We start from the raw sequence: 57671 nt of genomic DNA, 5'->3' as shown, positions 1-57671 counted from the left end.
CGCGTCATTTAATTGTGCTTGCGATTCTGCAATTGCCGCTTGAATGTCCGCATTGAGCTGGTCGATGTCGCTTGCAAAGTTGTCCATTTCGATGTTTCCCTGCAACGGGTCGGCGTCAACTGTCAACGTAAAGTCGCGCGTGCCTGAACGTAAGACAGTCGTAGTCCCTTGTTCGATGCGAAAATGGCACTCGAACTCGCCTGCCTGTGCAAAACAATTAGTGGCAAGTGTATAATCGAATGTGCCTTCTTTATCATTGCGATTTACGACGCCTAAGCTGTCACGGAAGTAAGTGCCGTCGGGATATACTAAAGTAAAGTATAATTTTAGTCCCGTCAGGTCGACTACTTTATTTATACTGTTCGATGTATCAATTACGTTCACATTTAGCGTCAAAAGCATGTTGTCACCTACACGACCCCATAACTCTTGATTCGAGCGTACGGTGCGGTTTAGGTCGACAGTGATGGGAATATTTCGTAAAGCCATTTTTAACCCCTTTCTATGAGTGAGTAAACCAGGTCTTCCAGTTCGCTCACCCTTTTTTTCAAGTGCGATCTTTTCTTCCTCATTTTCGCGCGCATATTGCCATAGCCACATACACGTTTTATACAAATCAACTGCCTGCATGTCATCGGCGCGTAGCTCCGGCGGCAATGTTTCGGCGATGAATCCTAGCGTTTTTTCAAAGCTCGATTGCTCAATATGTTGCTTCAAACGATAGCTGAACACTTCTATTGTGCGTATCATTTCCGTTGCGCTATATTTCTCTGCCATACGCGATTCCTCGAACTTCTCAATATCCTGCTTAATTAGTGCCGAGCTTCCTTGTTGAAAAGCGGCGGCAACATGCGGCACATATTTAAGCGTTGCAGTATCCCATGTAAATCTATCGATGCTGGCGGTTTTACCTGTAGGGTCGGCGCCGATGGAACACCAGCCAATCGACTGAATAAACGGCGTTTCAACGCCAGCCCACGGCGAAATGCGCACAACTTTATCGGGGTTAACTGTGCCAGTATTTTCATTAAGCGCCTCAATCGCAATGCCGAGGTCGCCGCTTGTATTCATGCGGAATTGCATAGCAGGAAAGTTATAATTACGACGCTTAGCGGTTAAGTAAAAGCCTGCGCCTCCGCCCATTCGCAAACTTTCCTCGTACTGCGGTGCGGGCAGCGGCGGCATAAAGCTAGACACAAAAGAGTCTGCCTGAATAGTCGAACCTGTGATATTTACGCCTTTAATGTCGATAGCTTGAAGCGTTCCAGCAGTAATAAAGTCGGCGTTAAAGCGTCCATCTAACGTCCATGCAGAGCGATACTGACCGTTGACTCCTGTTGAGCTAAAGCCGATGCCTGATTTATTCATACGCAATACTTGCTTCGCCGTGTTGACGTCGTCCGTGTCCATGATAAAGATTTCGGCAGGATTTCGTGGCGGATAAAGCACAACATAACCGCCGTCATTTCCTGTAATTAAATTCGTTGCATGGTCGATAGCAAGCGCGATAAAATCGTGAATACCTGTCATTTGCTCGGTTAATTGCGCTTGTATTTGTGCGTCATTGACCGCTTTACTTTGCAACGAATACCTTGCATCGCCTAATTCAATTTCTATGTACATTTCAGCGACGGGATCGTATGTATACTTACTGACTTTTGCCTCTATTTCAATGCCGTATTTTTCGTGCCATACCTGCACCGTATCAAACAGCGCAACATGTTCCAGCATAGCGAACTCTTTGTAGTCTTCCGTTTTCGATAACTGCACAAAGTTAATTGTAAAGTTGACTTTCGGCGTGTTATTACCTGTACGCTCAAACCACGCCTGTGCTAGCGTCCGTAATTGCGCAACAGATGTATAACCTGCGTCGGTCATGTCTTGCGAAAAGTCGACCGGCAAGGCAAGCGGTTGATAAAAGTCCGCCACGTTTGGCGCATCAACGACGACTTCGGGCAAGTTTATTTTACGTGTTGTACCGTCGCCATTATCGAGTTGTGCAAACGGAATAATGCGCGTTGTGACATCGCCCGTTGTTGTTGCCGTAAGCCCTGTGAGATTTTTTCGATAAGCAATACGTACGCCCCGATTGGCACCGCGCGCCTTGTGCATGCGAATTATGAAGTTGTCCCATTCGAGGTCAGTGCGCCATTTATCAATAACCGAACCTTCTTCGCCAGCAATGCCTGACAATACGTTAATATACTCTTGCTTGTAGTTCGCAGTCGTTGTAATGTCTGTCCACGCCGTGAATTTAGTCGGTGTGACCGCGTTAGCTAACAACGCATTGACTGCGCCTGTAGGTGTGACGCCTTTTAAATCGACGCTCACAATCGCATTAGAAAAAAGGTCAGCTTGTGCAAGCGCAACCGCAGTAACATATTTATCTTCGCTAATAGTGTCGAACTCAACTGTATCAATGCGAAACAACCGGTCGCCGTCATAGTCGTTTGCCTTCGCCTTGACGACGTTGTCTTTTACAATTGCATCGAATAACGGGCGTTGTATTGCGTAATCGTCGTCGAAACTGTTAGGCGCCTGGTAAATGAATTCAAACTTAAATGCGCCTTGTTTTTCCTCCGTGACGACTGGTGATACAATATTGACTAATCGACCTATACCGTTATGTGAAGGCACAATGCCTTTTCTTAGCTCGGCGTCGCCAGCATCATATAAAATCGGATAACTCAAATCGACCACCACCTCGGCGTAACTTCAATTTTTGTGACGTTGCCAATCCAATTGAATGGCGTGTCGCCGAGCCCTAAATTAGGTAACGCATTACTAACTTTATGATTAGCTGACGTAATGACGCCGTTCACTGTTGTATAGCTGTTTCCCATTTCAGTATCGAGCGTAATTGGGTCGGTAATGCCTTTTAAGACAACGGTTTTATTACCAACATATAACGTAATATCACCCGTACCATAGACGGTTATTTTCGGCTGGCTTTCGAAAAGTTCGGGATTTGTCAGAACCGTATCTTGCTTTGTAATTGTTCGAATACGTTGCCCGTCTTGTACGTAACGTTGAGGCTGACGCACAAAGGGAATGACTCCCTCGCCCACATAAAACAAGTAAAACACTTCTTTTAAGCTTAGCTCTGCCGATACTGTAGCACGCATAAAGTAACGGGCGTCGTCCGAATAAGTTAATTCGCACCAGCCTTGCGCGCTCTTAAGCCAGCTAAATAGCTCATTTGCCTCTTGCCTAATATTCGTGCGACATCGGTCTTCGGCAAATAAATAAACAGGCACCTCTTCTTGTACGTTTTTAAATGTACCGCGATCCCGCATGAGCGTCCCATGTCGCCCTGCAATTTCGATAAACTCAACGTTGCGCTCGGCAGCAGTATAAGGAGCACGCTCCCGCACCGCCAAGCCGAAGTCTAAACTATTTCTATCGTTATATGTAAAACTTGTTAATGTCGTTGTGAACGCCTCCTTAAAATTGCTTGCCTAACGCCTTGAATTGCTGGCGTTGTTGTTGCGCCTCTTGTTCGCTGATGTGCGGTGCCATCACACGCCCTGCAGTTTTACCGTCAATTTGAACCATCATTCCGTCGAGCCTGTCTCCCAGTGCGTCGATACGGGCACCTAAACGGTCTTGCCATGCGTTCGACGGTGTGTTAGCGTCAATTGATGCCGACACTGCTCCGCTAATACTGCCGTTCATGTTCGAATTAAGTCCTGTCTGTATTGCACGTACATCGGGCGTTGCGGCTTCGGTCATTCTGTCAGTTGCCTTTGTAATCGCCGAAATCTTGTCAACAATTCCATTCGCTAAGCCAATCGAAATAAACTCACCTAACGCTGTAGTAACACGTGAAGGCGAGTGGATGCCAAGCACGCCTTTAATCTTACTAGTAATCGCATCGCCAACATTTTGACATGCCTCTTTAACTGCGTTTACTTTATCTTTTATTCCGTTAACAAGTCCGTCAATTACATATTTACCTGCGTTTTTCATGCCATCGAAAAAGCCTTTAAATTTCTCAACCATCTTGTCGCCAATTTCGCCGATTTTTGATGCGACTTCGCCTGCTTTACTCCATATGCCGCTTATTAGTTTTATAATTAGCTCGGCGCCTTTTGCGAGCATCTGCGCACCGAAGCTTTTAATTTTAGTTAGCAGTTGACTCATAAGCTTAGCTCCAGCAATAATCAGTTGTCCAATAAGACTTAAAATCCCTTTTATTAACGCCCAAATCAATTGCACACCTGCGCTTAAAATTTGCGGTGCAAACTTGATAATTGCCTTGATTAACTCTACCGCTAAAGTAATTGCCGCCTTAATCAGTTGAGGCAATATTTTGAGCAAGCCAGAAATCAACGCTAGTACGAGCTTAACGCCTGCCTCAATTATCTTCGGTAAATTCGTAATTATAGCCTTAACAACTGCAAGTAATAGCTTAATCGCAGCGTTTATTAGTTGCGGTAAAATCTTAATTAACCCCGAAATCAACGCCATAACAAGCTGAATTCCTGCGTCGATAATCTTAGGTAACGCCGATATTAACGCACCTAATAGCGCCATAGTTAGTTGAATAGTCGCCATTATTAGTTGTGGTAAAATTTGATTTATACCGCTTATTAACGCCATTAAAATTTGAATACCTGCGCCAATTATCATCGGTAAATTCGTAACTAAAACGTCAAGTAGAGTCGTAATAATTGTAATACCAGCGAATAATAGCGTTGGCAATGCTTTAATAATTGCGCCTACTAGCATTGTAATAATCTGTAGTCCAATACCAAGTATTACTGGCAACGCCGCAATAACACCGTTGAGTAACGCGGTTAAAATCGACACTGCGGCTTCTATAATTACAGGCAAAGCTTGAGTAATCCCTGCGACTAAAGTTGTTAAAATTTGTAGCCCAGCATTTAAAATTAAAGGAAAAAGCTTAGACATCGTACTCACATAAGTCTCAATAATTTTAATAACTATGCCAGTAAGCTTAGGTATTGCTTTTACTAATCCGTTAATAAGTGATACAAGTAAGTTCGTTCCTAAGGTAATAATTTGCGGTAGGACTGATGATAACGTACTTGAAAATTTATCGGTAATCGAGGATATTGTATCCACAATTTTTGGTATCGCCTTTGTAATACCTTCAATAAATTTAGTAATCAAGTCAGTGCCAATCGCAATAAATTTCGGCAAGTTCGATATCAGATAAGCCGCAACCTTGTCGATAGTAGCCGATAAATTGTCGAATACTTCCGTGATGCCGTCCGCGTTAAACTTACCTGTTTTCGCCCACGCTGTGGCAAAACTGATAAGCAACGCAACCGCTAAACCTAGCCCGCCGGTAAGCCCTAAAAATGCCAATGCGACTTTCGAAAGCACACCGATAACAATACTTGCAATGCCCCCGAGCACGCCAAAAGCGCCACCCATGCGTTCAAGTAGCGTAACAATGCCGGAAATAACGCCAGAGGTTGCGCCTCCTAGCGATTCTTTTAGCTTATTGAATAGCGAAACAATAAAATCAATCGACGTGCCGAACGCTGATTTAAGTGCGGCGCCTACTTGCTGACAGAAACTGACGAACTTTGAAAGTGCGTTGTTAGAATCTTCTAAAGCACGTAAGAAACCTGCTTTTATTGCGACGCCTATATGTTCGAAAAAGGCGCCTGTTGCTTGAAGCGCCACTTTTAAAGCGTTTATAGACGCTAAAAAGCCCGTGCGTATTGCCGCGCCTGTTGCGTTAACAGTATTTCTAAACTTTTCGTTGTCTTTATAGAGTGCGTAGAATACCAATCCGAGAGCTATTATTGCCGCAGTAATCAACGCTACCGGACTTATCAAAAATGCTAATGCGGCTTTTATACCTACTAAAGATATACCCGCGGCTGACATCGTTGTAATAAATGAGCCGAACGCCATCATAACAGCACCAACTACGGTGCCTAAAATCAAGAGTCCGGTAACAACTAACGTAATAACAGCACCAATTTTAGCCATTGTTGGGCTAGCCTCGTTAAACTTGTTAATAAAGCCCGTTATACCAATCACAACTTTATTTATCGCCTGTAGCAACTTACCAATAACATCTTTTAACGGCGTCCCAATCGACCGCCCAAATTCAGCCATTACTTTTTTCGTTATACCGACTTGCGAATCAAACGTTGCATATCGCTTATTAGCTTCATTAAGTAGCGCTGTATTTTCTTTCCAACCATTACTTGCCGTTTTTAGCGCGTTGGTAAGAAGGTCGGCGTTACCAGAAAGTCTAAGTAGCGTATCAGACTCACGAATGCCTTTAATACCTAGCTGATTTAATACCGTTGTTAAGTTTTCGCCTTCCTTGCTACTTTTAGCTAGCCCATGAATTACCGCATCCAATGCGCTTGCCGCGTCAGATTTCCAAGCTTTTTGGAAGTCCCCAGCGCTCATACCTGCTAATTCCGCAAAGCCTTTTAGTTTGTCGCCGCCATTATCAACAGCCGTGCCGATTTTTTTCATAACCATCGACATCGCTGTACCGCCAGCTTCCGCTTCAATCCCTACAGATGACATCGCTGTAGCCAGTCCAAGGATTTGCGCCTCATTTAGCCCAACCTGTTTACCTTGCCCAGCTAACCTTAGCCCCATAGATGTTATTTCTTTCTCTGTCGTCGCAAAATGGTTCCCGAGGGCTACAATTGTAGCACCAAGTCTTCCGAAATTCTTTTGTGGCATCTGTGTAATATTCGCTAAACGAGCGAGGTCAGTCGCCGCTTCTTCCGAGGTCATATTAGTAGCCACTCCGAGGTCAAGCATTGTTTTTGTAAATCCAGCGATATTACTACGCTTAATACCTAATTGTCCTGCCGCTTCCGCCACACCAAATATTTCTTTTGTCGATTGCGGCATTGCTTTTGTAACTGAAAGTAACTCTTTTTGTAACGACTTTAATTGTGACGCATTACCGTCAACGGTTTTCTCAACGCCTGCCCAAGCGCTTTCAAATTCTGCGGCGGCACCTACTGCGGCACCGATACCTTTTACCATGCCGATGCTTGCCGCTCCAAACGCTACAGTCATTACAGAACCAACGTTCATCATCGATTTGCCTACGCGGTCTAACTTTGCTCCTTGTGCACTTACCGAGTTAGTTGATTGCTTGATGGAATTTGTAAGTCCGTTAATATCCTTCTGTGCCGCAGTTAATGAGCGCGAAAGACCTGTAATGTCGCCACCTAGCGTCACTAAAATATCATAATTCGCTATGTAAAGTTCCTCCTTCCTTATGTATTTTTATGGACTTGAATTCGACCTAATAATGCGTCATTTTCCCGTTGCCGTCTCAATTGCGCTTCTCGGATTTCATCTTCCGTCTTTTGAGGCGCAACTAATTGGGCATTGGTTGGTCGTTCGTATATGTCTTTCAATTTAAGCTTTTCAATTCGCGCAGCTTTTTCATTCATAAACGCCTGCAACGCTTGCATTTCGAGCTGGTCGAGTTTGAACTCTTGTTCTTCCTCAAGCAGTATGTAAAACTCACGTGGCGTCATGCGTCGAATGGCTTCGGGCAACGCTCTAAAATAGCGCCACCCTCGTTTGTAATATTCCTCAACGTCTAGTTGAGAAGTTGCTCCATCGCCTCTTTTGCCGCCTCGTTCTTCAACAGTTTGCTCACTGTCTTCTTGTAGAAAAAACTTCCCGACACAATTTCGTTTCCGTCCTTGATAATTTTGTCGAGGTCTAGTTTCTCCGCTTCAATTTGCGCCTCAACTGCGTTTTGTACTGCCTCATATGTAAAATTTTCGCCTGTGTGCTTCAAGCCTGCATAAACGATTTTGACGTACGTTTCAAGGTCGCCCGTGAACACGCTACCGACGAGAGCCAATGCGCCGCCCTCTCCGCTATTTAAATAGTTGATACTGTCAAACGTCAGTTTTAGTTCGTACTCTTTACCGTTAATTTCAAAACTTGTCATCTATAAAATTCCTCCAATATATTTTTTTATTACTGTAAAAGCCACTCACTCGCTGTTATAACATTCACTTTTCCTTCATCTACTTTTTGCTTCGCGTATGCCGCTAATTGCTCAAACCAGTCGCGCGCCAGAACATCGTATCCGCCATTTGTTCGGTTGTTCCTAAACGATGATTCAAGAACAGCAACGTCCCACCTGTCGCAATTGCATAATCGATAGTATTTTTCGCTTGTGCAATTGTGCGGTCAGGCGTCAAATTATACGTGCGTACAAGGTAGTTATTATTCGGGCTAGTGATTTCGATTCCAGACGTTAATGGACGACCTAATTTGTAGCTACCCTCTGCTAAAGCGCTCAACGTATCAGCATTATAATCACCGTATGGGTATATAACGATATCGTTCGCACGCGTCCAGTTATTTGTCGTTAGGTACGTTTTGCATGAGTCAAACTGAACGCGCTGGTCTGCTTTACTAAGCGTGTCCAAGTGCGGGTGCTCTTTTGTATGATTCAATAAATCATGCCCTTTTAGGTTCAACGCTTTTAGCTCTGCATTCGTCATGAATCGCGCATCTGATTCGTTAACTTCCACAACACTAATATTTGCGCGTAGGGATTTACTTTCTAGCGCTGTAATTCCTAGCGCCGCCTCGTCCCAAGCGTCATCAAACACAAACAACACATTGGCTTTATCGGCTTTAACAGATGAAATCAAGTCGAAGGATACCTCCGCTTTCATCTCCGTCTTGGGTTCGACACGAACTTGCATCGCCTTTACTGCCTGCGCTGTTGTGAATGCTCCTGTAACTTTTCCGCTTGATAGTGCGACCGCTACAGTGTTCCAGCCTGACGTTAATTCATAACTATTAATTGTAAAACTTACGTTGTTTGCTAGACCTGTATCGTTAGCAAGATAGACAATGACTTTATCAAGCGTTGTTACATCATGTACAAATAACAAGCATTCCAAAGCAGTAGCTTCTTCCATAGCAATACTTGTAGTTGTATTGCGCATAAAAGCAATTGTCTTATCAGCAGTCAGTTTTATTGCTTGCGTATCTTTTGTGTTCACCGTATCAATCACACGACTTGTGCCTGCGCCCGATTGTAGTGTCCACGCGTTTAATGTTGTAAAACTTTCAATTGACATAAGGTTTCGAATAGGTGCGGTTGGTATCGAGTTTAATCCTGAATCAGCCCGTAATGCGGCATGTGTTGGATATATGGAACCGACTTTTGTTTCTACTTTGATTAATGAATTAGCATTAATTGCGCTTGAGGTGATTGAAAAATTACCATCAGCGTCTGCCTGCGGGACTGTCCTTGCTACGTTATCTACTGTCAGACGCACAAAACCGTTCGGCTCTGTTTTACCCGAAACAATACGCGCGCTTGATGTTACCGCGTTAAGTTCTAGCTTAGCCAGCTCTGCGGTTATCGTCGTTGCCATCCCGGGTACAGATGTAGCTTGATTAGGATTTCCGTCAATAGCTCGTATATCATACTGCGCCCCTGCAACAATATTCACGTTATTTAAGACATATATACGAAGTACCCCCGACGTGATTGTGCCTGTTAACAGCGCCGTTGACTCTCCCTTTCGATAAAGTTTACAATTCGTTACGCTCGGTAAGTTGACTGACGTGCCATTTACATATGACTCGCCATACAAAAATCTCGAAATCGTAGGTGCAGGTAATAAAGTTTTCTGGCTTAGCTCTTCTGATTGTGCCCCTTCTTGTCCTCGCCTAAATGCTGATACTCTAGCAGTGTATACAGTACTGAACGACAATCCTTCGATTGTTATTTCGTTAGAAAAAACAGCACGTGGCGCAGTTCTATTACTCATATACAGTAAATAATAGTTAGCGCCGTCGACCTCGTCCCATGCATATGTAATTGCAGTATCAGTCACTTTTGTAATGCGAAAGTTTTGGGGCGGATTAGGGTGTGCCGTCAGCTTCGTTCGGCGGAGCACCGTCAGGGATTTCGGTCAGTGTTACAGGCGTGACTTCGCCCGACAATGAGGCTTCAATAGATAGTGACACGTTGTCTCCTACACTACTATCTTTTTCATAACTATTTAATTTATAAACGCCTTGCTCGCCTTCCATTGTGCGCTTGTCAAACTCGACAATAGACACATATTTCTTTTTACGTATTGCCACCTTAAGTGCGTTAAACGCGACGTCGCCTTCCGTCATAATACCGCCAAAACTAATCGTCTGCCCTACCTTTCCGTATGCTGTTTCCGTTTTATCTTTCGTCTCTAACTCAACATCGTCTGCCTCGATAGAAGTATTACCGTCTGTTTGATTAAAAAATCGCTCATATGTATCGCCACTACCATCTGTTGCAGGAATCGATAAGAGGTAGAGAATGTCTTCGCCTATGTATTCAATTGACAAATGTTTTCCTCCTTATTGTTTATGGTCTCGTCGGCTAGTCGTAAAACTAACGAACGCTCTATGAAAATTAACTTCGTCCGATGGGCTTTCTGGCGGAATTGGTGCAATAGAAACGTTGTCCAATACCTGAAAGCCATCGTATGTATGAAAAAGAAGCGCCTGTTTAATTTGGGCGCTTAATTCACGTTGTTGCCTATTTGTTTGCGGGTATATACCGAGCTGATAAAGGTTTGTTGATGCGACCGAATCACGCAGTTTAGTGCTCGATGTGCCGGCGTCATTTAAAAGCTCAATCGTAAGAAAAGGCTTTTTATCTGACGACGGCAGTTGTAGTCCATCGTATTCAACAATAACATCTAAACCTGTCGATGCTTTTATTTGCGCACGAATTGCGTTTTGCTCTTCGAAAGGCATTACTTAGCCGCCCTTTTGACTGCGCTCTTGAGGTTCGCTTTGAAAACAGGCGTGTCCTCTTGAATTGTCTTTCGTACAAAGCCTTTTTTTATTTCGGTTCGTGTGCTCCTGAATCTCGGCGTATTCTCGGTCGCTTCCGTATGCCCATGTTGTCGCATCGACTTTATGAACGCTTGCCGGAAAGCTATTAGCTAACGCACTCGTCTTTCGCGGCGCATATCGTGCCGTCTTACTGCTTGACGCGAGTACTTGCCTTTCAGTTGTTACGCCTACAGCCTTTTCATATAAGGCAATGTCTAACTTTTTACTTAACGAGCTCCCCATTGTTGCATGCATATTTATTCTCATTAAGTTATCAACTCCCCAAAAACCTCGACCCGATTACGTTTACTTATGCCTTTTTGCGGCTTACGAATGACGCGGTATTTATCGCTGTTATATTCGAAGTATGTGACGTCTACCCAGTCCTCGATATTAATGTCCGCCTTGATATCTGCTGTATAAATCAATAAACCGTCCGAAATGTCCCAGCCGCCCGAACTACTGTATGTTGGAGACTCTGTTACATGCGCTTGAACCTCGACTGGTGCGCTTGGTATTTTTACTTCTTCGCCTGTGTCAGGGTCAGTCGCTTCAACTTCGTCAGGCAATAAGATAATCGTAAACGTCCGACCGCCCAGCATATCGGCTCTCGCTTGACTCATAAACGCTTTGTCAGCGTCTGTAATCATAAGTCACCCTCCTCGTTGGTTAATTCGTAAGTCAAGAATGAAGTACACTTCGGGTGCGGGCTGTATATATCATCGTCTTTTTCCGGCAAGAATACGCCAGCACCTAAGCCATGACGGTTTTCCTTTGACAATCCGAGGCAAATTCGCGAGCGTTTGACTCCGGCATGTAGCCTAACCGCTTTTACTTGTTCACTTTTCTTTGCGATTTCGCCAATTGCTTTTCGATACGTAACAGGACTTTCCGAGCCACTCAATTGCTTATAATGCCATTCCCTACTGTCGACTGCTGCTTTTATTTCGCGCCCAGTCTTATTAATAGTCTGCTTGCGTGAAATGGATAAACGCACGGTCTTGCGGAAATCGTCCGTCAAATCGCCCGACAATCGATAGAGCCTATCGCTCAATTGAAGTTCATCAGCAGGTTCACGCCTTGATACAACGTTTTTGACAACAGCTTGAACTAAGTCTGCTTGCGCCTCTGCGTCCATGTTTCTAGCGAGGTATTTATTTACTTTTTCTATAGTCCATGTAGCAGTCTCAACTAAAATAGCTTGTAGCACAACCGACATCGTTGCGTATAGTTGTTGCTCAATTGTATCGAAGGCACGCAACACTTGCGCACGTCTACTTGCAGGTATAACGCTATTTTCATCTGCATACGTTTCTAATACGTCCAGCACTTCAAGCCGAATATTGTCCACGCTTTTCGTAAATCTACGCTGCTGCTTTTCGTCAAGTATGACGAACTGTGCCGCCAAATCTTCGAAAAACTCGTTGACTTCGCGCTGGTTCATAATCGGTCGAGCCTTTTCATTATTTTGAAGCCTGAATTTTGCGTATACTGGGCGTCATACTCAGCTTTCAGTTGACTAAGCAACTGTAAGTAATTTGCCGAAATTCGGCTTTTATCAATACTTTCTTCGCCGTCCTTAAAACTGAAATATGCCGCCGTATTAAACGCTAAATCCTCGGTCACTATGATGCGGGCACGAAGTAAAATACGTGTAGCATCTGCGTCAGAAACGGTTACGGACGACGCGAATCCTTCTAAACGCATTGCCTCATTCAAGGCGGTTGTTAAATATTCAATAGTCATACCTGATACGCCTGCAAAGCGCGCTTCTAGTTGCGTCAATAATTCATCTTTTGTCATCCGTCACCCTCCTAGTCGGCTTTTTTCTTTGTCGAAGCTTTCTTTGCTGGCGCTTTTTCTTGCACCACTGGCGTAGTGTCTTCTGGCTGCTCTTGCGTCTTTGTTGGCTCCGCAATGAAGCCTGCTTTTACAAGACGCGCAACATGAACTTCATCAATGGTTACGTCCTTACCAGCGTGCACACCGTCAACAATACCATCAATTACTCGTACTTTGATATTCGCCATCTTACGCCACATCCGCAAATAGAATTAGTTTAGGGTCTTCAATAATCGGGAAGCCTGCCGCAACACCGCGTAGAATAGAGCGAATTGGTTCCTTATTGTCGTATGCATCGACAAAAATACCCGGATTAAAGTTATTCTCAACCGTCGGGCCGAATAGAAAATTACCAAGTCCTTCTGCTAAAAATACAACACGGTTTTGCGGGAAGTACTCAATAACTTCATCCTCACCCGTATACATATTTCGCACCGTTGCTTTGCGGTTCTTGATAATTTCAATGGGGGGTAACCCGTAGCCGTCGAGCACTTCGCCAACTTCGCCTTGGCTTACACGTTTTGCCGTGGCGTTAGTCGGACGAGCCTCTGCGATAATTGACTGATTTTTCGTTAGCATTGCGAATACTTCACGTGGCATTGCAATGGTTTCAGCAGACCGTCCGTTAGTTTCTTCGTACTTAGCCGCCCAACCAATCAAGTCGCCTAGCGCGTCAGCCGTTGGGTCAGTCCACGCATTCGTCCCTGTTAGTGCGATTTTATGTTCGGCTGGTACTTGATAGTCGAATTGTACTTTGACGTTATTTTTGTTATATTCAATTTTGCCTTGCGCTAGCGCTTGAAGTTTCATAATTTGAATGCGCTCATTAATCGCCGTTGAAATATCGATTGCTTTCGTTTGTAACTTTGAAATCAATTCTGAATGTTCTGAATTCGAACGCGATTGATTTAACGCAAGTAATTCTTCCTCGGTTACAATATATTTAATACCAAATTTAGCAAGCTCGCCCATTTTCGATGCAACAGCGTCTCTGTCCATCACTGGCGGTTCAGCGCCATAGCCAATCATTGCTGCTAGGTGACGTGTTTGTTTCACAATATCATACGCGAAATTAGTACTATGCGTCATTTCATCAGGCAAAAAGCGGTCACCAAACGTCGGTGTTTCCTCTCTTAGTTTTTGACTTTCGTCAATCAGTCCGCGCATTGCGGGCTCTTGAAACTGTTCTAAATGCGTAATTCCTGCCATGTATTATACAATCTCCTTTACATATCGAATTGGTGTTTTTTCTTTGAATGCGTCAGTAGCCCCGACCAATCTTGCGTCATAAACAGCGCCACGGGTCAATACTTCGCCGACAATGCCGTCATTTACGCCGTCACTATTCCAGTCGACGTTAAGAATACCGAAATCAACGTACTTATCTACGTCTGCGTCAACAAAAGGCACCCATTTTCCTGTCGTTTCGTCTTGCGCAATAGCAGTGCCGACCTCGACATGTGTATCGCCAAACTTAGTGCCGTCCAACGTTGCGCCTGCCTCAATAAAAGTAAAATGCTCACTTGCTAGAATGTTTTTGCCGCCCTGAAATCCAGTACGGCTTTGTTTTGGTGTGTAAATTGGCAATTCTTTTCCTCCTCTGGCGCCTTAGCGTGCGCCTTTTCGTTTAAATATTTTTCTTGCTACTTCCCGTGCTTTTTCCTCAGCATCGTTTGTGGCGGGCGGTGTTGGGCGCTGACCGCCGTTATTAACAGAAGGGTCAGCATAATGCACTGGCGGAAACATTTCTTTGAATGACGTAATTTGCGCTGTCAAAGCTTCCTCTGTGTCGCCAGTTACTAGCGCCTTAACCGTTGCAAGTCGTTCGCCTGTGTAACCTGCCTTCGCTAACTCTGCCTCTTTGAAGAAATCGAGCTGAATGCGTTTTTGAGCTTGTTCTGCCGCTTCTCGCGCGGTTTTTTTCTTGCTCCCATAGCGCCTTAAACTGCCCTGCTTCTTCGGCTTCTTTTGCTTCCTTCGCCGCAATCTGTGCCTTCAACTGCTCAAGCTCTGTCTCTTTCGCTTTTTTAGCGTCATTTATTTCTTTAAAGCGATCATATGGCACCGTTTGCGTTGTTTGTTCTTGCGTAGGTTCTTCCGTATTTTTCGCCCCGTCAGGCGGGTTACCTACAGTTGTTTCAGTTTTTACTTCTTCACTCATTCGTTAGTCCTTCCTGCTCCTCGGCGTATGGAGCCGTTGTTTTACGCCGTTCTAATTTCTCCGATTCGATTTCTTGCTTCTTAGCCGTGGCGTTCTCAACGCCCAACCTACTCATTGCGCCCGCAACTGACTCGAATCCTGCTGACGTTTCTTCGATAAGCAGTTCGACTAAGTCTTTGCGGTTGTCCGGTAAAGGTAATACAAATTTCATTTCGCTTTTATAATTAGAGCCAATATTCCGAATTATTTCTTTATCATAGCTGAAATTAGGAGCGCCTAGGCGTGCCTGTAAATAGCGAATAGTAAGCTCGTGTAATTCCGGTAAACCGCGTCCCCATGTTTGCCAATGCTCCTCGGTATCTTGTATGATGTCATGAAATAGTACCTGCAATGCCTCCGCGTTCATTCCGCCGAAATTCAAATCCTGCGCCGTAAAATTCGGTATGCCTGTGATTTCATGTAGCGCCCCTTTAAGCCTTGAAAACGTATTGTCTAGCGCGCTGCCGTAAGTGAAGTTTGATTCTAGTTTCTGTGCGTCAGGGGATTTATCGTTGTCCGAATTAATCGCGGCGGCGGCGCCTGGTGCAATATCAATATTCAACATGTCCTCGCGCTTGATATTTTTAAATATCGTCACTGGAAACATTTCAAATCGCAAACTATCGACAGCGTCCTCGTTTAATTGATTCAGACGGTCAGTAACTTGCCGCATATCATCGAGTTCAGTCCGTTCGCCTGTACGACTGTCAATAAGCCCCTGCACGGGGAAAAGCACGACTGGAATGAAGTCAATGCCCATCGGCTCATTGCGTATCAACATTTTGACTTCTTCAAGCTCCATCGTATAATAACCCTCCGTCAGATAGCACATCGACTTACCTGCGTTATCGGTGGTTAATATAAACGATTGCTTTCGAATAAACTCTACTTCTTCACCTTCTGCGTCAAATAGCTTTTCTGCGTAAACGATATGTACTGCCTTAAGAATGCGGTAATCGTCGTTACTGTAGACGGGGAATACCTCAGTATCAGCGTGCCACACCCACGAAATCTTACCAGTTTGCGGGTTGAATACGATTTTAGCTGCTACACGCTCGGCAATCAGCCGGTCTTTTGCCGCCGACAACAACTTAGCACGCATGTCGTTTTCGTCCCACAACTGATATAATAAACGCTCGTAGCCCTCTGCACGCTCCGACTCCGCTACTTGTGCGGCACTAGGCGCATAATCAGGACTTAAGCGTACCTCTTCATCATCAATCAGCGTCACAGGTACGTTAATACCGTGCTTGCCTGCCATTTGCCATTGCGCCTTATTATTAATAAAACGCTTGAAGTAATTGACCGAAAAACGAGTCGGAGTATAGTCAAAGCCAGCAGGTCGCTGTAAATCCTCAGCGCGAACTAACTGCTTAGAAATTGGGTCAATGTGCTGATAACCATCGTAGTAATTGTAAGACTCAATTTGCTTGTTCAGCCGTTGCATTTCCTGCTCTCCAATCGCCTGCTGAAACGGCGACTTAATTAAACTGTTAATTGTGTCGGCAGTCATTATATTTCTGTTTATTTTGCGTCACCTCCTTATCGATATGCTCTGCGCTTGATTATTTCAACAGCTTTCGCCTTTGTGGCAATTTTAAGCGCGTCAGCTAAAGCGTCTGGCGCATCATCGTGATTATGATTCGGATAGTACTCAAGTTGTTCGATTAACATACGCTGCGACTTATGAAAACGCACACGACCGCTTTCAATATCAGGCAACATTGCCTCAATACGCAGTTCTTTACGTGTTTTTTGCTTAACTTTTTTCAGTCGCGTCGATGATGGATACCCAAGCGCCTGTAATGCTTCGCTTAGCTTATCAGCAAACCATTCTTGTGCCGCCTGCGCTTCGACTGCCAGCATTTCATACTGATAATACATCGTTTTTTCTACTATCAACTTTAAAAAAGCGTCAGGCTTCAAGCGCTCAACGACCGTATCAATTATGTAACAGACACCCGTATCCCGTTTGCGAGCGATTGTAATAAGCGCCGAGTAGTCGCCCTTCTGCTTGCCCATCGCAAAGTCTACTGCACCGAAAATGTCGCATTGACTCAAGTTCAAATCACTTTCGACGTAGTAAGTAAACTTTTCTGGATCAAATACTCGACTCTCTTCGTCAAGAGGATTATTCATATACTCTTGATTGAACGCTTTCGAACCCATTTCCTCGCGTTTTTCCATGAAGTACTTATAATCATAACGAGAAGCCCATAAAGTGCCGGTACCTATCAGCATTTCCGCTTGATTTTCCTCGTAAAAAGCGTCTGCCTTATCTTTAGCTAGCTCGTCATCATTATTGTAAATTTCGCGCCATTTCTCCCATAGGTCTGGGCGTTCGCTGAATGACGTAATTGCGGGAAACTTTTTCGACTTGAACTGGCGACTTTTTACGATGACGTGATTGAGTAGCGAATCGTAGTGTACAATCGTCCCCATATAAACGCAAAGTCCGCCGGCATCCAACGCCTGCAACATTTCCGACTGGAACCAGTGTAAATTCTTTTCGCGCAGTTCCTTCGTGTTGGTGTTCTGATTACTTTCAAGGTCGTCCAATAAAAATAAATCAGGGCGCGTATTGAGATAACGAAGCCCACGCATCTGTGTGCCTGTACCCTTCGCCTCTACCTTCGTGCCTGATAACGTAATAAACTCGTATTTATTGTCGAGCTCATTTCGGCTATTTTGTTCGTAAAGCAGTTCGCCGAAGTCTTCACGCAATTTAGCGTTAAACTTAAGTTGTAATTTCGTCCAGTTGATAAAATCGCCCGCCACATCGGTTGTCTCCGATACCTCGACGATATACTTGCGCAACCGAAACACGACTTGATGGCACAAAAAGCCGTTCGACAAGTATGCTGTCTTAGCGTGATTTCGTCCTACCGCCCAACCAACATGCGAATCAACCTTACCTTGCGTAATATCATCCAGCATGCCGCATAACTCCGCATGAAACTCGGCGGCAGTATCAAGCGTCTGCCCAGCCGGAATCAAATTACCGAGGTTATCGGGGTTGCGGTCTTCGCTAAAATACTCATACATGAAAAAGAGCACATCATGCTCTGCACGGTGTACCCTCGTTAGTTGTTCCAGTTCGCGCAAGTCAGCTAGCAGAGTACCTTGCTGTGTCCTTGTCGCCTTACCTTCGCTATGTAATTTTTGAAGCGCCTTTGCGTGTTGCCTAAGTAAGTCAATACGAACTTGCCGTGCCGGCCTGTCGAGCCAGTTAAGCGTCATTATTACCTACACCTGTTTGTACGGCTAAGCGCGCGATTTCCTCAGCTAAAACTGCATCATCACGGCTATTTGTCGTAATATTAATTTCTTGCGGGGCATTTGTCCAGCCCTGCTGCTTAAAGTACAAGTCAAGCGCCTTTGTTGACGGCTGACTACCTTTCAACAACTTGCTCATTGCGCCATAAGCATAAGGTGCAAGTGTTTGAAGTCGTGCTTGTGTCGCCAATCCCAGCGCCTCCATGAATACGGGGTTCTTTGTGCGCCAGTTGTACAACGTCTTTCTGCACGTACCTACTTCCTCGGCGATAGCGTCCATCGACTTGTAGTCTTCGTCTTTCTTGCTGTACTCCATTTGCTCAAGTAGCAAGTGAATAGCCTCTTGTTGCTCCTCTGTTAGCTCGTCCATTAACGTTTCTAGTCTTGTTGCCATTTGTGCTGCGTCACCTCCTTCATAAATGACTCTACTTTATCAGAGGGTAATATACTTGTGTATTCAGCAACGTTAAACCAAACTGGACGAACTTTCCCATCTTCGCATAGAAGCCCTACATTTCCATGACCATCAATAAAAAATCGCGCCAATTCATCGTCGCTATATGTTTTTGAAAGCATTTACTACCCCCTTAGCTAACTTAGATACGTTACGCCCTACGTAATTTTCTACGTTAATTGGGCGTACATCCGAGGTTACGACTTGACAAACGCCTGCCCCTCGGTTTAAAATTTTTGTAAGAATTGTTTTCGGGTCAGGGAAACGCATAAAATAAATTAAGCACCCCCGCCCTATAAAACGTCATAAACAGAATTGCGCGACTATTAAACGTTAGCATAAATATGCAACGAAATACAGCGACAACTTCCGATAAGATACCTTATGTAAACTAGCCTATGCGCCAATAGCGCGCGGTATAGCCATTTCACAATGTCGCACTACTGTACGTTTTTATACAATTAACCATTAACTATACATAAATAGCGCAATGTACTGGCGCCCTAAGGTTCACGTGTTGCATGTGAAATAGGCGTTGTGCATTGCGCTTTTATTATGCGTTATATAAGATGTATAAACGTTTTCGGCGTCAGTTTATCGACCCCTTAGTTTTTCGAAGGGTGTGCGCGTCGAGGGCGCGAGATTGATTGTGATGGGTACGTTAAATCGTAATACTTCTTATTTATATGGCGCCTATACACAATACACCCGTTAAAGGGTAGACTATGCCTTTATATTACGTCATATATAACGATTAAGCACGTTCTTCTATACTCGCCTAACGGCTCGTCATCCGATGTCGTTTCACTCCATCGTCTGAACCTATCATTTAGCGCCAACTAATAATGTATAAGGGCGATATTCTAACACGCCTCACACACGGGACGCCTGACGTTAAGGTAGTACGGCGAACTGTTTCACAACTCGACGCCTACTAAGCGCCCTCCCTCCCTACTATATAGCCACTTAGGAAAGGAAAATATAGACGTCGAGCCTAAAAACCATACTTGCGACCTATGAAAAATCAGTCTTAGGTCTTAGGTTCGTAGCCAGTATTTACAAATATCCGCGTAGTTTATCAACTATTTCTTGCGACTCAAAATGAAGGTATTGCGTAGTAACCGCCAAGTTACTATGCCCTAACGCTTTTGATATTAGCGCTAAGTCGGCGCCTCTTTCTAATAACTGCTTGGCAAAGCCTCGGCGCAATGCATGCGGGTTAATATTATCGATATTGTGTTTTTGTGAATAGGTACGTAAGCGCCTTTGAATTGTGTTGTGACGTAGTTCACTGCTTATGCGTGTGCCATTGCGGTTAATAAAAAGGAACGCATTTTCCTCGCCATAATGGGCGCGTATAGCTTCGTTGCGTTCTATTAATACCTCAATCATTTCAACTAGTTCAAGCGGTAACGGCAGTATTAGCCCTTTGCGATTCTTTAATTGCGCGCCTTGTAAGGTAATTGTATTGGACGCTGTGTCGATATCGGACTCCTTAACGCTGACAAGGCTACCTACTCGAAGCCCTGCGCGGTACATCGTCAAAAGGGCTACAGCATCGCGTAGCCCAATGAAGGTTGCTGTATCCATGACGCTTAATAGTTGTGCCACATTTTCCTCCGCTGCACCTTGTTTAACTACCTGCTCGGTCTTAACGGTTACTGTGCGCCAGAACTTTCGCTCAATCCAGCCATTATCGAAGCACCTGCCTAAGAACGCTTTAAAACACTTAAGGCGTATAAGCAACGTGTTATTGCTGACGTTCATGGACGCTAACCACACGTAGATAGAAGCCACGTCGACTTCGTCCAAGTAAGTAAGCTCTGTGGCGCTCACATAGCTTTGCGCATGCCTTTGATAATCGCTAATAGTGCGTTCAGCCATTTTTGCCGCACGCATTTGACTAACGACGGTTGTCAACGCCTTCTTAATTGTTAGCCGACGAGCCCCTCCCGAAACTAAATTGTTAACATCGAAAATACCTAATTTTTTTGTCAAAATAACGCCTCCTAATATTCGTTTTGAGGAGAAGGGCGTCAATCGGTCATAAATTCGGCGGTAGTTCGACTTCTAAAATCGCGAAAATCATTGCGCCAGAAAGGGTTTCGTACCCAAAAGGTTGAAAAATTGTGTGACGGAACGGGGGTTCGAATCCCTCTCAGGACGTAATGAAACACGTAAAAAGCATTTCGTTGTTATAGGTAAAGAACGGTATTCGAACTCGGACGTTTTAGACTCGATAATCTCCTAACAAAGTTACCACAATGTATAAGAAAACGCCACTACTAATTTGTACTGCACCCCAAAACAGCGGTGAATTAGATTTTGATACATATCCCGACCAAGCGACCGTGCTTGTTGAAGGTCAACAACTAGAAGCGTCTATGCTGGCAAGTGATAATATTGGCGGAGAAATACTAAAAGGCGCAAAAAAAAGAAGGTATTGTTTCATTCGAAGTTCCTAAAGTGGCAGACGTCAGTACGATTAAGCAACTTCCCCTAAAATGGTCGGCAAGTTGCGAAACAGATAACTATGAAGAAGATTCTTATGGTATTAGATTTGAAATAGAACGCCACAAAAACCCCTCGCCAATCCAAACGGACTGTTGCGAGGGGTTTTTACTTCATTCAATTTATTATGGGCGAATTTCTTCTAGTTGGAATAATTGAGCGTTTCGGAACTGGCTAGACGCAGGGTGTAATTGCTCTACTTTAATCGGGTTTCCAATGGTAGCCGAAGCATTATGCACATCCCATACCATGTTAGGATTCTTTTTGTTGTGGAGAATAAAGTTTCCAGAGCCTGTATCTTCTAAAGTCCAGAGCATTTTATCGTCAAGATTGGTTTCTTGCCCTTCCCACTTTAGATTTCCAACGCCAACTTCTCCAGTCCATTGAGCACTGTAACCAATAGGAGGAATTATATTTATCACATAGGCATTTTTTGAGGCAACATAGAAAAATTCGTAATAATTTAATCCTGGGTAGGTATTTTTTTGGTCAAGTTTAAATTGCGGAGTTACAACTAAGTTTGGATTCAGCTTAGGTTTAATGAAATATGTTCCAGTAGGTATTGTTTGACCTTGCGCAGCTTTTACAGGTGCTCCATGAAACACCATAGATACTAGCAACAATGTAGCAACGATAGCTAAACTAATTTTTTTCATACAACTCTTACCTCCATTTTCTATTTTCTTTTTTAGGTGTCGATTATAACATAAAATTATTTTGCCGAAGTGACATGAATGTAAGTTTTAACGTACATTTTTGTAAGGTCGCTAGGATAGGCTGACACACCAAAAAACCTCACGCTAAATCCAAATGGATAGTGACATGAAGGTTTTGTTGGTTACTCAAAATTGAGTAAGAGCTATATAGCATCAAACTGACGGTTCAGATTCTTGCGTCGAGAGGTTGTTACTTTCAGGTTTTGATAGTATCTTACCCGCCCTGTATCTGCTTATAATCATTACAAATAATACTATAGACACAAAAAAATAATACCCCGAAATAATAGTAAGTAAACAGGCTAGAAGAACTTGGTTTCCCCTTTAATAGCTCCCCAATTATTGGTATTGCCGTCGAACTAACTCCCATTAACATTAGTACACTTAAGAATACCCATACAAACCACTTCATTTTTCTTAACCGCGTATAAATTTCTACGCTTATTTTATTCCTAGCTATCTTAAAGGGCACTCTTTTTATCGTCACTGTATTAAATATTTCTTCTTCATTGAAAAATTTCCATGCAACAACCTCTTCAACCTTGTTTCCGACCATCTCTTTCTCTTTATAAGAACATAAAAAAAGTTTTTCTTTTTTGTGCTTTTTTTAGGATTGTATACGTCTTACCTTCTTTGTTGAAGTAATAATCTTCTCTTCCTAACAGCTTCATAGAAAGTAAAAAGAACATATAGTGTATTGATGCAAGGAACATTAGAGATATCAACCCTATAACTGTCAATGCCACACCGTCCAAACCATCTGTAGCAGGCGCTTTGCCTCCATTCGATGTCAATGCAAATATCATCATTATTAGCCCTGCTAATACTGCTATGTTAAACACATGTGTAGCAAGTTTCTCAACGTTCGAGTATAAATGTTTTTCAATATCAGCATTGAAAATTTTGATTGGACACAAAAATAACAATAACTATAAAAGCGCTCGCAAAAGGTAACAATAAAGCCAAATTTTTCAAAAAATCTTCCATAATATCTCTCCCTTTTTACGTCTATCATACCAAAATATGCCGTAAATAGGAAGAGCCCTTCGTGTGGATAGCGAAAGGAAAAACAATTTATAAAAGCGCTTGCATTGGATACTCAATCCATGATACAATGAAAAAAATTGAAACCAAAGAGTGAATTTATACCTCGCCATTAGTCAGTGTTATTATACGCTGATTGATGACGAGGTTTTTTGTTTCTTAAGCGAATTTAAATTTCAGGCTAGAATACATCTGATTATAGTCCGTAACAAAACAAAACTTTATTTCTCTGTCTAGTAAGTGTTGTGCCCCTGTTAATGAGGCAACTTCTGTAATAGCCTCAGATAATTTGTCTATCACTGTATTTTTCAGGTCTTCAAAAAATTTATTTTGAAATCCTATAGTCAGTTTATCCAAAACAACGTTATCAAATTCTCGTTTATCTCCCTGTCCATCGAAATATATATCAATCAGATAGTCCACTTGTTTATTTTTTGGCAGTGCACGATTAATCGCAACTAGTTCAGATTCATAGTCATCATATTCATGTGATCCAATACTAGCGCTACTGTAGTATGTCACAAGTCTATCACCAAAATCGACGCTATAAGTAACTAACCCACTTAGTTCAAGCTTTAATTTACCATTCTTACTATCTTCATCTTCAAGCGACAACGTCTCAATGTTCAAGTTGGTCTGGATGTCAATCGGTGCATACTCAAAAAAAATCTGCAGGAGTGCATTTCAGATATTTGCATAGCTTATTTATTGTATCAAATTGCACACCGGCGCTAGAATCAGTCGTCAATGAAGTGATTGTATTACGGGCAATACCAGTGTCTTCGGACGCCTGCCCAACTTTAATATTTCGTTCAGCCAACAGTACAGCTAATCTACTTTTTATCATCGCATCCTCTTTCTACACACTGAACATAGTTTCAGTTCATTGACATATTTATCAGTGTATGTTATTTTTATATTATCAAGAACGCTCACCAAAACGTTCCTTTAATTCTTTTATTAGCTCGATTTTCTTGTTTTCGTTCAAGTTGGCAGCTAGACAATCAATTTCTTTGAGGAAGTCATATGAAGTTCCATCACTTTTCTGCTCAAAACTCGTTAAAAAATCAGTGAAATACTCTCTTTGTATTGCATGTCTATATTGATAGAAGTGGGTAAGAAATTCAGGTACTGATTTCACTAATTTCATTATACTACATGTAGCAATGATTTCCTTATCTACAGGCGAAAAAACTACTATCTTCCGGTAATCGCTCTTACTTTGATAATAGCTTAATCCACAAGTCTTGAGTTCACTCAAAAACTCTCTGTAGTCGTCTTCATAGTAGTACTCATTGAACGGGAACTCATATTCCGCTGGCGGCAGAAGAATTTCATCATTAATTCCTAATAAATAATCAGTTGTAACATCGAAGAAATCGGCAATCATAATTAATTTATCAACAGAAGGCTGTTGTGTCTTCCATTTATAAATAGAGTTTTGACCGAATCCAAGCTCTCGTTCAAGCTCTGCAATACTCAAACATCTTACTTCTGCAAGTTCTTTTACTCGAAAAAACATTGTTCACCTCAAAGAAAATTATTATATACTTTTCTAAAGACAATTAAAAGTCTAGCCAAAAAGCTAATATCCGAATCTTGGGTGCTATGATAATTAATACCAGCTTTCGAGCTGTTCATATAAATTCACAAACTAAATCGAAAAGAGGTTTTTATTAATGAATGAACTAATCACCACGCAACACAATAAGGAAGGTCAAGTCATTGTTTCCGCTAGAGAACTGCACGAGTTTTTGGGCGTCAGAACAAAGTATAAAGACTGGTTCCCTCGAATGGTAAGCTACGGATTTGTTGAAAACACTGACTTTATAGCTATGGCTCAAAAAAGAGCAACAGCTCAAGGCAACGAAACAACCTTCATAGACCACCATATCACGCTACCAATGGCGAAGGAAATTTCAATGATCCAGCGCACCGAAAAAGGTAAACAAGCCCGTCAGTATTTCCTACAAGTTGAAGCCGCTTGGAACTCGCCTGAAATGATTATGAAACGCGCCCTAGAATACGCCAGCCACCGAGTTGACCAACTGCAATTGGAAAACGCCGAGCTACAGCCAAAAGCCGCATACTATGATTATGTACTTCAAAGCGACTCACTACTGCGTATTACTGACATCGCCAAAGATTACGGTATGAGTGCGCGCCGACTTAACGAAATGCTTCACGACTTAGAAGTACAATACAATTTGTCGGGCACGTGGTTTCTTTACCAGCAACACGCTGACAAAGGCTACACGCACAGTAAAACGATTAAAACTCGCGGTGGCGGTACAGTTCTGCACACATACTGGACGCACACTGGACGCTTATTCATCTACGAACTACTAAAACGCCAGGGCATCTACCCGCTTATGGAACGCCAGCAACTACAAAAGGAGGTCGAAATGTATGAAGTATGATGATGTAGAAAAAGACCCTTGCTGCAACAAAGGTCTCAAAAACGCTTCGTTAATGAAGCCAACTCAACCTAATTGTAACGTAACTACTACTGATTCGCAAGTACAACCTATTAAATTTAGCGCCGAGGGTATCGATAGTTTGATACATATTGCGACGCTACAACGCGATAACCCAGCAATACTAGCCCTTATAGAAAGTCATGGCGTCAGTGCTGAAAACACTCCATACGTCATTGCTTTTCTGTCGGGCTGGTTTGCCGCTCAGCACGGCGCTCCTTGACCCATCGTTCCACCTGTTGTAACTCGTCCTCACTTGCGCGATTAAGTATAAATCTTTTTGCCTCTGACTTAGCGCGTCGGTGAGCTTTATTTTCAGGATGCTTGGCGTCCCATTTATCCGCTGCACGACGTTGTGCGTCTTTTGCCATCGTCTATCACCCGCCATACCAACGCTCTTGTTATCGCAACAAGAGCGTTTTTTAATGCCTTCCACGCCATTATACGTCATGACGTATAATAAGTCAAGACAAAAAAGCTCCGTCAATACAACGAATGTATGACGGAGCTTTTACTTTAATTATTTTTTCCTCGAAAAAAGTTTCTTTAGTAGCATTACTAATCCTACTACGAGCAGTATAATTACAACTGCGCTAAAAATTAAAACCATTGTTAGGTTAAGCCTCCTATCTTAAAAAGCGTACAGGTTATACGAACCTGTTTTTGTAGACACAGTTACGTATGCATTGACGTTACTGTATACCGGTAATACCGCGTTGTATTTTTTAGTTTTATCTAGGTAATTTACGGTTACTCCCCCACCTTTTTTGGCAGATTCACTAGAAATAGTTGAATTGTTTACTAGCCCTACATAAGTCCCGCCAGCACCGAGTAACCCATAAGTGCTTACCTGAACGACTGTTTTCACTTTTGTAACTTTAGCACTTCCAGAATTGATTTTTGCAGTTGTAACACCTTTGTACCATTGACCCGTCCAATTAATAGCATTAAGGTGGTTTGTCAATTTACCACTGAACGTTACTTTTGCCCCTTGAGCCGTTTTACTTTTGTTGAAGCTTCTATTTTGAGTACCTTTGTATAAATGAATACTCCGAGATGCCATCATCGAATTGCTTGGTGGCAAAGCATCTACAGCAGTATTAGAGTAACGAACTACAAACTCAGCATCTTCTTTTGAAAATGGTTCTTCAAGCTCGTATTTAGATGCAATATCGATGAATCTTTGACTAACTTCTTCCTCTGTTAAAAATTTATTCACATCGTAAGTAATCTCGGTTGATGTAGGTAAATTGGTTCCCGGTGCTTCCTCAGTCGCGTTAACTTGGGGCACAAATCCAAATGTTAAGACTAATGCACTTAGTACAACAAAAAAAACTGTAAGCTATTTTCTTCATTTTTGTATCTTACTCTCTTTTTTATGTCCCATTTATCATAACATAAAAAAAGAGTGTGTGACCATTTTTGTCCTGAACGTAGCGATTTTGTACTTAAACGTATAAAAATTCACATTTTCTGTTTATATATATAACAAAAGTGCCCACGCTCGATTAAGAACGTGGGCTTTGTCGTGCTATTTCGCTTTCAATTCGACGTACTTGTCGCTTGCTGTTATGTAAAAAGTGGCGCCCTTAGAGTTCTGCACCTTGTATTGCGGGCTACCTGCGACATTGACCTTCGCCAGCACCGTCGGGAAGCCTACGCCTTTATTGACTGTGCCTACTACGTCCTTGTCTGCCCATGACGGTTTATTATAGAAGCGTAGTCCGTTAACCTTTGACGCTAGTTTCTTGCCTGCAAATGGGTTGGTTGGTACCGTTGGCTTTGGCGCACTACTTGCTTTTAGCTTATTCAATAATGTTATATTCTGCGCCGCAGTACCTGTATAATTTGCAATGCCATATTGCGCCGCTAACTTCTTACGCGCCGTAATACTTGAGTCTTGTTTCTGGCTGTTCAAATAATCGACGATACTACCGCCTGTACTTGTCGAAGGTTTTTCCGATGTCGGCTCGAATTCCAAAACCGCTAAAATCTTTGTGCCAGAGAGGTTTTCGCAATTATCAAACTAGAAATATCTGAAGCGGTCGGGGGGTTGAATCCCTCTCAGGACGTAATGAAAAATTCGTGTAGCAGCAGTCGACTTGACAACTGCCTCCTAACAACCATCAGACTATAAAAATGCCGTATCCATCAGTGTAAAAGATGGATACAGCATGTTTATTTTTAATCCTCCAACTCAAATCGATCATGCAATACTTGAGCCGCTTTAATCATTTTCTTCTCATCTACCACTGTTGAAACCTTGATTTCCGATGTACTAATCATCTTGATTGCTACATCATTATCCGTTAGTGCTTCAAACATATGCGCTGCAACACCTGGATTCGACACCATGCCGGATCCAACAATCGACACTTTGGCTAAGTTCTGTTCGGATTCCAACTTAGCGTATTGTAGCGCCTCCTGATGCTCTTCTAGCACGGCTAATGTCTCAAGTAACGCTTTTGTTTTAATTGTGAAGGAAAGGTTGCCGTGGCCCAGTCCAGTAATCCCTTGAATGATAATATCCACATCAATATTGTGATCTGCGAGCGTTGTAAAAACTTTTGATACGCGCATGTTTTCTTTTTTTATCCCAATGAATTGTCACGCGGGTAATTTTATCTTCAAATGCGATTCCTCGCACGACTTTCGTATTTTCCACGGTCATTTCCTCCTCAATCATCGTTCCTACTTCGATTTCATGGCTCGCTCGGACTTCAAGCGGAATGCGGTAATTTTTCGCGTATTCCACTGCTCTTGGATGCAAAACACCGGCTCCAAGATTCGCCAGTTCGAGCATTTCATCATATGTTACTTGGCTCAGCTTACGCGCATTTTTAACGTAGCGCGGGTCTGTTGTAAAAACGCCAACGACATCGGTGCATATGCTGCATTTATCCGCTTCTAACGCGGCGGCAAGTGCCACGGCTGTCGTATCTGATCCGCCTCTTCCTAACGTCGTGATTTCGCCTTCCCCACTGACACCTTGGAATCCTGCAACAATAACGATTTGTCCTTTATCCAATGCGGCTTGAATCATTTCGGTATCAATATCTAGAATTCGAGCATTACTCGCAACTGGCTCGGTCGTGATTCCAGCCTGCCAACCTGTGTAAGATACTGCCTCGTAATTCTTCTCGTGAATTGCCATTGAAAGTAAGGAAATCGTGATCTGTTCTCCGGTAGAAAGCAACATGTCCATTTCACGCTTACTTGGATGCTCACTAATTTCAAGCGCCATATCAACTAACCGATCTGTAGATTTGCCCATCGCCGAAACAACCACAATAACTTGATTCCCTTTTTCAAATTCGCGAATAGCTTGGTCTGCTGTTTTTTTTATTTTTTCAATGGTGCCTACCGAGGTACCACCGAATTTTAAAACTACTCTGCCCAAAAATATCCCTCCTACTTCGGTTTTTCTTCATTCATTTTTGCAAATTTCGCGTGGACTGCTTCTGCCACAACTATCGGTACGCCTGCTTCTTTTATTTCTGCAACAGACGCGGATTTTAGTTTTTTCATCGAGCCAAAATGTTTCAAAATCGTTTTTTTACGACCTGGTCCAACTCCTGGAATGCCATCGAGTAAGGATTGGAAGCCAGTTTTGCTTCGTAGTTGGCGGTGGAATGTGATAGCAAAGCGATGGACCTCATCTTGAATTCGTTGTAGAAGGTAAAATTCTTGGCTATTTCGGTGAAGCTGAACGACTGCAAGTGGATCACCAAATAGGAGTTGACTCGTTTTATGTTTGCTATCTTTGGCAAGACCAGCGACCGGAATGTCCAGCCCCAATTCATTTACTAACACATCTTTTGCGCTATCAATTTGCCCTTTTCCCCCATCAATCAAAATGAGATCTGGAAGCGGTAGGCCTTCTTTAAGCACGCGCCAATAACGACGTCTCACTACTTCTCGCATCGTTGCATAATCATCTGGACCTACAACGGTTTTGATTTTGTACTTGCGGTAATCGTTCTTACTTGGACGACCATCAAGAAACGTAATCATCGCAGAAACTGGGTCTGTACCATGAATATTGGAGTTATCAAATGCTTCGATTCGGTTTGGTGTTGGAATTCCCATCGCTTCTCCAAGTCTTTCTGTAGCACCAACCGTTCGCTCTTCATTGCGCTCAAGTAGTAAAAATTTCTCATTTAGCGCAATTTTAGCGTTTTTGTAAGCCAATTTCACAAGATCCTTCTTATTGCCACGCTTAGGAACGAGAACCTTTGTATCTGGCAACAGCGCCTGAATCGCCTCTTCATCCACATCATCCGGCAGAAAAATTTCCTGCGGTGGAATATGATTCGTTTTCTGATAAAATTGTCCGATAAATGTTAGGAAATCCTCATCTGCATCACTATAAAATGGAAATTGGGAAACATCGCGTTCAATCAATTTCCCCTGTCGAATAAAGAAAACTTGCACGCACATCCAGCCTTTATCAATCGCATAGCCGAATACATCACGATCCACAAAATCATTCATCGTCATTTTTTGTTTCTCCATCGTCGTTTCAATCGCCGTAATTTGATCACGATATTCCGCTGCTTTTTCAAACTCCATCGATTCTGCAGCCTCCTGCATTCGCGCCATTAAATCTTGCTTCACTTCTTTGTAGCCACCATTTAAAAACTGTACAATCTCATCTGTCATCGTTTTATACGTGTCCTGCTCCACCTTAAATACACACGGTGCTAGACATTGTCCCAAATGATAATACAGACAAACTTTACTCGGCATCGTTGTACATTTGCGCAGTGGATAAAGCCGATCTAAAATTTTCTTCGTCTCATTCGCTGCGTACACATTCGGATACGGGCCAAAATACTTCCCTTTATCACGCTTCACTTTCCGTGTAATAATTAATCGCGGATGCGTCTCGTTCGTTATTTTAATGAAAGGATAAGTCTTGTCATCTTTTAACATAATATTATAGCGCGGATCATGCTTTTTAATCAAATTTATTTCAAGTAACAAGGCCTCCACGTTCGAGGACGTCACAATGTATTCGAAATCACGAATTTCTTGCACCAAACGTTGTGTCTTACCGTCATGCGATCCAGTGAAATAAGAGCGCACACGATTCTTCAAAATTTTCGCTTTGCCTACGTAAATAATTGTGCCCTGCTGGTCTTTCATCAAATAACAACCAGGCTGATCAGGCAACAAGGCAAGCTTATTTCGGATATGTTCTGTCGTCATCATTCACCACCCCAATCTATCAGCGAAAAATACCATAGCAAACATTTTTCCCCTGCTTCTATAGTCTAATTATCTTCCTCTTTCAGTGTAGCATAAAACGGCTTTGTTGCAACAAAAAAAGCTAGGAAAAATGAGAAGGAAACAGAAACTAAATCACGCTTCTTCTCACTTTAACCAGCCTTTTGAAAATGCTATAGGTATTTCGCTAAAACTTCATCTAATTCTTCTTTTGGACGATAGCCGATAATCGTATCAACCACTTCTCCGTCTTTCTTAATTAGTAATGTCGGGATACTCATTACGCCAAACTTACCTGGTGTTTCTTGGTTCGCATCCACGTCCATTTTAACGATTTTTAATTTATCGCCTTGTTCCGCGTCAATTTCTTCTAAAACTGGCGCAACCATACGGCAAGGACCACACCAAGTCGCCCAGAAATCAGTAAGCACTAGACCTTCGCTTGTTTCTTTTTCGAATTCTGCATCTGTAATTTCTTGAATAGCCATTTCTCTACCTCCTTACACATATTGTAACGCTAGTATAGCATTCCGTTTGCATATGGAGCCAATAATCTGCTCAAATCTTACTTCAACTCGGCAATCGTTACCCCATTTCCACCTTCTGCTGCTGCACCGAATCGAATGGATTTCACCATTCGATGGTGCTTCAAGAATTCTGTAACGCCTTGCCGCAACGCTCCTGTGCCTTTCCCATGAATAATACTAACTTGGTGATAGCCTGCAAGTAATGCAGCATCAATATACTTATCCACTTGTTGTAACGCGTCTTCATAGCGCACACCTCGTAAGTCCAATTCCGTTCTTGTAACCGAATTATCACTTTTCACCGTAGTAACGTGACGCATTTTTTTCGGCTGTTCCGGTTTCATATACTCTAGATCCGCTTCTTTTACTTTCGTCTTGATAATCCCAATTTGCGCATTCCATTCTTTACTATTCACTCGATTTAAAAGTACTCCTTTTTGCCCTAATGATAAAATTCGGACTTGGTCACCTTGAGCAAATTTATGCGCGACTTTAGGGACATCATGCACTACTTTTTTCTGAATTGTTTTTGGCTTCACTTGGTTTAAACGGCTTCGCATCTCGATTAGCTCATGTTCTTTAAGGCCTGCTGCACCTTGAAGCTGCATTTGCCGTAATTCTTGGATGATTTCCTCTGCCTCAACCTCTGCTTTTTCGATGACATTAGCTGCTTTTTCATTCGCTTTTTCCATCAATTTATCTTTTTGGTCGTGGTAAGCAATAATCTCTTTTTGGAGGTCTTTTTGTAATTTTTCTGCATCACGCTCATTTGATACGCTTCTTCGTATTCCAATTCTGCCGCTTTACGTTTTTTCTTCTAAACTGGAAATCATGTCGTTCAAGTCCGCACTTTCCGTGTCTACCAAGCTTCTAGCATCTTCAATAACCGCCTCATTCAACCCAAGACGACGCGAGATTGCAAAAGCGTTACTGCGACCAGGAACACCTATCAGTAGACGATAAGTCGGGCTAAGCGTTTCCACATCAAATTCCACTGATGCATTTGTCGCAAATTCCCGATTATATCCATATGCTTTTAGCTCCGGATAGTGTGTTGTAGCCACTACGCTAGCATGTTTCGCAGCCACCGCATCAAGAATCGCAATGGCAAGCGCCGCACCTTCTTGCGGATCGGTACCAGCCCCCAGCTCATCAAAGAGAATCAAGGAATCTGCATCCATTTTATCAAGAATCGAAACAATATTCGTCATATGAGAAGAAAATGTACTCAAACTCTGCTCAATGGACTGCTCATCTCCAATATCTGCGAAAACGTGAGAGAAGACAGCAATCTCTGACTCTTCCTCCGCTGGAATCTGCAAACCAGCTTGTGCCATCAGTGTCAATAGTCCAAGCGTTTTTAGCGTAATCGTCTTCCCACCTGTATTTGGCCCCGTAATTAACATCGCACGGTAATCGCCACCAAGCAGGATATCATTGCTAACAACCGTTGCAGGGTCGAGCAATGGATGACGCGCACTAAACAATCTCACAATTCCATCTTGATTTATTTGCGGCGTAATTCCTTTCATCGATTTCCCAAACCTAGCCTTCGCAAAAATAAAATCAAATCGCGCGAGCACATACGTATTTTGCCTAATTTCTGAAATGAATTCTGCTAAAACAGCCGAAACTTCTGCTAAGATACGCTCAATTTCTTGCTTTTCTTTTGCTTGTAATGTACGACGTTCATTGTTCATGTCTACAACGCTCTGTGGCTCAATAAATAACGTTTGGCCAGAAGCAGATTGATCGTGGACAATTCCGCCATAATGTCCTTTATATTCATGTCTTACTGGTAAAACATAGCGATCATTTCGAATTGTAATAACCGTATCGCTCAACATTTTTGAAGCATTCTTATCACGTAAATACTGCTCCAAGCGCTCGCGTACACGGCCTTCCGTACGGCGCAAAGTCTGACGAATATTTCGTAAATCTTCACTCGCCGTATCTAAAATCTCACCAGCCTCATCAACCGTGAGCGCAATCGTGTCCTCCGTATCCCGCATTGGCACAAGCTTACTAGCTAACTCGTCCAGCAATTCTAGCTCAACACCTTGTTCCACAAGACCGTCGATAAATTGCTTCATCAAGCGACTCACGCGGAGATTACTCCCGGTTTGATAAAGCTCCAAACCACTCAAATCACCGCCAATTTCAAGGCGTTTCATATGTCCAGCCACATCATAAATACCAGCTATCGGCGCAGACCCACGTAACCGAATAACTTTCGCACCTTCCTCGGTTTCCCGCTGCGCTAACTTCACTTTGTCAATATCCGAAGTCGGTTCTAACGCTCGAATCGCTTCTTCACCCAACGCAGAAGAAGTAAATTCGAGAAGCTGTTGCTTTATTTTATCGAACTCTAAAATCGTTTCTACTTTTTTACTCATAATATTTAGCCCCAGTTAACGTCCTCCACTTACGGACGATTATTTTTAATAAACGCGAGAAAATCCTCTTTTCCCATCGTATTTAATACATTCTCTTTACTCAACCAACCTTTCGTTGCCGCCCGAACACCAATCTCCATAAAATCCAAATGTTGCGTGTCATGCGCATCTGTATTTATCGCTACCCGCACCCCATATTCTGTAGCAAGCTCCAAATATTTCGCAGTCAAATCTAAACGTTGCGGATTCGCATTGAGCTCGAGCGCCGTACCAGTTTTCGCAGCCATTTGAATCAGCTGCTCCACATTCACATTATATGGATCACGACGACCAATGACTCGACCTGTTGGATGCGCTATCAGATGCACATAAGGATTTTCACAAGCTACTTGCAGGCGGTTCATGATTTCCTCCTCTGTTTGCGAAAAACTAGAATGAATGGAAGCAATCACGAAATCCAAATCTTTCAATAAATCATCCTCAAAATCAAGCGATCCGTCTGGCAATATATCCATTTCAATTCCCGATAAAATCTCAATTTCCGCATACTTCTCATTATAAGCTCTAATCTCAGCTTGTTGCTTTCGAATACGCTCCTCCGTCAACCCATTAGCGACTTTTAAAAACTGCCCGTGATCCGTTATCACCATATATTCATAGCCCTTCGCAATACATGCCTCAATCATTTCGGACAACGAATAAGCGCCATCTGACCAAGTAGTATGCATATGCAAATCACCTTTTATATCCTCAAGCTGAACAAACGCTGTATCTGCCTTGATTCGATCAATCTCCGTACCATCACGCCTTACCTCAGGTGGCAAAAACGGAATAGCAAAATGAGCAAAAAAATGCCTCCTCCGTCTCAAATTGCTTCACGTTTCCAGCTTCATCTTCTACGCCATACTCATTGATTTTCTCCGCCTGGTGCTTGGCAATTTGACGCATCCGGATATTATGATTTTTTGAACCCGTAAAATGGTGCAATGTACTGACAAACTCGGCTGGTGCAACCATTCGGAAATCTACAGAAATCTTAATTCCATCATCCAAATCTACCGAAACTTTCGTATCTCCAGCCGCAATCACTTGGTCAATCGTCTTAATCGCTAATAATTGTTGCGCTACCAAATCTGGTTGATCTGTTGCAATAACAAAATCCAAATCCTTCACTGTTTCCCGCAATCTTCTAAAGCTACCCGCATGTGAAAAGCGTACAATTTCAGGAATTTCAGCCAAATAAGCTTCCAAACTTTTTGCAATCGGCAACACATCATTTAGCGGATAACGATCAGGGCGCTCCCCCATCTCCTGAACCGCGTCCACCATCTTATCAACAGATTTCTGACCAAAGCCTTTCAATGCTGATATGCTACCATCAGTCGCCTTAGCAAGTAGTGAATCCCGATCCACAACGCCCAACTCTTGATACAATCGAGATAACTTTTTTCCGCCCAGCCCAGGTACTTTTAGAAGTGGAACCAAACCTTCGGGAACCTCTTTTTTCAGCGCTTCCAGCTCCTCTGATTCACCCGTTTCTAAAAATGCTTGAATAATAACAGCTGTCGATTTACCGATTCCGCTAATCTTAGTAAAGTCTTCTATTTCCGACAAACTGCGCTCATCCTGCTCTAATGCTAGTGCCGCCTTCCGAAATGCCGATATTTTAAAAGGATTCTCACCTTTTAATTCCATATATAACGCAATCGTTTCTAGTAAATCAATAATTTTCTTTTTATTCACCATTCATCACTCCCCTTAAAAAGCAGAAAAGCTGGAACTGAGTAGCCCCAGCTTTTCGCTGACATCGATAAAACTATTTCGGTAATATCCCCGTCATCCATTTGTAGAATGCGTCGGACAATAATGGCGTATTTTTCAAAATCCATTCCGCAACAGACGAACCAGAAATTACATTTTGCGACCACTCCGCTGGGAAAATAGCACCAACGTATAAAATCAAGAAAACAATCAAATACGTTTGTAAAACTCCTAATGCAGCACCAATCAAACCATTTACCTGACGTAAAACTGGTACATTGGTGACACCTTTAAACAAGGAAGCAATCATATGCACAACGATCGTTGCCACTAGAAAAATCAGCAAGAAGGCAATACTATTGTAATACGCATTTTCTGTATGAAGCGTTTCAAGTAACACATAAAAATCATTCGACTTATCCAATTCTGGATATGGAATAAATGTAATATGCGGTGCTAATGCTTCATAATATTTATATGCTACAAAAAAAGCTCAATAAATAACCAATCGTAATAATCAGCTGTCGTAAAACACCATTACGATAACCATTGAAAAATCCACCAATTAATAAGATGAGTATAATAACATTTAAAACCATTTATTCGCGTCCTTTAATCCGAGCCAGCTCTTTCTCCAACTCTTGGTATTTTTGCTCTAATTTCAGATAATCGTGCGTGGCATTAACGGCAGTCAAAACAGCTAGCCTCCCACTATCTAAAGAACGATTCTGTGCACCAATCTCATGCATCTTTTCATCCACCAGACGTGCGACTAAACGAAGATGCTCAGTAGATTCAACACCAACAATGGTATATTCTCTTCCATATATTGTTGTTGTCAGTTTATTTCTAGTATTATCCGCCATCTGTTTTCCTCCTCATCCATTTCCTTCGCACACATTTATCCTACTTGTACCCCATCTTATCATGAATTGTAAACGAAGAAAAGCACAAATGTTCTAATCCAGAACGATTTCAGCCTTAAGTATGAAACAATCTCGTGAATTATGGTAAAATTAAAAGCGATGAACCTAAAGAAAGAAGATGATTTCAATCGCAAATACCGTTATCCAAGCAACACCAAAACAAATCGAAGCTATGCAAAGCGCTTATTTATCACATATGTCCGACAAAATACCTCCCGGAGCTATTTTTGCAGTCAAAAAAAACAGGGCTTTCTATCACCGCTTATAAATCTGGCAAAGTCATGTTCCAAGGGGCAAAAGGAGAACAGGAAGCCGCAAAATGGGGCACCGCAACAAAACCAAAAACGAAGTCAACAAAAGTAAGCTCCTCTATCTTGCCTCCAGGTTTCGCATCTAAAAATGTTGTTGGATCCGATGAAGTTGGAACCGGCGACTATTTCGGCCCAATGATTGTTGCCGCATGTTATGTAGACCAAGCCATGATGCCACTTCTAAAACAGCTCGGTGTCAAAGATTCCAAAGCTATGACTGATCCAGAAATTTGTGAGATTGCTAAAAAAATTATCCCTATCGTTCCTCACAGCCTCCTGCTATTACCCAATCCTAAATACAACGAACTGCAAGCAAAAGGAATGAACCAAGGACAAATGAAAGCAATCCTACATAATCGCGCTTTAGAAAATGTTCTCAAAAAAAATAGCCCCCATCAAACCTGACGCGATTCTAATCGATCAATTCGCTGAAAAAAGCACCTATTATCGTTACCTCGCTAAAGAAGCTTCCGTCGTTCGTGAAGATGTTTTCTTTGCAACAAAAGCAGAAGGCCTACATCTCTCGGTTGCGGCTGCATCCATCATAGCCAGATTTCGTTTTGTCGAAGCTTTTCGTGAAATGGAGAAAGAACTCGGGTTAGCTATCCCAAAAGGAGCGAGTTCAAAAGTTGATCAAGTAGCTGCCGATGTTATAGATACAAAAGGAGAAGCGACACTCCAACACTACACGAAATGGCATTTTGCAAATACTGATAAAGCTCGTAATTTATCGCGCAGAAGCTAAGATACGGATTAAAAACGATATTTTCACCTACATTTTGAGGCGAGAATATCGTCTTTTATATGTTTGGAATCTGCCAATTTATCGGCTCTACATCATTGTCTTTTAAATACTGATTCGTTTGCGAAAAATGCCGACATCCCATAAAACCACGATTTGCTGATAGCGGGCTCGGATGAACAGTTGTTAAAATTAGATGATTCGGATTTCGCAACAATATTTGCTTTGACTTGGCGTTGTTCCCCCATAACAAAAAGACAACTGGTTCCTCTTTTTGTCCAAGAAGCGAAATAATCGTGTCCGTTAGCATTTCCCAACCTTGTTTCGCATGTGAATTTGGCTTCCCTTCTCTAACTGTCAAAACAGTGTTCAGCAGCAATACACCTTGCTCGGCCCAAGGTAATAAATAGCCATTATTCGGAATCTCCAGCCCCAAATCATTCGCCAGTTCCTTGTACATATTAACAAGCGATGGTGGTGTTCTAACCCCTGGTTTCACAGAAAAAGACATCCCGTGCGCCTGCCCCGCTCCATGATACGGATCTTGCCCTAGAATCACAACTTTTACATCTTTAAAAGCCGTATATTTCAGCGCATTGAAAATATCATACATATCAGGATAAACCCGCTGATTCCCGTATTCGACTTTTAAAAATTCACGTAGCTTCAAATAATAATCTTTTGTAAATTCATCTTGTAAAAGTATGTCCCAATCATTTCCTAAATGAATCATATTGTTCCTCCCGCTTATTCTTGATACCACAATTATACATGTATCACTCGAATAAATGAACCGTTTTCAATTTTTTTATTTAAAGCTTTAGCCTCCAGATAAAGAACTGAAATTAGCGCGACTTCTTTTTAGCCAACAAATTTGTAAAATCTCAATAACTCATCGACCTATAACTTATTCCTCAATTTTATTATGGATAGAAGAATAGTTACAAGTCGATGAGTTTTTTTCTTTATGACTAATCTTTAGCGAAAGTCGGCATGAGATTTTGTCCAAACTTATTTCTATTAGCGAATAACCGCGTCAAATTTTGTCTCAAGCGCTGTTACAATGGCTTGATTGACTTTTGTTACTTCCTCATCCGTCAATGTTCGTTCTGGATCAAGGAACGTGAGTGTGTAGGCCATCGATTTCTTATCTGCGCCCAGTTTTTCGCCTTCAAAAATGTCGAAAAGCTGAATATTGGTTAGAAGTTTGCCGGCTTGGGCTTTGATTTCATTCTCTAGTGCTGCTTGACTCACTTCTTTATTTACTAGTAAAGCAATATCACGTGTCATGCTTGGGAACCTTGGAATCGTGTGATACGTCACAGCTTTTTTCCGTGCTGCTAGCAATTGTGTGGCATCCAATTCGAATACGTATGTTTCTTTCAAATCCAACTCAGCAGCAAGTGATGGGTGAACTTGGGCGAGGTATCCAATTTCATCACCTGCTAGCCAGATGGTTGCAGTTCTTCCTGGATGCAAGTCTTGTTTTTCCGCTTGCTTCCAATCTAAAGCTTCCTCTAATCCCAGTTTGGCAACGACTCCCTCAATCATACCTTTTAATAGGAAGAAGTCCACTTTCTTGTCTTGTTTTTGCCAATTTGTTTCGTACCAGCTTCCTGTGATAAGCCCTGCTAAATGTTCGGTTTCAAGCGGTAAATTATCGCCTTGTGTGGCATAGAAAACCGTGCCTAATTCGTATAGCGCAACATTGCTATTTTTGCGAGCTACATTATAACTGGCTGCTTTTAGGAGTTGTGGCACAATGCTAGTTCGCAAATGGCTGTGTTCTTCACTCATCGGCATAGAAAGCGAAACGGCTTTTTCTTCTGTAAGAGCTAACTTTGTTGCGGCTTGTTCGGTCGTTAAAGAATACGTCAACGCCTGGTTCAGTCCAGCACCTTCTAGATAGCGACGAATCGTTCTTTTAGCTGCTTGATCGACTGTTAGGTGCCCTGCTGAAACACTGCTAGGCAATGTCGACGGAATTTTATCATAGCCATAAATACGTGCCACTTCTTCAAAAATGTCCGCTTCGATCAGAATATCCCAGCGACGTGGCGGGATGGTAATCGCTAATGCATCGCCGTCTGCCACTAAATCAAACTGTAATTTTGCGAATATATTATGCACTTCGTTTGAACTAATTTCGGTCCCTAATACTCGATTAATTCGCGTCAATGTTGTCTTAATAATATTTTCTGTTTTCGTGCGATTATCGACTTTTGCCATACCGCCAACGAGCGTTCCACCCGCAAGTTCAGCAATCAGTGTAGCACCGTGTTGCAAGGCTTTTTCGACTTTCCAAGCATCACTACCTTTATCATAACGAATGCTTGCTTCTGTTCTCAAATTAAGTTCACGAGACACACGCCCAACATAACTGCTATTAAAAATGGCACCTTCTAGAGCAACGGTCGTTGTTGTTTCGACAACTTCTGATGTCTCGCCGCCCATCACACCTGCAATTGCAATCGGAGCCATACCATTTGTAATCACTGCATGTCCTTCATTTAATTTACGTATTTCCCCATCCAATGTTACGATTTCTTCACCATTCATAGCTAGGCGAACAAGAATTTCCTTACTGCCAAGTCGTTCATAATCAAATGCGTGAAGCGGTTGCCCATATTTCAAGCAAATGTAATTCGTCACGTCAACTACGTTATTATGCGGACGAATACCAGCTTTCATTAGCTTTGTTTGGAGCCATAGCGGTGATTCGCCAACTACGACATCCTTAATCACTTGCATCCCGTAAAATGGCGTCGTGTTTTCATCCTTCACGCTCACTTGAACATAATCCGAAACATCACCTTGCGTTGCTAGCTCTGAAATCCCATCAAATACTGGCTTTTGGTCTACAATTGCACCCACTTCATAGGCAACGCCCGTCATGCTTAATGCATCCGCTCGGTTCGGTGTAATCGCCATATCTAAAATCGCATCATCCAAGCCGAGTAAACCTATCGCATCTGCACCAATTTCAACCTCTGCTGGTAATACAAAAATCCCATCCGCAACTGCTTTCGGAATCGTTTTCCCTTCAAATCCTAGTTCTTGAAGCGAGCAAATCATGCCCTCAGACACTTCACCGCGTAATTTCGCACGTTTAATTTTCATGCCACCTGGTAATTTGGCACCAACACGAGCAACAATCACCTTTTGACCTGCAGCAACATTTGGTGCGCCGCAGATGATTTGAATTGGTTCCGCTTCTCCGACATTGACCGTACATTTATTGAGTGTATCCGCGTTCGGATGTTTTTCACATATGATAACCTCACCGACTACGATATTCGTGATATCCGCGTTTAAATGTTCCACGCCTTCTATTTCAATTCCACCACGCGTAATGCGCTCACCTAGCTCTTCTGCTGAAATTGCTAGATTCGGAAAATATTCTTTGACCCATTGATATGATATTAACATGCTTTTTCGCCCCCCTTATTCTTTCACCGAAAATTGTTTTGTAAACCGCAAATCGTTTGTGTATAGGTGACGAATATCATCCACCGCATATTTTAACATCGCGACGCGCTCCGGACCCATACCAAATGCGAAACCGCTATATTTTTTTGAATCGATGCCTGACATTTCAAGCACATTGGGATGAACCATGCCAGAACCAAGAATTTCAATCCAGCCAGTTCCCTTACACACGCGACAGCCTTCACCACCGCATTTGAAACATGAAATATCCATTTCAACAGACGGCTCTGTGAATGGGAAAAAGCTGGGACGCAATCTGACATCACGCTCTTCGCCAAACATTTTTTTTTTGCAAGCACAGTCAGCGTTCCTTTTAAATCAGCTAATGTGATATTCTCGTCTACAACCAAACCTTCAATTTGGGTAAATTGGTGGGAATGCGTCGCGTCATCATTGTCACGACGGTAAACTTTACCTGGACAAATAATCTTAATTGGTCCATTCGCAAAGTCATGTTGCTCCATCACACGTGCCTGAACAGGGGAAGTTTGCGTACGCAATAACGTATTCTCTGTGATATAAAAACTATCTTGCATATCGCGAGCTGGATGGTCCTTAGGTAAATTCAACGCCTCAAAATTGTAGTAGTCCTTCTCGACTTCTGGCCCTTCCGCGATGCTATAGCCCATTCCGATAAACAAATCTTCAATCTCCTCAATAACTTGCGTCAACAAGTGGGCTGTCCCTTCTTTCACAGTTGTTCCTGGAAGCGTCACATCGATTGTTTCATTCGCAAGCTGCTTCTTAATCTCAGCTGCGCCTAGCTCCTCTTGCTTTTCCTGAATGGCATTCGTTAATTCTTCCCGAACCTCATTCGCGATGGCTCCCACTTTTGGGCGTTCTTCTGCAGATAATTTACCCATTTGCTTCATAATTTCCGTCATCGGTCCCTTTTTACCCAAATACTTTACACGTAAATCATTCAATGTTTCCAGACTTTCCACAGCCACGATTTCTTTTACAGCCTCTTGTTTCAATTGCTCCAACTGATCTAACACGCTACTTCACTCCTTATTTTTAGCCAAAATAAAAAACCTTATCCACAAAGGGACGAGGTTCATAATCACGCGGTACCACCCTAATAGACAGCAAAAAGCCATCCACTTCATTCAAATAACGGCTTCACACCGATCTGTCTTTCATTAAAAAAATCCCGACAGCGACTCCAGAGCTGAAATGTTCGCAAATACGTATCATAAGGTTATTTCCAGTCTAAGATAACCTCTCCCTAAAAATGCATCCGTATAACTACTTGTCTCCTTCAATGTCTTTTCCATATATTTAGTTGATAGCTTTCATTATAGTATGTTTGAATCGAATTTTCAAGGTAAAAAATAAATATGACTCTCAATCCACCACGAAACATGTTTAAGAGTCATATTTTTTACTAATTCTCAGCTGGTGTTAGCTCAATCCAATTCTCTGCCCATTCCTGAACTTGAATCATCACCTTCTCCAAGCCTTTACCTTTTTCAGTCAATACATATTCAATACGAACAGGTGTCTCTGGGTACACATGTCGCACGATGATTCCCGATTCTTCTAACTCTTTTAAGCGCTCAGCAAGGACACGATCACTCATTTGCGTAATCTCGCCTGCAATTTCCTTAAAGCGTTTCGGCCCATCCAACAATACATTAATAATCAGACCAGTCCAACGCTTACCAAGTAGCGAAAAGGCATTCTCGAACTTCGGACACATTGTATGCGTTTCTTCTTTCATTGTTCTCACCTCTAAAATCATTATACCACATTCCAAGCCAGAAAGTAACTCATTTAAACTCACCAACTTACAATTAATAAGCGTTTTGATCCATTGAAAATTCACTTATTTAAGCGTAAAATAAAAGTAGCAGATAAGCTAATGCCCGTAAAATATGATTGGAGGGACTATCAATCATGACTCAATCTAGATATGTTGTAAAAAGTAGCGTAACGGAAACCATGGATTTAATCAAATTATCTCAATCAACAAAGGATATCGTGTTTGAAGAGCTTCGCCAGTTCGGAGCATTCTATCAAGGCATGTTAACCTATGACCAATCTTCTCTACGGCCCAGTAACCACACCGCCCTATTCATTGTTGTCCATGATTTTAACAACGTAACCGAGGTCACTATGATTTCAACAGGCGGCTCTGGTACCTTATTTAACATCGATTGGAGTGCCGCGAAAGGGATTATTGGTGGGGTGAAATCAGCTCTGAAACCAGTTCTTATTAAAGAAGTGAAGATGCCAGACTAGAAAACAAAGAGTACGACCCTAAAAACTAGGTTCGTACTCTTTATTAGAATTACTTCCTCAATCCATACATCAAAATACCTGCTGCGACCGCAACGTTTAATGACTCACTTGCACCATATATCGGTATGTATACTTTGTGCGTTAATCGTGTTTGAAGTTCCGCCTGGATGCCGTTCCCTTCATTACCGACCATCAAAGCTAACGTTTCTCGAGGCTCCACTTCTTGCAATTTTGTCGCTGTATCATCTAAAACAGCCCCAAAAATAGGCACGCCCTCCTCTTCAAAACGCTCAACCCAATGCAGTAAATTCGCTTGCAAAACTGGAATATGAAAATGGCTTCCTTGTGTCGAACGAATTACCTTTGGATTGTATAAATCGGCGCTTCCACGTCCTAAAACAACCGCATCATACCCAGCAGCATCAGCTGTACGAATCAAAGTCCCTACATTCCCCGGATCTTGAACGCCGTCTAGTAGCAAAAACTTTTTACCAAATAGCATCATGATTTCTGGATCTTCCATTTTCACAACGGCAAAAATTCCTTGATCAGTGATTGTTTCACTAATACTTGTTGCAACTTCTTTATTCACATAAAACACAGGGATATTCGTTGTGTTCCAACCTTCCGGGATTTTCACACTAGGCGCTATAATCAGTTCCGTTACTAGGCCGTCTTGACGTAACGCTTCCTCCACAAGATGAAACCCTTCTACTAAATATGAAAACTCCTGCTGTCTGCCTTTCTTCGTTTGTAATTTACGCCAATTTTTGACGCGGTCATTTTTCGTCGATTTAATCATTTCCACGATTCATCACACTCCCATCCTCGTCTATTATAGCATATTGGATAACTATTCGGAAAAAGCTTATTTTCAGGTTGTTATCTTCTACTAAAAACTGATATAATACGTTAAAGATGAAACGTACTAAAGGGGAGATTGAAACTATTATGCAAACAAATCGAGAACAATGGACATCAAAATTTGGATTTATTTTAGCATCAGCGGGCTCTGCAATTGGGCTTGGTGCACTGTGGAAAATGCCTTATGTGACAGCAAATGCGGGTGGTGGTGCTTTCTTTCTGATTTTTGCTATTTTCACTATTTTCATTGGCTTGCCCGTTTTGCTTGGAGAATTTGTTATTGGTAGAAACACGCAGAGTGGCACAATTGCTGCTTACCGCAAGTTGGCACCCAACACGAAATGGGATTGGACTGGACGTATTGGCGTTATTACTTGCTTTTTAATTCTTGCTTTTTATTGTGTAGTTGGTGGCTGGGCGTTGCTCTACATATGGAAGGCTCTAACAGGAGCACTTCAAAATCTCTCTGTAGAGGCTTTAACTGAGCTGTTTGTGGTGACTTCTAATGATCCGCTTCAAGTGATTTTAGCCACAGTAATTTTTATTGCGATTAATTTTTTCGTCTTGCTAAAAGGTATTACAGCTGGTATTGAGCGCGCGAATCGCTGGATGATGCCTGCCCTGTTTATTTTTTTGCTCATATTGATTGTGTACGCCTTGACATTGCCGAACGCGATGGATGGTGTGGCTTACTTTTTAGAGCCAAAATTCGGTGATTTATCTTCGGACGGGATTTTGCAGGCGCTCGGACAAAGTTTCTTTTCATTAGCTGTTGGGGTTGGTGGAATGATTACGTATGCTTCCTATTTAAAACGCGATGTATTCTTGCCAAGTAGTGCGTTAACAATTGCCTTGATGAACTTGCTTGTTTCTTTGTTCGCTGGGCTTGCGATTTTCCCCGCTGCATTTTCATTCGGAATCGAACCACAGGCAGGACCGGGGTTACTATTTATCGTCTTGCCTGCGATTTTCAACCAGGTTCCGTTTGGTACTGTACTTTTACTATTATTTTTGGTGCTATTCCTATTTGCAGCGCTGACGTCTAGCTTCAATTTATTTGAAGTTCCAGTTACTGCATTCCTCGAAAAACGGCCAGCAGCTAGAAAACAAATGCTCTTAATCGTTGTCGCGGTGGTTACGTTACTCGCTATTCCCACTTCATTAAGTACGGGAGCTCTTGCCGATGTTACTTTTTTCGGAAAGAACTTATTCGAAATTGCGGACTATCTAGCGTCCAATATCTTACTTCCAATTGGTGCTTTCTTGATTGCCATTTTTGTTGGATTTCGGATGCCACGCCAAGTTCTACTAGATGAAATCACATCAGATGGAGCTTTTCGATTCAAACTTTTTGCCGCTTGGTTATTGATTTTGAAATATGTATGCCCTGTTGCGATTTTCCTTGTATTTTTGCAACAGTTAGGAATTCTGTAATGACGAAAAACGATGATGCGAAATCGAGGCATCATCGTTTTTTTACTATAAACTTGTGAAAACCTGCTGGATTGCAAGCTCCACATTGTCATTATGATAATCAAGCTCATCCAGCGCTTCAATCGGGTCTACATAAAGCGTACGCGTTAGCAATTCTGTATAGGCCACCGGTTCAAGCCCTGCTTCCCGACCTGCTAATTCGTTTTCATGCGCTTCTTTCATAGCTATTGCTTGGAGTTCACGAAATGTTAGTGTTTTAATCTGAGTATCTGATTTCATTGCCCGTTTAGCAAGCGCTAAAAAAGCCTCATTCGATATATTGCGCCAACCAAGTGTATAACTTTTAGATGGAACTTCATCGTTTGCCGCCCCAATGAGCGCCTGTGCTACCTGTTTCGCTGTCATATAGCATGAGCCACCCGTCGCCTTATTGTGATGATTAACATACAGTGGAAACTCCGCGCGATGCAATCGCTTTGCATATGTTTTCCACGCGGAGACACGACCAGGCACTAAGCCAACAACATATGGCAATCGCAGAGCAACTGTGGTTAACCCATTCCCGTTTTCCTGCATTAGACGTATTTCCTGCTCAACACTTGCATAAATATACGGATGAAGTCCTGTCAGCTGCAACTCCGGCCACAACGCATGAAAGTAATTATAAAAAGAGGTACAGAGAATGAATCGCGACACTCCAGCCTGCCTCGCGAGCTGCGCCAAATGCTGAACAGGCTCCACATTCATCTGAAAGAAAAATTCCTTTGCTGGCTTCTTCGGAATATAGTGCGAATTCACACCACCCGCAAAAACAAAAATATCATGCCCTTTTAAAAATTTCACAATCTCAGCATCAGACATGTTGTTTATATCACCAAAATGATGCTTTGCACGCGAATCTAGCACGCCATTGGTCGGCACTGGTGGCAAAGAAAACGTCGTTACCTGATAATCCTCCGTTTCCAAAAACGCTTCCGTTGCGGCATAACCTATTAGACCCGTCCCACCAAGAATAAATACGGATTTCACTGTTGTAAAACCTCCCAGCTCGTCTGAAGTGGTGTTACTGTTTATCCTAAACGAATCTCTTTTACTTTATCTGCGTCTAAACGTTTCACAACTTCGGTAATCAGTTTCACCGCATTTGTAAAATCATCGCGATGAAGCATCGATGTGTGCGAGTGGATATAACGCGTCGCAATCGTGATAGAAAGTGATGGAATCCCATTCCCAGTCAAATGAATCGCACCAGAATCTGTACCACCTGCAGCGATCGCCTCAAACTGATAAGGAATTTCAAGCTCATCAGCAACATCTGTCACAAAATTACGCAATGGTGTGTGACTAATCATCGATGCGTCATAAATAATAATTTGCGGACCTTCCCCCATCTTGCTGACTGCTTCTTTCGCCGTTACCCCCGGTGTATCCCCTGCAATACCAACGTCAACTGCAAACGCAATATCTGGCATAACTTGATGTGCTGATGTTTTAGCTCCACGCAACCCGACTTCTTCTTGCACAGTACCAACACCGTAAACAATATTCGGATGTTTTTCCCCCTGTAATTGACGCAAAACTTCAATCGCAATCGCAAGCCCAATCCGGTTATCCCAAGCTTTTGCAAGCAAATATTTCTCATTCTTCATCACAGTGAATTCAAAGGCAGGCACAATCATATCACCAGGTTTAATTCCCCAGCTCACAACTTCCTCTTTATCTGCCGCACCAACATCGATGAACATATCTTTAATATCAAACGCCTTTTGACGTTCCGCTGCACTCATCAAATGCGGTGGCTTAGAACCGATAACTCCTGTAATCTCTTCTCCAGAACGCGTTACAATCGTTACACGCTGCGCTAGCATCACCGAACTGACCCAACCGCCAATTGTTTGGAATTTGATGAAACCCTTCTCATCGATTTGGGTTACCATGAATCCTACTTCATCCAAGTGGCCTGCGATCATAATTTTCGGACCATCTGTATCTCCTGTTTTTGTTGCAATCGCACTACCAAGTCCGTCTGTTTCAAACGTATCTGCAAGTGGCTCTATGTATTGTTTGAAGACTTCACGCACCGCACGCTCATTTCCTGAAATACCCTTTGCGTCGGTCAGTTCTTTCAACATTTCTAACTGTTTATCCATCTATTGTTCCTCCTTGAAATTACGTCTCTACTTTGTACAGTATACGCGATTTTTACCAGTAAAACCACTTGTAGGCATAAAAAAATGGTGAACAAGAATTAGATTCTCCGTTCACCACTTTTGTTCGTTGCTTATTTAGCTAGAGCGTCTTTTGCTTGTGTCGCGATTTGCGTGAAAGCTGCTTCATCGTGAACGGCAAGATCCGCTAACATTTTACGGTTCATATCAATACCAGCTAATTTCAAGCCGTGCATGAATTTGCTGTAAGAAAGATCATTCAAACGAGCTGCTGCATTGATACGTGCAATCCATAATTTACGGAAATCACGTTTCTTTTGACGACGATCACGGTAAGCGTATTGGTAAGATTTCATTACCGCTTGGTTTGCTACTTTATATAGTGTGTGCTTCGAGCCATAGTAGCCCTTCGCTAATTTAATTATCTTTTTACGACGTTTGCGTGTTACTGTTCCGCCTTTTACGCGTGGCATATAAATTACCTCCTAATGGGTTTTCACAAAAATAGATTCTGTGTTTTTCCGTACTAAAACTTACTTATTTCATTTTAGCGACCATTTGACGAATACGTCTGAAGTCACCTTTTGAAACTAACGCACTTTTACGTAGTTTACGTTTTTGTTTTTGAGATTTGTTTGCGAACATATGACTTGTGTAACCGTGCGAACGTTTTAATTTACCAGAACCTGTTCTTTTGAAACGCTTAGCAGAGCCACGGTGAGTTTTCATTTTTGGCATGAATATTTCCTCCTTTAGAACTTTACTTCTCTTGAATTGGTGCAAGGACTAAGAACATTGAACGTCCGTCCATTTTTGGTCTTTGCTCAATTGTACTAAGATCTTCACACTCTTTTGCAAAGCGGTCAAGCACCTTCTGACCAATTTCTTTATGGGTAATCGCACGCCCTTTAAAGCGGATAGAGCATTTTACTTTATCGCCTTTTTGAAGGAACTTGCGCGCATTACGTAATTTCGTATCGAAATCATGTTCGTCAATCGTAGGACTTAAACGAACCTCTTTCATTACGATGATTTTTTGATTTTTGCGAGCTTCTTTGTCTTTCTTCTGTTGCTCGAAGCGGAATTTACCGTAGTCCATAATACGGGCTACTGGCGGTTTCGCTGTCGGTGCAACTAGAACAACATCCAAATTGGCTTTCTCCGCAATTTCAAGTGCTTCAGCTTTTGTTTTAACTCCAAGCTGTTCGCCGTCTTGATCAATCAATCTTAATTCACGTGCACGAATCCCATCGTTTACTAACATGTCTTTGCTAATGGTGAGCCACCTCCATAAATTATTACTCATAACAAGTGAAAGTACGCATTAAAAAAGCGCCGGTTTCATTACAAACCCGCACATCAGAAAATTCACATATGACATACGTGAACCATAATTCCAATTCTTTGCCTGCAAAAACAGATTTACGAGGCGAGAAGCGGGATGCTCCTTCTTTCTTGTCATTCATTAACCAGAGGTTATTGTACCACGGCTAGACTGCATATGTCAAATCACCTACTCATTTGACCACGAGATTTATCATACCAAAGTTTTTGTGGCTTTTCAAGAGCTTTTCGGAAACTTTTTCAAATTTCGGGTTCTTGAAATAGGATTTTAAATGGGCTGTTAATCGTTTGCTTCATGATTTGTGTCATGATTTCGTCTTTTTCGGGTTGGCGGATTGGTTGTGTGGCACCTGATTTATTCCAGTTTTTAACGGAGGCAGGATCAGCGATGAAACCACCGCGAACGAGCTCACCAGCCAGCTGAAAGTATTGACCGGATTGATTTTCGACAGTGATATGGTTGTTGCGAGCTGTAAGTGTTAGTTGGCTAGTTTGCGTCATTTCTCCCAATTCAATTCCCAACTAAATCCAAATTTGTCGACAACTTTTGCGTGAATTGCTCCCCAAAATGCTTCTTGGAGCTCCATCTCAACTGTCCCCTCTTCAGCCAGCGCTGTATAAATTGTCGTAATTTCTTCCTCCGAGTTAAACTCCAATCCAAGTATAACGCTATTCCCTTCTGTAACCGGTGTTTGGAAAATATCATTGAGGTATAATGTCAACTGCTCATTAATAAAGATTTCTGCATGGAGGACTTTGTTTGGGTATTGTTCAAAACCAGGAATTCCATCTGACATTTGTAAATTTTTGATTTCACCACCAAAAATAGCGTGGTAATAGGAAACAGCTTCTTTACAATGATCGGTTGTTAAATACGGTATCAGTTTTTTCATGTTCAACGTCCTTTCACCTTTATTCATACAATCAGGATACGCGATATCTTCACTATTTGCAAATGAAGCTTCTCTTGTATGTGACGAAAATAATCTCAAAACTTGACACTTCTATAGTTTAGCTATAAACTAAAGGCATCACAATCTAGAAAGTACTATATGTATAGAAAAGTTATAGAAACGGGGGTAAAAAAGAATGACTGTACAAGAAAGGTTACAACGGATTAATGAATTAAGCCTCCTCTCTAGGGAATACCCACTGACAGATAGCGAGAAAAGAGAGCAACATCATCTAAGGCAAGAATATATTAAAAGTTTGCGGTTTGGCTTTAGAAACATGGTAGAAGGCCTAAAAGTAGTGGATGAAAACAATAATGATGTCACACCAAGTAAACTCAAAAGAATTCAAAAAGAAAAAGGTATTCATAATCGATAAAGCACTCATAGCGAGATGAAAAAGGAGGAATAATTTATGACTTATCAAGAAATTATCCATTTTTGGTTTGAGGAATGTGAACCGAGCCAATGGTTTAACAAGGATGAACATTTTGATCTATTAATCAAAGAACGTTTTCAATCCATTCATGATCAAGTAGCTAACGGAGAAAAGGCCATTTGGCGCCAAACAGTTGCAGGACGATTAGCTGAAATTATCGTATTGGACCAGTTTTCAAGGAATTTATACCGAGATAATGCTCGTTCTTTCGCCTATGATGGTATGGCCTTAGTTTTAGCACAAGAGGCTATTGCTACAGGGGAACTTGATGCGTTATCCGTTACACAACGAGCCTTTTTGTACATGCCCTTCATGCATTCTGAATCATTAATTATTCATGAGGAAGCCATAAAACAGTTTTCTGAGGATGGGATGGAATCAAATCTCCAATTTGAGCATAAGCATCGCGATATTTTACTACGTTTTGGACGCTACCCTCATCGAAACGCTATCTTAGGAAGAGCCTCTACAGAAGAAGAAATCTCCTTTCTAAAAGAACCAGATTCCTCTTTTTGAGTCACACAGGAAATAAACAAAAGACGATTGGCTACTTGAGGCCAATCGTCTTTTGTTTTAATAAAATTAACGAATTTCTTTAATACGAGCTGCTTTACCACGTAAATCGCGTAGGTAATACAATTTCGCACGACGTACTTTACCACGACGTAATACTTCTAATTTAGCGATACGCGGTGTGTGTACAGGGAATGTACGCTCAACGCCAACACTATAAGAGATTTTACGAACTGTAAAAGTTTCGCTGATTCCTGCTCCACGGCGTTTGATTACAACACCTTCAAAAAGCTGAATACGTTCGCGAGTTCCCTCGACAACCTTCACGTGAAGGCGAACAGTATCACCAGGGCGGAAGCTAGGCACGTCTGGATTTAATTGACTTTTAGTAATTTCATTGATTAACAAATTCATTACACTTCATCTCCTTCCAACAGACATTCTTTCATTCAACATATGTAATGAAGCGGAACATCGTTATAAAACTGGATTTGTCCAGTTACTAATCTAATCTATCACATTTATCATGACCTGTAAAGTATTTTTTCTTGATGGCTAAAATATGGTATGATAGAGTCATCTAATTTGACGAGAGGATGTGTACCAAAATGAGAGCAACGACACAAAATAATCTCACACAATTAACTACATTGCCATACTTTTTCCCCGTAAATTGTTATTTGGTAACAGATGGAGACTTCCTTACGCTTATCGACACAGCTTTACCTATGAGCGCTAACAAAATTCTGAAACATATAGCGGCTACTGGCCTACCACTCCGCTATATTATTTTAACTCATGCACATGGCGATCACATTGGTTCTTTACAAGCTATTATAGAAGCATACCCAGATGCGGAGGTTATGATTTCTGATAGGGAACTGCAATTAATTAAAAAGCCTGAAGCCTATGCATTTGAAGCGCAAAAACCAATTAAAGGTTCTTATCCAAAAGTATTTCCTGTTGAAGCGACCAAAATAATTGGCGAGGGTGACATGATTGGCTCTCTATCCGTAATCGAGACACCTGGACACACGCCGGGCTCCATCTCTTTTTTAGATAACCGAACGAGAGCCATCATTGTTGGCGATTTAATACAGACACAAGGCGGCATTGCAATTGCAGGAGATACTCGTCCGCTCTTCCCTTTTCCGACAATGGGAACATGGGATTTGGAAACCGGTATTGCCTCTACTGAAAAAATCTTGTTGCATCATCCAACTTTGCTTGCAGTTGGACATGGACGAATGGTTCCAGAACCGACGCTCCCACTCGAACAAGCACTAACTCGTGCGAAAAAAAGATTACAGTAAAACAGAAATGGAGGGCCACCTCACACGCCTGCTCTCCATTTCTCTTTATTAAAATCTCGTAATTTTCGTCATAACCACTGTTCCGTAACCAACTTGACTCATGAGTAATTTACCATCTTCTTCACGGATAAACTGCTCCTCGAAATGGCAATTAAGCACAGCATCACCACCAAGTTCATGCGCTTGCTCTTGCAATCCACGAACAATACCAGAAAAATCAGAGGTTGCCGCCCAACCTACTTTCGCTTCTGCTTGCACGTAATTGCGAACAAATATCACTTTTACAACATCGTGATTTACCGCAGTCGGTCCAGTTGATACGAGCACTGATTCCACGTCACGGTTCAACACATCATCACGATTTTCAGCCTCTTCGTTTTTAAAAATTCCCATACCTAGTTCACTCCTTTTTGTATCTCCTCTAACCACTTTCGTTGCTGATCAGATAAAGTATAACTTTCAAGTAAGTCTGGCCTGCGTTCCCATGTTCGACGCAAAGATTCACGTTCTCGCCACTCTTCAATCAATTTATGGTTCCCATTTAAAAGCACTTCTGGAACCTCCATATCACGAAACTGCGCTGGTCGTGTGTAGTGCGGATGCTCAAGCAAGCCTGTAGAAAAAGAATCCGTTACAGCCGAATCCGCATTGCCAAGCGCCCCTGGTAGCAAACGAATCACACTGTCCATCATCACCATCGCCCCGATTTCACCACCTGTTAAGATATAATCACCAATCGAAACCTCATCTGTTACTAGAAACTCACGGATTCGCTCATCATATCCCTCATAATGCCCACAGATAAAAATCAAATGTTCCTCTCGTGCAAATTCCTCCGCCAATTTCTGATCAAATCGCTTACCAGCTGGATCCATTAGAATAATCCGTGGTTTTGTATCCGGTGTTCTTTCACACAGAGCTTCTACCGCTGAAAAAATTGGTTGTGCCTTCAAAAGCATCCCAGCACCACCCCCATATGGGTAATCATCCACCGTTTGATGCTTTCCTTCTGCATATTCCCGAAAGTCCGTAATAGAAACATCTACAAGTCCTTTTTCAATTGTTTTTTTGATAATTGAATTTCCCGTCATACCATCAAACATAGTTGGAAAAATCGACAAAACATCCATTTTCATTTAGTCAAACAATCCTTCCATGACAGAAATCGTAATTTTCTTATCCTTGGTGTTGACTGACTTCACAACGTCTGCGATATAAGGTACAAGCTTATCCTTTTGCCCTTTCATTTGTACGACCCAGACATCATTTGCACCTGGTGTCAAAATCTCGCTAATTTCCCCCAATAACTCGCCTTTTTCCGTGTAGACCTCACAGCCGACAATCTCATGAAAATAATATTCATTCTCCTCTAACTCACCCAGTTGTGATTCTGGCACTTTCAACATCCCGTCACGCATACGCTCCACATTATTGATTCCAATAATACCCTCAAACGTCAACAAATCGAAATTCTTATGTTTCCGGTGTGTCTTGATAATCAATTTTTCAGGTTTTTTACTACCTTTTGCGAATAAAAATAATTCATTTCCTTGGGCAAATCGCTCATCCGCAAAATCTGTCTGCGAAATCACGCGTACTTCTCCCATTAAACCATGTGTATTTACTATTTTTCCTACATTAAACATCTGCTCCATGTTTCACCTCTAGCGTATTTCTACTATAATATTATCTTTTACTAAAATCGTCTTAGTAAACATCGAATCATCCCAAGTGTCGCCAACTGCAACATCCAGAATAGCATCTAATTCCTGCTCTTTAATTTCGCTTCCTAACGGTAAAATTTCTAACTGCTCCACTTGAAATTCAATGAGCCTCACTTTCTCATGACGCATTTCTATTTCTTTAGCAAAATAGGTGTTCACCGACTCCTGATTAAACTTGTTTTTACGCTCCATCTTTTTCTGTTCGAAATGAAGTTGATCGCTTTCCTTTTGTAGCTTTTGTCGTTGCTCTGAGTAGTATCGAAATAACTTTTCTTTACTTCTTACTGTAAGAACTTGCTTTACAGTAACTTTTTGGATAATTTTCATGCGGAACACTCCTTTATCCGTTGAAGGTGTTTGTTTTATTGTAACACATCCAAATTCGAAATGCTGAAACAGCCCGTTCAGCTCCAAAAAAGCTGGCTTGGATGTAGTAAAAAGCCGTTCTTTCTTTTTATGGAGGGCGTGAAGTTTTCGAGGAGTTGGTCGTTGAAGCTAAATCCGAAAACGTTGAATACGAAATAGCATCAAATCGATGTCTCGACAAGCGTGAAAAAAAATTAGTATCCATTCCCGCTATGCCTATTCCGGCATCAAGTAACCACTGGTGAGTTACATGCTCACTTCGTTCATAACAACACCAGCAACAAAAAACCACCTAACGCATTTTAGCGTAGGCGGTCATTCAATGATTTCGAGACGCACTTTCTTCTCGCTACGGTTGCCAGATGCATAGACAAGCGTGCGAATCGATTTCGCGATTCGTCCTTGCTTGCCTATCACGCGGCCCATATCATCTTTGTTTACTGATAATTTATAAAGAAGGCTTGTAGCGCTCTCTTCTACCGAGACAACAACGTCATCTTGATGATCGACAAGAGGCTTTACGATGGTTAGAATTAAATCCTCCATAGCCATGACCTTTATTACTTACCTAGTTTTGAATTGTGGAATTTTTCCATAATGCCTTCATTTGACAACAAGTTACGAACTGTGTCAGATGGTTTCGCGCCATTATGCAACCATTTTAAAACTGCTTCTTCGTCGATTTTCACTTCTGCTGGGTTCAACAGTGGATTGTATGTACCCACTGTTGCGATTGAACGACCATCACGTGGAGAACGAGAATCTGCAACTTGAATACGGTAGAAAGGTTTCTTGTTAGAACCCATACGTTTTAAACGAATTTTAACTGCCATTTATATATACACCTCCATAAAGTCTTACACAAGTATATATATTACCAGTAAAGAATTTGTTTGTAAAGTGTTTTTTCTTTACAGGTGCATTTTTTCTTTCTTTTTTTCTGGCAAATTGGCTGTTATCCTATTTAAATAGCGACAGTAGCCCGAAATATTGTGTTCTACATCATCAATTCGAACACGGAAAGAATGATGTCTAATAAAGAAACTATGCATAATTCGCGCTGGATTTTTATAATACATGGCGAGCTCTGGGTAGAAAAATCCATTGAGTTGGTAATCCGCTCGTTTTTCGATTGTTTGTTCTAATTTCTCACGATTAAAGCCTTGGAGTAGATATCCCTTATTCGCCGCTTCAATTCGTTCGCACATATCATGGGTAGCAACTGTCAATTCTAAAAAAAGTCGGGAATGTTGTTTCACGATCATGAATAAAATCAAGACGTCCAGCTGCATTTTTCAGACCAAACTCAAAATACCGATCTTCTGGTAAATATTTCGTTATTTCATTTGTGCAGTAACTGAGCCAATGATCATGATTTTTCCAATATTCCTTTTCTATAAAATGATTAAAAGCATTCGTCGCAACATCTAGCCAGCGTGAATCACGGTCAATTGCATATAGACGCAACAAGCCAAGAACCGCCTCGCCATCATAATAAATGATTCGAAAAGCATCTTTTATAGCTAATGTTGGATATTCTAAAACATGAACAAACTGGCCATTCTCCTGTTGTTGATCACAAATCGCATGTGCTAATTTCTGACACAGCGCCAAATAATCATTATTTTTAGTCACCTGAATATATTTCGAAAAAGCTAGGATTGCTGCCGCATTTGCGCCTAGTTTAATTTCATTGTTGTCCCGCTCGATGACATAGGCACGGTTCTCTTTCTCCCTGATTAAGTCAATAGCCAGAAACCGCAATGCCCGCTCCGCTGCCCGTAAAATTTTATCGTCACCAGATACTTCATACGACTCAATCATAGCATATGTTGAACTCGCATGGCGTAAACTGTTATAGTGCTTGATTTTCTTATCAAAACACGAAAAGTAACCATAAATAAATTCGCCATCTACACCGACCTGATCCGCCAAATATGAGCCAGATTGCTGGATAAGTTCGGCTACATCAGACGGCTTCAATTGCGATATAACACGCCGGCCATGATTCAATTCATCACTATAAAGTGGCAAAACGGCGTCACCATCAAAATAAAACCCAATTGTATCAAAAACAACAATCTCTGAATCAGCCTCTATCTCTAGTTTACCATGCTCCTTATGTGATTGAACTAAATAGCGATTTAAGTTTTCCAGATTCAACGCTAGTCCAGCATCTTTTGGTTGTATCATTGCGTTACCATTCACTTCTTGCTCCAATAAGGCAGTATGGAATCCCTTATCGAACGAAATACCGAGGCGGTAATAATTTTTCTTCGTATGTAGCACTATATCATTCCATTCCGAAAAAAGCATCGCCTCAAATTTATAAGCTACGTCAATTTTAAAATTAGCAGCGTGTTTATCTATTTCTTTCTTAATTTGCTTAAAGATATAATCAAGAGATGCATTGCTGTAATTGATAACAGTTGCACGCTTTGCACTATGCTCCAATGATAAAAAGATTTTCCAATCCCCAAGCCAACTCATATTACCAAGTTGCTTGCTCTCCTTTGCAATTGCTTTTTTTATTTCTAAAATAGCCTCTAAACTTTGCATAACCGCACACTCCTTATGTAGCCCCCTTATTCAAAGGAATAAGGAGGCCAATTATTGGTACTTAACAAGAAAAACTCAAATCATTCTTGTGGTTTTTTTCTAAATAATCTTAGTAAGAAACCTCCAGCTAAAGCGAGTAACCCAACACCGAACCATTGCGCAGTATTAGAATCTTCATCACCAGTAGACGGCAATGCTGACCCATCCGAACTATTCGTAGAAGGATCTGCACTCATCATACTAGTAGTTCCTGCCCCTGTACTAATAGGCTCAATCACCGAACCAGTTCCTCCAGTTCCTGTCTTAATTGGTGTATTAGGATCTGTATTACCGTCGGCGTCCGCATCAGCGTCGGCATCCGCATCGGCATCCGCATCGGCATCCGCATCGGCATCCGCATCAGCATCGGCGTCAGTATCGTCGAGCAAAGGAAGCACCTCTGTTGAGGCAATAGTACTAGTTTTAGTAGTTTCTCCTCTAGTTGCTGTTAGATAAGCCGTAATTATATCCCCTGCCACTAACTTATGGCCAGATATATTAACAACGTAATTACCATCAGCATCTAGCGCAATATTTCCAATAATTGTACCATCTGGAAGTTGTAACGTTAACTTCAACTCCACGCCTTCTGGAAGTTGTGAAGCTAAAGCCTTAGCTTTCTGAATTAAACTATTGACAGCAAGAGGCCCATCATCATAGAGCCCATCACCACGGATGAACGTATCTCCTTCACGGACAGGGTTGATAAGAGGTTTCTTAACTACATAATTCTTCCAATCAATGTCTCCATCGGCGTCAGCATCCGCATCGGCATCCGCATCAGCGTCAGCATCCGCATCGGCGTCAGCATCCGCATCCGCGTCAGCATCGGCGTCAGCATCCGCATCAGCGTCAGCGTCGGCATCCGCATCGGCGTCAGCATCAGCATCCGCATCGGCGTCAGCATCCGCATCGGCGTCAGCATCAGCGTCAGCATCGGCGTCAGCATCCGCATCGGCATCCGCATCAGCGTCAGCATCGGC

At 42.1% G+C, this 57671-nt stretch carries 60 protein-coding genes, 7 pseudogenes and 2 other annotated features (1 of these 69 running past the window's edge); of the genes and pseudogenes, 8 read left to right on the top strand and 59 right to left on the bottom strand.

Features of this window, described 5'->3' with window-relative positions:
• The 22 genes from PROCOU_RS16730 to PROCOU_RS12210 all read right to left on the bottom strand — a co-directional run.
• Nucleotides 1-2691: the 5' portion of a phage tail spike protein gene (locus tag PROCOU_RS16730; protein WP_051994389.1), read on the bottom strand. It extends 819 nt beyond the left edge of the window; the window shows 2691 of its 3510 coding nt (coding positions 1-2691); the start codon lies at nt 2689-2691; the stop codon falls past the left edge of the window.
• Nucleotides 2688-3380 carry a hypothetical protein gene (locus tag PROCOU_RS12305; protein WP_036072859.1) on the bottom strand — a complete coding sequence of 231 codons (693 nt, stop codon included), beginning with the start codon at nt 3378-3380 and terminating at the stop codon, nt 2688-2690. The genes PROCOU_RS16730 and PROCOU_RS12305 overlap by 4 nt, the downstream gene beginning before the upstream one ends.
• A 64-nt stretch (nt 3381-3444) precedes the next feature.
• Nucleotides 3445-7197: a phage tail tape measure protein gene (locus PROCOU_RS16725; RefSeq protein ID WP_051994388.1), complete on the bottom strand. Its 3753-nt coding sequence runs from the start codon at nt 7195-7197 to the stop codon at nt 3445-3447.
• A 38-nt stretch (nt 7198-7235) separates the two neighbouring features.
• The gene (locus PROCOU_RS12295) at nt 7236-7502 is read right to left on the bottom strand and encodes a hypothetical protein (RefSeq protein WP_036072857.1); all 267 of its coding nucleotides are present in this window, start codon (nt 7500-7502) and stop codon (nt 7236-7238) included.
• Nucleotides 7503-7567: 65 nt separating this feature from the next.
• The gene (locus PROCOU_RS12290) at nt 7568-7927 is read right to left on the bottom strand and encodes a tail assembly chaperone (RefSeq protein WP_036072855.1); all 360 of its coding nucleotides are present in this window, start codon (nt 7925-7927) and stop codon (nt 7568-7570) included.
• Between the two features lie 103 nt (nt 7928-8030).
• On the bottom strand, nt 8031-9905 hold the full coding sequence (locus PROCOU_RS12285) for a polysaccharide deacetylase family protein (RefSeq protein WP_149023670.1): 1875 nt from the start codon (nt 9903-9905) through the stop codon (nt 8031-8033).
• On the bottom strand, nt 9871-10335 hold the full coding sequence (locus tag PROCOU_RS12280; RefSeq protein ID WP_036072850.1) for a phage major tail protein, TP901-1 family: 465 nt from the start codon (nt 10333-10335) through the stop codon (nt 9871-9873). Before PROCOU_RS12280 ends, PROCOU_RS12285 begins: the two co-directional genes overlap by 35 nt.
• 12 nt (nt 10336-10347) lie before the next feature.
• On the bottom strand, nt 10348-10749 hold the full coding sequence (locus tag PROCOU_RS12275; RefSeq protein WP_036072848.1) for a hypothetical protein: 402 nt from the start codon (nt 10747-10749) through the stop codon (nt 10348-10350).
• A gap of 3 nt (nt 10750-10752) precedes the next feature.
• Nucleotides 10753-11097 carry a hypothetical protein gene (locus PROCOU_RS12270; protein ID WP_036072847.1) on the bottom strand — a complete coding sequence of 115 codons (345 nt, stop codon included), beginning with the start codon at nt 11095-11097 and terminating at the stop codon, nt 10753-10755.
• Nucleotides 11097-11480, bottom strand: a complete 384-nt coding sequence (locus tag PROCOU_RS12265; RefSeq protein ID WP_036072846.1) for a hypothetical protein — start codon at nt 11478-11480, stop codon at nt 11097-11099. Before PROCOU_RS12265 ends, PROCOU_RS12270 begins: the two co-directional genes overlap by 1 nt.
• Nucleotides 11477-12274: a hypothetical protein gene (locus tag PROCOU_RS12260; RefSeq protein WP_036072844.1), complete on the bottom strand. Its 798-nt coding sequence runs from the start codon at nt 12272-12274 to the stop codon at nt 11477-11479. The genes PROCOU_RS12265 and PROCOU_RS12260 overlap by 4 nt, the downstream gene beginning before the upstream one ends.
• Nucleotides 12271-12633, bottom strand: coding sequence for a hypothetical protein (locus tag PROCOU_RS12255; protein ID WP_036072842.1), 363 nt, complete (start codon nt 12631-12633; stop codon nt 12271-12273). Before PROCOU_RS12255 ends, PROCOU_RS12260 begins: the two co-directional genes overlap by 4 nt.
• Nucleotides 12634-12644: 11 nt before the next feature.
• On the bottom strand, nt 12645-12860 hold the full coding sequence (locus PROCOU_RS12250; protein ID WP_036072837.1) for a hypothetical protein: 216 nt from the start codon (nt 12858-12860) through the stop codon (nt 12645-12647).
• A 1-nt stretch (nt 12861) separates the two neighbouring features.
• Nucleotides 12862-13881, bottom strand: coding sequence for a major capsid protein (locus PROCOU_RS12245; protein WP_036072836.1), 1020 nt, complete (start codon nt 13879-13881; stop codon nt 12862-12864).
• A 3-nt stretch (nt 13882-13884) separates the two neighbouring features.
• The gene (locus PROCOU_RS12240) at nt 13885-14259 is read right to left on the bottom strand and encodes a hypothetical protein (protein ID WP_036072835.1); all 375 of its coding nucleotides are present in this window, start codon (nt 14257-14259) and stop codon (nt 13885-13887) included.
• A 21-nt stretch (nt 14260-14280) separates the two neighbouring features.
• Nucleotides 14281-14448, bottom strand: a complete 168-nt coding sequence (locus PROCOU_RS17815; RefSeq protein ID WP_159101226.1) for a hypothetical protein — start codon at nt 14446-14448, stop codon at nt 14281-14283.
• Nucleotides 14449-14479: 31 nt separating this feature from the next.
• A complete protein-coding gene (locus PROCOU_RS12235) occupies nt 14480-14833 on the bottom strand; it encodes a hypothetical protein (RefSeq protein WP_036072834.1) in 354 nt (117 codons plus the stop codon).
• Nucleotides 14826-16385, bottom strand: a complete 1560-nt coding sequence (locus tag PROCOU_RS12230) for a phage portal protein (RefSeq protein WP_036072832.1) — start codon at nt 16383-16385, stop codon at nt 14826-14828. Before PROCOU_RS12230 ends, PROCOU_RS12235 begins: the two co-directional genes overlap by 8 nt.
• Before the next feature lie 29 nt (nt 16386-16414).
• Nucleotides 16415-18112 (bottom strand): phage terminase large subunit, encoded by a 1698-nt coding sequence (gene terL, locus PROCOU_RS12225; RefSeq protein WP_036072831.1) that lies wholly within the window; start codon nt 18110-18112, stop codon nt 16415-16417.
• Nucleotides 18102-18542: a phBC6A51 family helix-turn-helix protein gene (locus PROCOU_RS12220; protein WP_036072829.1), complete on the bottom strand. Its 441-nt coding sequence runs from the start codon at nt 18540-18542 to the stop codon at nt 18102-18104. The genes terL and PROCOU_RS12220 overlap by 11 nt, the downstream gene beginning before the upstream one ends.
• Nucleotides 18527-18724 (bottom strand): hypothetical protein, encoded by a 198-nt coding sequence (locus tag PROCOU_RS12215; protein ID WP_036072828.1) that lies wholly within the window; start codon nt 18722-18724, stop codon nt 18527-18529. Before PROCOU_RS12215 ends, PROCOU_RS12220 begins: the two co-directional genes overlap by 16 nt.
• A gap of 934 nt (nt 18725-19658) precedes the next feature.
• The gene (locus PROCOU_RS12210) at nt 19659-20600 is read right to left on the bottom strand and encodes a tyrosine-type recombinase/integrase (RefSeq protein WP_036072826.1); all 942 of its coding nucleotides are present in this window, start codon (nt 20598-20600) and stop codon (nt 19659-19661) included.
• A gap of 266 nt (nt 20601-20866) precedes the next feature.
• Here PROCOU_RS12210 and PROCOU_RS12205 point away from each other — a divergent pair, with 266 nt between their 5' ends.
• Nucleotides 20867-21067, top strand: a complete 201-nt coding sequence (locus tag PROCOU_RS12205; protein WP_051994387.1) for a hypothetical protein — start codon at nt 20867-20869, stop codon at nt 21065-21067.
• A gap of 171 nt (nt 21068-21238) precedes the next feature.
• On the opposite strand, the gene PROCOU_RS12200 is transcribed toward PROCOU_RS12205, so the two are convergent.
• From PROCOU_RS12200 to PROCOU_RS16720, 5 genes are all read right to left on the bottom strand, one after another.
• A complete protein-coding gene (locus PROCOU_RS12200; protein ID WP_036072825.1) occupies nt 21239-21769 on the bottom strand; it encodes an RICIN domain-containing protein in 531 nt (176 codons plus the stop codon).
• 626 nt (nt 21770-22395) lie between these two features.
• On the bottom strand, nt 22396-22638 hold the full coding sequence (locus tag PROCOU_RS12190) for a hypothetical protein (protein ID WP_036072820.1): 243 nt from the start codon (nt 22636-22638) through the stop codon (nt 22396-22398).
• 394 nt (nt 22639-23032) lie between these two features.
• The gene (locus PROCOU_RS12185) at nt 23033-23488 is read right to left on the bottom strand and encodes a hypothetical protein (protein ID WP_149023669.1); all 456 of its coding nucleotides are present in this window, start codon (nt 23486-23488) and stop codon (nt 23033-23035) included.
• Between the two features lie 43 nt (nt 23489-23531).
• Complete coding sequence (locus tag PROCOU_RS19360) at nt 23532-23720, bottom strand: helix-turn-helix domain-containing protein (protein WP_036072811.1); 189 nt, start codon at nt 23718-23720, stop codon at nt 23532-23534.
• Between the two features lie 75 nt (nt 23721-23795).
• Nucleotides 23796-24356 carry a helix-turn-helix domain-containing protein gene (locus PROCOU_RS16720; protein WP_244266310.1) on the bottom strand — a complete coding sequence of 187 codons (561 nt, stop codon included), beginning with the start codon at nt 24354-24356 and terminating at the stop codon, nt 23796-23798.
• A gap of 196 nt (nt 24357-24552) precedes the next feature.
• Between PROCOU_RS16720 and PROCOU_RS12170 the strand changes: the two genes are divergently transcribed.
• Nucleotides 24553-25293 (top strand): phage antirepressor KilAC domain-containing protein, encoded by a 741-nt coding sequence (locus tag PROCOU_RS12170; RefSeq protein WP_036072810.1) that lies wholly within the window; start codon nt 24553-24555, stop codon nt 25291-25293.
• Nucleotides 25294-25523: 230 nt separating this feature from the next.
• Here PROCOU_RS12170 and PROCOU_RS17250 read toward each other — a convergent pair whose 3' ends face one another.
• From PROCOU_RS17250 to zapA, 10 genes and pseudogenes are all read right to left on the bottom strand, one after another.
• Nucleotides 25524-25721: a hypothetical protein gene (locus PROCOU_RS17250; protein ID WP_077913438.1), complete on the bottom strand. Its 198-nt coding sequence runs from the start codon at nt 25719-25721 to the stop codon at nt 25524-25526.
• A gap of 260 nt (nt 25722-25981) precedes the next feature.
• Nucleotides 25982-26641, bottom strand: coding sequence for a hypothetical protein (locus PROCOU_RS12160; RefSeq protein ID WP_036072807.1), 660 nt, complete (start codon nt 26639-26641; stop codon nt 25982-25984).
• A gap of 240 nt (nt 26642-26881) precedes the next feature.
• Nucleotides 26882-27106: pseudogene (locus PROCOU_RS17245) on the bottom strand (N-acetylmuramoyl-L-alanine amidase); the annotation flags it as partial.
• Nucleotides 27107-27534: 428 nt separating this feature from the next.
• Nucleotides 27535-28750: pseudogene (locus PROCOU_RS12150) on the bottom strand (aspartate kinase).
• Between the two features lie 11 nt (nt 28751-28761).
• Nucleotides 28762-30561 carry an excinuclease ABC subunit UvrC gene (gene uvrC / locus PROCOU_RS12145; RefSeq protein ID WP_036072804.1) on the bottom strand — a complete coding sequence of 600 codons (1800 nt, stop codon included), beginning with the start codon at nt 30559-30561 and terminating at the stop codon, nt 28762-28764.
• 191 nt (nt 30562-30752) lie between these two features.
• Nucleotides 30753-31067: a thioredoxin gene (gene trxA, locus PROCOU_RS12140; RefSeq protein WP_036072803.1), complete on the bottom strand. Its 315-nt coding sequence runs from the start codon at nt 31065-31067 to the stop codon at nt 30753-30755.
• A 77-nt stretch (nt 31068-31144) separates the two neighbouring features.
• Nucleotides 31145-33502, bottom strand: a pseudogene (locus PROCOU_RS12135) (endonuclease MutS2).
• A gap of 29 nt (nt 33503-33531) precedes the next feature.
• Nucleotides 33532-35248: pseudogene (polX, locus tag PROCOU_RS12130) on the bottom strand (DNA polymerase/3'-5' exonuclease PolX).
• A 70-nt stretch (nt 35249-35318) separates the two neighbouring features.
• Nucleotides 35319-35862: pseudogene (locus tag PROCOU_RS12125) on the bottom strand (CvpA family protein).
• Nucleotides 35863-36129, bottom strand: a complete 267-nt coding sequence (gene zapA / locus PROCOU_RS12120) for a cell division protein ZapA (protein ID WP_036072802.1) — start codon at nt 36127-36129, stop codon at nt 35863-35865.
• A 187-nt stretch (nt 36130-36316) separates the two neighbouring features.
• On the opposite strand from zapA, the pseudogene rnhC reads away from it, so the two are divergent.
• A pseudogene (rnhC, locus tag PROCOU_RS12115) lies at nt 36317-37245 on the top strand (ribonuclease HIII).
• A 55-nt stretch (nt 37246-37300) separates the two neighbouring features.
• On the opposite strand, the gene PROCOU_RS12110 reads toward rnhC, so the two are convergent.
• From PROCOU_RS12110 to PROCOU_RS12095, 4 genes and pseudogenes are all read right to left on the bottom strand, one after another.
• Entirely contained in the window at nt 37301-37975 is a 675-nt protein-coding gene (locus PROCOU_RS12110) for a uracil-DNA glycosylase (RefSeq protein WP_036072801.1), read from the bottom strand.
• A gap of 287 nt (nt 37976-38262) precedes the next feature.
• Complete coding sequence (pheT, locus tag PROCOU_RS12105; protein WP_036072800.1) at nt 38263-40671, bottom strand: phenylalanine--tRNA ligase subunit beta; 2409 nt, start codon at nt 40669-40671, stop codon at nt 38263-38265.
• 15 nt (nt 40672-40686) lie between these two features.
• Nucleotides 40687-41729, bottom strand: a pseudogene (pheS, locus tag PROCOU_RS12100) (phenylalanine--tRNA ligase subunit alpha).
• Nucleotides 41730-41774: 45 nt separating this feature from the next.
• Nucleotides 41775-42005 (bottom strand) — a binding site (T-box leader).
• Nucleotides 42006-42118: 113 nt separating this feature from the next.
• Nucleotides 42119-42454 carry a winged helix-turn-helix transcriptional regulator gene (locus PROCOU_RS12095; RefSeq protein WP_036072799.1) on the bottom strand — a complete coding sequence of 112 codons (336 nt, stop codon included), beginning with the start codon at nt 42452-42454 and terminating at the stop codon, nt 42119-42121.
• A 176-nt stretch (nt 42455-42630) separates the two neighbouring features.
• On the opposite strand from PROCOU_RS12095, the gene PROCOU_RS12090 reads away from it, so the two are divergent.
• On the top strand, nt 42631-42975 hold the full coding sequence (locus PROCOU_RS12090) for a DUF6054 family protein (RefSeq protein ID WP_036072797.1): 345 nt from the start codon (nt 42631-42633) through the stop codon (nt 42973-42975).
• Between the two features lie 49 nt (nt 42976-43024).
• On the opposite strand, the gene PROCOU_RS12085 is transcribed toward PROCOU_RS12090, so the two are convergent.
• Nucleotides 43025-43783, bottom strand: a complete 759-nt coding sequence (locus tag PROCOU_RS12085) for a TrmH family RNA methyltransferase (RefSeq protein WP_036072796.1) — start codon at nt 43781-43783, stop codon at nt 43025-43027.
• Nucleotides 43784-43926: 143 nt separating this feature from the next.
• Here PROCOU_RS12085 and PROCOU_RS12080 point away from each other — a divergent pair, with 143 nt between their 5' ends.
• Nucleotides 43927-45273 (top strand): sodium-dependent transporter, encoded by a 1347-nt coding sequence (locus PROCOU_RS12080; RefSeq protein WP_036072794.1) that lies wholly within the window; start codon nt 43927-43929, stop codon nt 45271-45273.
• A gap of 45 nt (nt 45274-45318) precedes the next feature.
• On the opposite strand, the gene PROCOU_RS12075 is transcribed toward PROCOU_RS12080, so the two are convergent.
• From PROCOU_RS12075 to PROCOU_RS12045, 7 genes are all read right to left on the bottom strand, one after another.
• Nucleotides 45319-46302, bottom strand: a complete 984-nt coding sequence (locus PROCOU_RS12075) for an NAD-dependent epimerase/dehydratase family protein (RefSeq protein WP_036072792.1) — start codon at nt 46300-46302, stop codon at nt 45319-45321.
• A gap of 41 nt (nt 46303-46343) precedes the next feature.
• Entirely contained in the window at nt 46344-47423 is a 1080-nt protein-coding gene (locus PROCOU_RS12070) for a M42 family metallopeptidase (protein ID WP_036072790.1), read from the bottom strand.
• 131 nt (nt 47424-47554) lie between these two features.
• Nucleotides 47555-47914, bottom strand: coding sequence for a 50S ribosomal protein L20 (gene rplT, locus PROCOU_RS12065; RefSeq protein ID WP_036072788.1), 360 nt, complete (start codon nt 47912-47914; stop codon nt 47555-47557).
• A gap of 64 nt (nt 47915-47978) precedes the next feature.
• Nucleotides 47979-48179 carry a 50S ribosomal protein L35 gene (gene rpmI / locus PROCOU_RS12060; protein ID WP_036072786.1) on the bottom strand — a complete coding sequence of 67 codons (201 nt, stop codon included), beginning with the start codon at nt 48177-48179 and terminating at the stop codon, nt 47979-47981.
• A 22-nt stretch (nt 48180-48201) separates the two neighbouring features.
• Nucleotides 48202-48717, bottom strand: coding sequence for a translation initiation factor IF-3 (gene infC / locus PROCOU_RS12055; RefSeq protein WP_133619884.1), 516 nt, complete (start codon nt 48715-48717; stop codon nt 48202-48204).
• A 44-nt stretch (nt 48718-48761) separates the two neighbouring features.
• Nucleotides 48762-48900 (bottom strand) — a sequence feature (ribosomal protein L20 leader region).
• A 125-nt stretch (nt 48901-49025) separates the two neighbouring features.
• The gene (locus PROCOU_RS12050; RefSeq protein WP_036072780.1) at nt 49026-49286 is read right to left on the bottom strand and encodes a hypothetical protein; all 261 of its coding nucleotides are present in this window, start codon (nt 49284-49286) and stop codon (nt 49026-49028) included.
• Nucleotides 49283-49678, bottom strand: coding sequence for a VOC family protein (locus tag PROCOU_RS12045; protein ID WP_036072927.1), 396 nt, complete (start codon nt 49676-49678; stop codon nt 49283-49285). The genes PROCOU_RS12050 and PROCOU_RS12045 overlap by 4 nt, the downstream gene beginning before the upstream one ends.
• 196 nt (nt 49679-49874) lie before the next feature.
• Between PROCOU_RS12045 and PROCOU_RS12040 the strand changes: the two genes are divergently transcribed.
• A complete protein-coding gene (locus PROCOU_RS12040; protein WP_036072778.1) occupies nt 49875-50114 on the top strand; it encodes a DUF896 domain-containing protein in 240 nt (79 codons plus the stop codon).
• A 36-nt stretch (nt 50115-50150) separates the two neighbouring features.
• Nucleotides 50151-50690 (top strand): DUF924 family protein, encoded by a 540-nt coding sequence (locus PROCOU_RS12035; RefSeq protein ID WP_036072775.1) that lies wholly within the window; start codon nt 50151-50153, stop codon nt 50688-50690.
• Nucleotides 50691-50756: 66 nt separating this feature from the next.
• Here PROCOU_RS12035 and rplS read toward each other — a convergent pair whose 3' ends face one another.
• Complete coding sequence (gene rplS, locus PROCOU_RS12030; protein WP_036064629.1) at nt 50757-51101, bottom strand: 50S ribosomal protein L19; 345 nt, start codon at nt 51099-51101, stop codon at nt 50757-50759.
• Between the two features lie 194 nt (nt 51102-51295).
• Between rplS and PROCOU_RS12025 the strand changes: the two genes are divergently transcribed.
• The gene (locus PROCOU_RS12025) at nt 51296-52000 is read left to right on the top strand and encodes an MBL fold metallo-hydrolase (RefSeq protein WP_036072768.1); all 705 of its coding nucleotides are present in this window, start codon (nt 51296-51298) and stop codon (nt 51998-52000) included.
• A gap of 48 nt (nt 52001-52048) precedes the next feature.
• Here PROCOU_RS12025 and PROCOU_RS12020 read toward each other — a convergent pair whose 3' ends face one another.
• From PROCOU_RS12020 to PROCOU_RS11985, 9 genes are all read right to left on the bottom strand, one after another.
• Nucleotides 52049-52393: a hypothetical protein gene (locus PROCOU_RS12020; protein WP_036072765.1), complete on the bottom strand. Its 345-nt coding sequence runs from the start codon at nt 52391-52393 to the stop codon at nt 52049-52051.
• A 2-nt stretch (nt 52394-52395) separates the two neighbouring features.
• Nucleotides 52396-53136, bottom strand: coding sequence for a tRNA (guanosine(37)-N1)-methyltransferase TrmD (gene trmD / locus PROCOU_RS12015; RefSeq protein WP_036072763.1), 741 nt, complete (start codon nt 53134-53136; stop codon nt 52396-52398).
• Nucleotides 53137-53655 carry a ribosome maturation factor RimM gene (gene rimM, locus PROCOU_RS12010; RefSeq protein ID WP_036072760.1) on the bottom strand — a complete coding sequence of 173 codons (519 nt, stop codon included), beginning with the start codon at nt 53653-53655 and terminating at the stop codon, nt 53137-53139.
• Nucleotides 53656-53664: 9 nt separating this feature from the next.
• Nucleotides 53665-54051 (bottom strand): YlqD family protein, encoded by a 387-nt coding sequence (locus tag PROCOU_RS12005; RefSeq protein WP_036072759.1) that lies wholly within the window; start codon nt 54049-54051, stop codon nt 53665-53667.
• A gap of 354 nt (nt 54052-54405) precedes the next feature.
• Complete coding sequence (locus PROCOU_RS12000; protein ID WP_036072758.1) at nt 54406-54636, bottom strand: KH domain-containing protein; 231 nt, start codon at nt 54634-54636, stop codon at nt 54406-54408.
• 14 nt (nt 54637-54650) lie between these two features.
• A complete protein-coding gene (gene rpsP / locus PROCOU_RS11995; RefSeq protein ID WP_036072757.1) occupies nt 54651-54923 on the bottom strand; it encodes a 30S ribosomal protein S16 in 273 nt (90 codons plus the stop codon).
• Between the two features lie 78 nt (nt 54924-55001).
• Complete coding sequence (locus tag PROCOU_RS18595; protein ID WP_244266309.1) at nt 55002-55298, bottom strand: hypothetical protein; 297 nt, start codon at nt 55296-55298, stop codon at nt 55002-55004.
• A 1-nt stretch (nt 55299) separates the two neighbouring features.
• Nucleotides 55300-56649: a poly(glycerol-phosphate) alpha-glucosyltransferase gene (locus PROCOU_RS11990; RefSeq protein ID WP_244266308.1), complete on the bottom strand. Its 1350-nt coding sequence runs from the start codon at nt 56647-56649 to the stop codon at nt 55300-55302.
• Between the two features lie 80 nt (nt 56650-56729).
• Nucleotides 56730-57671, bottom strand: a 942-nt coding sequence (locus tag PROCOU_RS11985) for an LPXTG cell wall anchor domain-containing protein (RefSeq protein ID WP_036072756.1), incomplete at its 5' end; no start/stop codon positions are given.

It is taken from the genome of Listeria rocourtiae FSL F6-920 (genome assembly GCF_000525975.1).
GTDB classification, from domain to species: Bacteria; Bacillota; Bacilli; order Lactobacillales; family Listeriaceae; genus Listeria_A; species Listeria_A rocourtiae.
The sequence above is the reverse complement of the archived record's forward strand: the minus strand, read 5'-3'. Positions and strand labels throughout refer to the sequence as shown.

Excerpts from the sequence above, each read along its gene's own strand:
- PROCOU_RS12295 (WP_036072857.1), bottom strand. The coding sequence starts at position 7,502 with ATGACGCCACGTGAGTTTTACATACTGCTTGAGGAAGAACAAGAGTTC.
- PROCOU_RS12290 (WP_036072855.1), bottom strand. The coding sequence starts at position 7,927 with ATGACAAGTTTTGAAATTAACGGTAAAGAGTACGAACTAAAACTGACG.
- PROCOU_RS12275 (WP_036072848.1), bottom strand. The coding sequence starts at position 10,749 with ATGCCTTTCGAAGAGCAAAACGCAATTCGTGCGCAAATAAAAGCATCG.
- PROCOU_RS12270 (WP_036072847.1), bottom strand. The coding sequence starts at position 11,097 with ATGAGAATAAATATGCATGCAACAATGGGGAGCTCGTTAAGTAAAAAG.
- PROCOU_RS12265 (WP_036072846.1), bottom strand. The coding sequence starts at position 11,480 with ATGATTACAGACGCTGACAAAGCGTTTATGAGTCAAGCGAGAGCCGAT.
- PROCOU_RS12260 (WP_036072844.1), bottom strand. The coding sequence starts at position 12,274 with ATGAACCAGCGCGAAGTCAACGAGTTTTTCGAAGATTTGGCGGCACAG.
- PROCOU_RS12255 (WP_036072842.1), bottom strand. The coding sequence starts at position 12,633 with ATGACAAAAGATGAATTATTGACGCAACTAGAAGCGCGCTTTGCAGGC.
- PROCOU_RS12250 (WP_036072837.1), bottom strand. The coding sequence starts at position 12,860 with ATGGCGAATATCAAAGTACGAGTAATTGATGGTATTGTTGACGGTGTG.
- PROCOU_RS12245 (WP_036072836.1), bottom strand. The coding sequence starts at position 13,881 with ATGGCAGGAATTACGCATTTAGAACAGTTTCAAGAGCCCGCAATGCGC.
- PROCOU_RS12235 (WP_036072834.1), bottom strand. The coding sequence starts at position 14,833 with ATGAGTGAAGAAGTAAAAACTGAAACAACTGTAGGTAACCCGCCTGAC.
- PROCOU_RS12230 (WP_036072832.1), bottom strand. The coding sequence starts at position 16,385 with ATGACTGCCGACACAATTAACAGTTTAATTAAGTCGCCGTTTCAGCAG.
- terL (WP_036072831.1), bottom strand. The coding sequence starts at position 18,112 with ATGACGCTTAACTGGCTCGACAGGCCGGCACGGCAAGTTCGTATTGAC.
- PROCOU_RS12220 (WP_036072829.1), bottom strand. The coding sequence starts at position 18,542 with ATGGCAACAAGACTAGAAACGTTAATGGACGAGCTAACAGAGGAGCAA.
- PROCOU_RS12215 (WP_036072828.1), bottom strand. The coding sequence starts at position 18,724 with ATGCTTTCAAAAACATATAGCGACGATGAATTGGCGCGATTTTTTATT.
- PROCOU_RS12205 (WP_051994387.1), top strand. The coding sequence starts at position 20,867 with ATGTATAAGAAAACGCCACTACTAATTTGTACTGCACCCCAAAACAGC.
- PROCOU_RS12200 (WP_036072825.1), bottom strand. The coding sequence starts at position 21,769 with ATGAAAAAAATTAGTTTAGCTATCGTTGCTACATTGTTGCTAGTATCT.
- PROCOU_RS12190 (WP_036072820.1), bottom strand. The coding sequence starts at position 22,638 with ATGATGATATTTGCATTGACATCGAATGGAGGCAAAGCGCCTGCTACA.
- PROCOU_RS19360 (WP_036072811.1), bottom strand. The coding sequence starts at position 23,720 with ATGATAAAAAGTAGATTAGCTGTACTGTTGGCTGAACGAAATATTAAA.
- PROCOU_RS12170 (WP_036072810.1), top strand. The coding sequence starts at position 24,553 with ATGAATGAACTAATCACCACGCAACACAATAAGGAAGGTCAAGTCATT.
- PROCOU_RS17250 (WP_077913438.1), bottom strand. The coding sequence starts at position 25,721 with ATGGCAAAAGACGCACAACGTCGTGCAGCGGATAAATGGGACGCCAAG.
- uvrC (WP_036072804.1), bottom strand. The coding sequence starts at position 30,561 with ATGACGACAGAACATATCCGAAATAAGCTTGCCTTGTTGCCTGATCAG.
- trxA (WP_036072803.1), bottom strand. The coding sequence starts at position 31,067 with ATGGCTATTCAAGAAATTACAGATGCAGAATTCGAAAAAGAAACAAGC.
- zapA (WP_036072802.1), bottom strand. The coding sequence starts at position 36,129 with ATGGCGGATAATACTAGAAATAAACTGACAACAACAATATATGGAAGA.
- PROCOU_RS12110 (WP_036072801.1), bottom strand. The coding sequence starts at position 37,975 with ATGATTCATTTAGGAAATGATTGGGACATACTTTTACAAGATGAATTT.
- pheT (WP_036072800.1), bottom strand. The coding sequence starts at position 40,671 with ATGTTAATATCATATCAATGGGTCAAAGAATATTTTCCGAATCTAGCA.
- PROCOU_RS12095 (WP_036072799.1), bottom strand. The coding sequence starts at position 42,454 with ATGAAAGAAGAAACGCATACAATGTGTCCGAAGTTCGAGAATGCCTTT.
- PROCOU_RS12090 (WP_036072797.1), top strand. The coding sequence starts at position 42,631 with ATGACTCAATCTAGATATGTTGTAAAAAGTAGCGTAACGGAAACCATG.
- PROCOU_RS12080 (WP_036072794.1), top strand. The coding sequence starts at position 43,927 with ATGCAAACAAATCGAGAACAATGGACATCAAAATTTGGATTTATTTTA.
- PROCOU_RS12070 (WP_036072790.1), bottom strand. The coding sequence starts at position 47,423 with ATGGATAAACAGTTAGAAATGTTGAAAGAACTGACCGACGCAAAGGGT.
- rplT (WP_036072788.1), bottom strand. The coding sequence starts at position 47,914 with ATGCCACGCGTAAAAGGCGGAACAGTAACACGCAAACGTCGTAAAAAG.
- rpmI (WP_036072786.1), bottom strand. The coding sequence starts at position 48,179 with ATGCCAAAAATGAAAACTCACCGTGGCTCTGCTAAGCGTTTCAAAAGA.
- PROCOU_RS12050 (WP_036072780.1), bottom strand. The coding sequence starts at position 49,286 with ATGACGCAAACTAGCCAACTAACACTTACAGCTCGCAACAACCATATC.
- PROCOU_RS12045 (WP_036072927.1), bottom strand. The coding sequence starts at position 49,678 with ATGAAAAAACTGATACCGTATTTAACAACCGATCATTGTAAAGAAGCT.
- PROCOU_RS12040 (WP_036072778.1), top strand. The coding sequence starts at position 49,875 with ATGACTGTACAAGAAAGGTTACAACGGATTAATGAATTAAGCCTCCTC.
- PROCOU_RS12035 (WP_036072775.1), top strand. The coding sequence starts at position 50,151 with ATGACTTATCAAGAAATTATCCATTTTTGGTTTGAGGAATGTGAACCG.
- rplS (WP_036064629.1), bottom strand. The coding sequence starts at position 51,101 with ATGAATTTGTTAATCAATGAAATTACTAAAAGTCAATTAAATCCAGAC.
- PROCOU_RS12025 (WP_036072768.1), top strand. The coding sequence starts at position 51,296 with ATGAGAGCAACGACACAAAATAATCTCACACAATTAACTACATTGCCA.
- PROCOU_RS12020 (WP_036072765.1), bottom strand. The coding sequence starts at position 52,393 with ATGGGAATTTTTAAAAACGAAGAGGCTGAAAATCGTGATGATGTGTTG.
- trmD (WP_036072763.1), bottom strand. The coding sequence starts at position 53,136 with ATGAAAATGGATGTTTTGTCGATTTTTCCAACTATGTTTGATGGTATG.
- rimM (WP_036072760.1), bottom strand. The coding sequence starts at position 53,655 with ATGGAGCAGATGTTTAATGTAGGAAAAATAGTAAATACACATGGTTTA.
- PROCOU_RS12005 (WP_036072759.1), bottom strand. The coding sequence starts at position 54,051 with ATGAAAATTATCCAAAAAGTTACTGTAAAGCAAGTTCTTACAGTAAGA.
- PROCOU_RS12000 (WP_036072758.1), bottom strand. The coding sequence starts at position 54,636 with ATGGAGGATTTAATTCTAACCATCGTAAAGCCTCTTGTCGATCATCAA.
- rpsP (WP_036072757.1), bottom strand. The coding sequence starts at position 54,923 with ATGGCAGTTAAAATTCGTTTAAAACGTATGGGTTCTAACAAGAAACCT.
- PROCOU_RS18595 (WP_244266309.1), bottom strand. The coding sequence starts at position 55,298 with ATGTGCGAACGAATTGAAGCGGCGAATAAGGGATATCTACTCCAAGGC.
- PROCOU_RS11990 (WP_244266308.1), bottom strand. The coding sequence starts at position 56,649 with ATGCAAAGTTTAGAGGCTATTTTAGAAATAAAAAAAGCAATTGCAAAG.